A 57671-nucleotide genomic window follows, 5' to 3' on the forward strand; every position below is an offset into this window, starting at 1 on the left:
CATTAACGGGTTTTATCGGCAGTTCATGGATTAGTTCAGATCATGCATCAGCAGCGCCGAATATCGCATACAACAGACCGGTAACAGTCTCTTCGACAGAATCCTCCAGTTATCCGGGCTCTTATGCGGTGGATGCAAATGGCAATACGCGATGGTCTTCGTCTTACGCTGATCAGCAATGGATGATTGTTGATCTGGGTTCCAATCAGACCGTAGCAAGTGTTGCGGTAGCATGGGAAGCGGCTTATGCCTCACAATTTCAAATTCAGACTTCTACGAACAATTCAACTTGGACGACAGTCTACTCCAATTACAGCGGAACAGGCGGCAAGAATACGATTAACTTTATGGCTACAACCGCGAGATATGTGAAAATCTACTGTATTCAGCGAGCGACAGCATATGGCTTCTCGATCATCGAATTCGAAATCTATGGAAGCGCTTCAACAGATAAGGTTGGTGTGCTCGACTATTTGAAGAGCATTGACGGCAGCAAGACGGTCATAGGTATCCATAATCGTGAACCGAATTCGAACCCAGCTGTACAAACAAATCAGGCTAATAGTGTTGCTGGGCGTTATCCAGGACTTTGGAGCGGTGATTTTCTCTTCTCATCCAGTGATGTAAGTAATCGTTGGACTATGATTGAAGAAGCGAAAAATCAATTCAAAAACGGTGCGATCGTCCAGCTGATGATGCATGTCACCCCGCCAACACAATCCGATGCCGGTAGCTGGGATGGTGGTGTTGTCAGCGAGCTTTCCAATACGCAATGGACGGACTTAATTACGAATGGCGGCACGCTGAATAATGCATGGAAAGCGCGGCTGGATACGTACGCGACTTATCTGCAATACCTCGAGGATAACCAGGTAACGGTTCTGTTCCGTCCGTTCCACGAGATGAACCAGAGCCAGTTCTGGTGGGCAGGGCGTTCGGGATCAAATGGGACAGCTGCACTGTACCGCTTGACGCATGACTATCTTGTGAATACGAAAGGACTGACCAATTTAGTCTGGGTATGGGACATGCAGGATCTGGATCTGAGTTGGAGCGGGTATAACCCTGGAGCCGGTTATTGGGATATCTTTGCACTGGACGTTTATAACTCGGATGGCTTCACGACAACGAAGTACAATACGGCCTTAAGCGTTGCAGGTGGAAAGCCAATTGCGATTGGCGAGTGTGCAGTGCTTCCGACGACCAGCCAGCTTGCAGCTCAACCGAAATGGGTATTTGCAATGAGTTGGGCGGAGCTTACGTTCAGCAGCAATACGAATGCTCAGATTCAAGCGTTGTATGGAGCATCTAATGTGATTACGAGAGATGAATTACCTGCTCTGAAATAGTAGCTGTTCAACAAATTTCAACTTTATATTAGGTTTTTATTGTTTTTCCAGAGGGGGATTGGGCTTGAATACCCAGATCCCCTCATTGGGTGGTAACAGTTTTATGGCGGGAATAATGGGATTTCGACAAATTGGATTAGGTTTGTTGTTCGGGTTATAAAATTCGGGGGCAAAAGGATATGGATATCAGCCGATAATTTTTAATTTAAATTTAAATAAAATATTGACTAAAGTTTAATTAAAAGTATAATAAAAATTGAAATAAATTAAATCCTGGAAATGCTGAATTTATTTCGCGAGGGTCAAATGCAAGACAGCCGCTTCACTATTCAATTGAATTGTAAGCGTTAACAAATTGATGGATTTATTTATTATTTTATTAGGAGTGAATGATGTGAACGAACGTAAAAGCAAGTCGAAACGCAAATGGCCGCTTCTGCTCGTTACGGCGCTGTTAGCTGGTATGCTGGCTCCGGTTGCTGGTGGTCAGTCAGCGAAAGCTTCGAGCGATGAGGGCGAAGCATCCGTGTTTACGGATTTTATTACAGCCGATGGCGACAAGCTGATGGATGGAACGAAGGAGTTTCGTTTTGCCTCGCTGAACTATCCGGGAGGAATGAGTGATCCGGCCTTCTCTCAAGAGGATGCACTTCGTACGATTGCAGCAATTGGCGGCAATGTGACAAGGACCTATGTGCCGTCAGTTAAGCGATACGATAATTCAAATGCAGGCAGCGCGTTTGTACTTGGTCCGGATGAAGAAGGTGTCATGCAATTTAATGAAGCTGGATTCGTTAAGCTCGATAATCTGCTGGCGCTAGCCAATAAGTACGGTGTAAGGGTTGTGATTCCGTTTGTTGACCAATGGCAATGGGTAGGTGGAATTGAGAGTTACGTTAACTTCCGCTATCCGGGAACAATCAGCGGTGATGCTGCTAATGATCCGGATGCATGGAAATTTTATACCGATCCGCTTGTGATCTCTGATTTCAAGCAAGTGATTCATTACATGATGAACCGCGTGAACACGATTACAGGTGTGAAATACAAGGATGACAAGGCCATTCTGGCATGGGAGACGGGGAATGAGCTGGGCGGTTACAACCAGGATAAGTTCCCGCAAGCATGGACAACGGAAATTGCCGACTACGTAAGAAATACGGAGAACCCTAGCCAACTGCTGCTGGATGGCCGGTTCGCAGTGAATAACGATTCACTGGAAGATCCGAATGTCGACATCGTAGGGGATCACTTCTACACAGGTAACTTCATCGATCGTATTAATGCGGACAGCGCAGCTGCTGCCGGCAAGAAGCCTTATATTCTTGGTGAATTTGGACTTTATACGACTGGTGCTCCTGTCGAAGCGCTTTACAATGCTGCTTTGAAAAATGGCACAGACGGCATTATGATCTGGTCGCTTCGTCCTCATAAGGACAGCGGCGGCTTCTATTGGCATGATGAAGATCCGGGTAACTGGGCTTCCTATCACTGGCCGGGCTTCTCGTCCGGAGATTATTACGGGGAAACGGATATTATCCGTACGGTATACAAGTATGCGCACTATATGAATGAGAACGATGTGGCTATGACATCAGACGTTCCTGCCATTCCTGCGCCTGCTAATGCACCAATGCTGTTCCCGATTACTTCGGTAGCAGATATCAAATGGCAAGGCTCGGTAGGTGCTTCGGGTTATGAAGTACAGCGTACCGAGAACGGCGACGACTGGACAACGGTAACGACTGACTTCTCGGATGGCGGACGCGCCGGAACACCTGCGTTTCATGATGAACAAGCATTAAGCGGTGTGACTTACACCTATCGCGTACGTGGTGTAAATGAATCAGGTGTGTCCCCTTGGTCTAATGAAGTAAGTGCAACAGCAGAGCATGTCATTATTGATGAGATGAGTCTGCTGCAGAGGGATGCACAGAAACGCAAAACTTATGTGTATGATCAGTCTTCGAATGTACAGACCAGTTCTTCGGTTGGCAGTGAAGTAGGGATAGGGTTCAAAGCATATGTGTCGACTTCCAACCCAGGCTATCTGATCTACGCTTCTCCGGTTCCGATGAACAAAGCTTCGGTTACCTTTACGGGCACGGGAGCAATCCGCTGGTTTGCCTCTTCTTCGAATGGCAACTATACGGAAATTCAGCCTGTCGTGAATGGTTCGGTATCATCTGTCGATCAGCTTCCGGCTGATACACGCTTCATTAAGTTTGTTATTCCGGGGAGCAACTCGGTGCAGATTGATAACATTCAAATGGAGTATACGTACGATGGAACAGACTTCCAAAGTGTTTCGCCAATTCAGCGAAACGGATTTGTTATAGATCATACTTTTGCTGGGACGACCTTTAGTCAGACTTCCAATCTCGTGATGAAGGGCGAACAGCCTTACACGGATAACAACAAGACGCTTGGACGCACAGACGGAAGCACTGGTGAAGTCGTCTATCAGGTAGGCGGAGATATGACCTCATATCGGTTTACGACCTATGCCAATTCCAACAGTACGCTGTCTTTCCTTGCTTCCATTGACGGCGATAATTATGTACCGGTTCATCCGATTGTCAGCCAAACCGCAACTAGTGAAGGCTGGAATAAGGTGATCTATACCGACTTTGCTCTGCCGGCATCTACGCGATATTTGAAGGCTGTCTATCCGGCAACAGCAGATGGCGAATCACCAGCTATTAGCCAAGTGGAGATCGGGTATGGTTCGAACCTAATTCCGCTTACAGACAAAGCCCCTGCTAACGTGTTTGAAGATGGGGAATACGACTACGGGGTAGATGATAAAATCAAAGCGCGTTATACCACTAACGCGAACGGGGACAGCATCGGCATCGCCCTGGATACAACAAATAAGAACCATGGCAATTACGGGGTGAAAGTAGACTATGCCTTTGATTCCTCTTATTATGCGGGCTTGTCCCGTTCGCTTGGCGATGTAGATTTGTCTGGATTTGACTCGCTACATGCATGGGTGAAGCCGGACGGATCCTCGAATAAACTGTCGTTCCAGCTGACAATGACGGACAATCACGTATATGAAGCGCCTTTGACGCTCGCAGGTAATGCGGGGCGGACAGTTGAGATCAAATTATCCGAATTTGTTCAGCCTGAATGGAATGTGACGGCTTATGGCAGCAAAGCGATTGAGCTGTCGCATGTAAAGGAATTTGCGATCTATGTCAGCAGTGGAACAAATGCGGCAGCTAATTCAGGTGTCATTTATTTGGATGATATCCGCATGGCGAATGCTTCCAAGCTGGATAACTTCGAAGGTTATGGCGGCTATAATGCGCTTATTAACAAGGCTTTCTCGCGTAATGCGGGAGGCGGCGCATTTGATTTGTCTTTGAATACCTCACATAAATCAGAAGGCAATTATGGCCTGAGGATTGATTATAACTATGCAGGCCCAGGCTATGCCGGCGGCAGCTTTAATCCTGATTTCTTGAACCTTACTGGCTATGACGGCTTCACGTTCTGGTTCCAGCCGGATGGCTCAGGTAATGAGCTTGCCATTCAGTTCACGGACGCAAGCGGCAAGTTCTGGGAGACTAAAACGGTGTTCAAGGGCAGTGAGCCTCGTCTCATGTACGTGCCGTTTGATGATTTCCGTTTCCCATCCTGGTATAGCAGTGATACAACAGCTAGACCAGATGCAAGTGTGAACATTACGGCGGTATCTTTCTATATCGGAGGCGTGGATGATTCGATCTCGACATCAGGTACGATTTACATTGATGATATTAATGGTGCGAAGTTTATGGATGAGCTGCAAGCTTCCACCGTTATGATTAGCGCTGCCGAGTCCGAGATTACCTCGTTGCCTTACACAATCAGCGGTACAGCAACAAATGCCACGGATGTAACGATTCGTGCTGGCAAGCAAGTTTTCTATGCTCCTGTTGGGCCAAATGGTGAATGGTCATATACCACTTCCAAGCTGGCTAATGGGGCAGTAGAGATTAAGGCATCGGTTGAATTGTATAACGGTACAGTCATGAGTTCTGATACGTCTACAGTAAATGTGAATGTACCTAACAATCCTTACACAGAGGAAAATGGAAGCGGACCTGTTCTGACGAACTATGTGCTGAATGGCAGTTTTGACGAACCGGTAGATCCGGCTGCATGGCCAGTATTGCCGACTCACTGGGTGCATAAAGATGCTGAGGGCAATGATGTGACGAACGGAATTGTGAAGCTGGAAAGCGGCTCGCGTACCGGTGCTTACAAGCTTGTCCATTGGAACAATGCGTCTTATGAGGTGACATCGACTGAGCAAATAACGGATCTGGCGGATGGCATCTACGAAGCACGGGCTTGGACCAAATCCAAAGGCGGCCAGCAGGCAGCGGAAATGATCGTGAATGAGGGTCAGCCTTCAGAACAAAAAGTTAATATTCCAACTGGTGAGAGCTCGTGGACTTATTTGAAAATTTCGGGCATTGAAGTAAGAGACGGAAAGGTTTCGATTGGCTTCCATTCCAAGGATCTTGGTGATCACTGGATTGGGGTTGATGATGTTGAGCTTGTGAAAACAGGAGAACTGCCGAATGTTGCCGTTACTGGTGTCACGCTGAACAAAAATGAAATCAGCTTAAACGTTGGCGGAACGGAAACGCTGACTGTGACGGTAAGTCCAGCAAATGCAACGAATAAACAGGTGACTTGGACGTCCAATAACACAGCAGTTGCTACGGTGGACGCATCGGGCAAAGTGACGGCTATTGGCATTGGAACGGCAAATATTACTGCTGCAACTACAGATGGCAGTAAAGTGGCTTCTGCTGTTGTGACGGTAACGAAGACAACTACGACGAATCCGACACAGCCTACAACACCGGTTGATCCTGTTGATTCAGTGTCTGTTCAGAACGGACATTTGACGGTACAGCCTGCTAATAAAGACTCAGACAAAGTGTCGATTAAGATCAACGAGAAGGATATTCTAGAAGCGTTGAAGCAAAACAACGATAAAACAGTTGATATTGTCGTGAAGCCAGGTGCTAAAGCAGGTTCCGTTACCGTAGACGTTCCTGTTAAACCGCTTATTACAGCGGCACAAGGCATTCGAATGGATACCGGTCTCGTGACATTTACAGTAAGCAGTAGTCTGCTTAAGGAGAGAGGGCAAGCCGCTTCCACACTGCAGGTAAAAGCTTCGAAAGTCGATGACAGTACATTGTCAGTTGAAGCAAGAAAGCTGTTGGGCGGTCATGCTGTCTATGATATTGAAGTAAGTCTGGATGGCGTTAAACTGAAGGATATGGAGCTGGGCAGCATCCAGGTAGAGATGCCTTATGAGCTTGGAACAAATGAGGACCCAGATCAAGTGATTGTGTATTATTTGAATAACGATGGACAGCTCGAAGTAATCAAAAACGGGAAATACAATGCCGATACAGGCAAAGTGCAATTCTCGGCCACACATTTCAGTGCGTATAGTGCTGCTTATGCGAAGGTCTCCTTCGTTGATCTCGCGCATGCTGCTTGGGCAACGGACAGCATTCAGTTCCTTGCTGCCCGCGGCGTTATTCAAGGTGTAGGTGGAGGACATTTTGAGCCTAATAACAATGTAACTCGTGCGGCATTCCTGAAAATGCTGATGGAGGCATTAGAGCTTAATGATCCGGCTGCAACAGGAACGTTCTCTGATGTAGCACATGGTGCATGGTATGCAGAAGCGGTATTTAGCGCGCAAAAGCTGGGTATTGTGAATGGTAAATCAGACGGCAGCTTTGGCGTAAATGATCTGATCACCCGTGAGGAGATGGCGGTGATGATCTACCGTGCGGCTCAATTGGTGAGGTTGGATCTAGCAGGTAATCCTGAAGCGAAGCTGTTCCCGGATCAAAATAAAGTAAGCAGCTACGCATCTGAAGCCGTACAAGCGATTCATCAAGCAGGTCTCATTCAAGGAATGGGTAACGGCAGCTTTATGCCTCAAGGTCATGCAACAAGAGCGCAAGCTGCGCAGCTGATTTACAATCTATTCAACAAGCTGAATTCGTAAAAAGCAGAAAGAAGTACCGTTGTTGAACGGTTCGAAGCGGGGTATGACGGCGATGTCATACCCCGTTTTGTTTTATTTTCAGCAATAAGTTGAAATAAGTTGAAAAAAAATATATAGTAGGGATAAGAGATTGATTAAGGGAGTTGGAAACCATTAAAAAGGTTACTTTGCAGATCATTGCAGATCAATTGAAAGTCTCTAAAGCGTTGATTTCAAAAGCTTTATCGAATGATCCAGCTGTGAACGAGGAGACTCGGGCACTGATCTGGAAGACATCCGAAGAGCTTGGTTATAAAATAAAATCATCAAAGAAAAAAATGATATCTGCCGGCACGGGCAACCTCGCGGTATTAATGCCAAGAGCTTATCTCGATGATCCCGAATACTGGGGGAAAATCATTAAGGGTATTGACCGTGAGCTGGTTGAATACAACTACAGCATGCTGTTGTCCTCGATCGATGTGTCGCTGCGGGTGAATGACGGGATGCCAACGAGCATTACGGAAAACAAAGTGGACGGCGCAATCGTACTTGGACAATTGCCGAAGGAATATACAGATCAGCTTAAGAAACGGAAAATTCCGTTTGTCCTGGTTGACCCAAGCGAACAGGATCCTGAAGTGGATCTCGTGCTGGCGAATAACTATCAAGGTGCTTATCAGGCTGCGCAATTGCTGCTCCGGCTTGGTCACCGCAAGCTGGCATTCCTCGGCGACGTCGAGACGACTTGGAGCTTCTCTGAACGTTACAGAGGCTTTAAGGCAGCCATTCAAAGCTTTAATACAAATGGCAAAGAAGAGGCCAGCTTTGTAACCATCGAAGGGATGGGTGTAAGCGGTAACGGGATGTATACGAAGCCGGAGTACGTAGTTAAGCTGAAGCGCTCTCTGATGTCGGATAATCCGGTAACAGCGGTCTTTTGTGCAAATGATTTGATTGCAATCGATTCGATGGTCTTTTTCTCGGATTGGGAAGTGGAGTATCCACAACAGCTGTCTGTAGTGGGATTTGATGACCTGACACTCGCAGATATCAAGGGGCTTACGACCATTAGTGTACCTAAGGAAGAGATTGGGGTTAAAGCGACGCAGCTTATTCTGGAGCGGCTGAATACGCTGGATAAGCTTCCTGAGCTGGTTATGATCTCAACAACGCTTGTTCAGCGCGGTTCAACAGCGAATGTTCCAAGTGATCTGGAGATTTCGGGTAAAGTGGTAAATTAGTTTATTAAATATTTATTACACGGTCCTTCCTTGTGGAAGGGCTTTTTTTGTGGCCAAAAAGCTGATTGGTCTTGATATGGCGATAGAATGAGCAGTAGTCCGCTAAAGGGAATGTTTAATTCAATTTAAATTAAAAGTTTAAATATTTTTAAAAAATAGTTGAAATAAATTGATATTGGTGATATTCTCTAGTTGTAAACGGTAACAAAACATATAACTCAGGGGGTAAGAAAGTTGAAGAAAAGTTTGAGCTTGTTACTAACTGCTGCTGTGTCGATCACGATGTTGTCTGCTTGTGGAAATAATGATGACGCGAAAAATACGGCAAATAACGCAAAAACGGGCAACAATGGAACGACAACTGAGGCAGCTGATCCAGCTTCCGAAATCAGCGGAACAATTACATTCCTTACAAACCGCACGGACATGATTGACAAGGAGTACGTCGATTACGCGAAACGCTTCAAAGAAAAGTACCCGAATGCAGAAGTGAAATTTGAAGCGGTAAAAGATGTTGATAAGGATACGAAAATCCGTCTTTCGACCGGCGACTTCCCTGACGTGGTTTTGGTGCCAACGATCACGGCTTCTGATTTGCCGAAATATTTCGCCCCGCTTGATGATCTTGGTCTGAATGACAAAATTTACTTCAAAGATTATAAGAGCTTTGAAGGCAAGGTGTACGGAATCTCGGTAGGCGCTACAACAACAGGTATTGTATACAACAAGAAAGCCTTCGCTGACGCAGGTATTACAAGCGTTCCAAAGACGCTGGACGAATTCTATGCTGCAGCCGAGAAGCTGAAAGCAAAAGGTATCATTCCATTCGCATCCAACTTTAAAGATCAATGGCCTTTATACCCGTGGGGCTCTGAGCTTCCTTCCTCCCTTGCAGGTAACGCCAATTTGAACAATGAACGCGTCAATTCCGATGCACCTTATACGATGGATAATGCTTACGGACAAGCGTTGACAATCATTCGTACGATGAACGAGAAAGGCTACCTGGAGCCTGATATTAACTCAACAAACTGGGAGCAATCGAAGAAGGATGTAGCAAGCGGCAAATTTGCGATGTACTTCCTTGGTAACTGGGTCATTCCACAAGTCATCAGCAGCGGCACGACTTCGGAGAATGTTGGATTCTTCCCAATGCCTTATGACAACTCAGGTAAAGTGAATGTAGTTCTTGCACCAGACTGGGGTTATGGCGTTAACAAAAATAGTAAACATCTTGAAACGGCAAAAGCATTCGTGAAATGGATGCTGGAGGATTCCGGATTTGATAAGTTCGCAGGCTTTATTCCAGTGTTGAAGGATAGACAATCGGATATGCCGCAGCTGGCTGAATTCGAAAGCTTTAATCCTACTAAGATCGAAGCGGTAACGGATACCCCGGAATCGACGGAGATCGTAAACCAAGCACAGATTACAAAAGAAGCCTTTGTACAAGAATTTGTTCTGAGCAAGGATCCACAATCCATTCTTGATAAATACAATGACAAATGGGCAAAAGCGAAAAAGGCTGTAAGTAAATAAGATTCAAACAGCAAAGTGGATTATCCCGAGACTTTACGATAATCCACTTTGCTTATATAGAAGCAGAAGATAGAAAAGAGTGGTGAACAATGAACGGTATGTCGTATAAAACGCAAAGAAAGCTTGTTATTATCGGATTCTTGGCAGTCCCTGTTCTCTTATTGCTTACATTCACTTATTATCCGGCAGTTCGATTAATCTACTATAGCTTCACCGATTGGGATGGGCTCAACAATCATGTGAGCTGGCTCGGCATTGATAATTATCGTGAAATCTTCTCAAACCCTGATCTATTTGGAGTATTCGTCCATCAGATCCCTTACGTTGTTGTAGGTGTTGTGCAAAATATCGTCGCGCTGCTCTTTGCTGTTATCTTAAACTCGAAGCTGCGCGGGCGTAACGTATTTCGTGTTATTTTGTTCCTGCCATTTATCATGAATGCGGTAGCGGTTGCGTTCATGTTCCAATATGTTTTTGATACAACAACCGGCTCCTTGAATTCACTGCTTGGGCTGCTTGGACTGGATTCTTGGAAGCAAAGCTGGCTTGGCAACACAAGCATAGTTAACTATTCGCTTGCATCCATCGGCTTCTGGCGGTTTATGGGCTATAACATGGTTATTTACTTGGGAGCCTTGCAGTCGATTCCAGCTGATATGTATGAAGCGGCTAAGCTTGACGGGGCAGGGCGGATGCAAACCCTCTGGCATATGACTTTACCGAATATGACAAAGATCATTCAGCTCAATATGTTCCTTACCCTAAGCGGAGCTATAGCGGTATTCGATCTTCCATTTGTTCTGACGCATGGCGGGCCAGCCGGAGCGAGTGAAACCTTCGTTCTGAAGACGGTAGAGACAGCGTTCCAATTCAATAACTTTGGCTTGGCATCAGCGATGAGTGTCGTGCTTCTGGTCCTTACGATTCTTATACTTGGGCTGCAGAATCTTGTCATCAAGAGAAAGGAGGGATAAGCATGAAGAAATTCGATCCCATACAATCGATCAAATACGTGCTGCTGCTCTTGGGAACATTCGCCGTGTTTTTCCCTCCCTACGTTGTATTCATTAATGCCTTCAAGCAGGAGGATGAGGTCAGCGGCCCCTTTGCATTACCGCGCAGCTTCCTTAACTTTGAGAACTTTCGGGTAGCAATGGAAAGAGCACATATCTGGCAAGCGTTTGGCAACACATTTATCATCATTATCGTTTCGCTGCTAGGTAACATTGTGCTGGGGACGATGGTGGCTTATGCGGTAGGGCGCTTTGAATTTAGAGGGAGAAAAATACTGCTTGGCGCATTCCTCTTCGCTACATTGATCCCGGCCATTACGACGCAAGTTGTTGTCTTCTCCATCATCCATACTATGGGGCTCTACAACACCCTTTATGGTCCAATCCTGCTCTTCGTTGGAGCGGATGTTGTGCAGATTTACCTCTATCTGCAGTTCATTAAGAACATTCCTTATGAGCTGGATGAAAGCGCCATGATGGATGGTGCGAATTTATTCCGAATCTATCGGACGATTATTTTGCCGCTGCTCGGTCCAGCTACAGCTACGCTGGTCATTCTGAAGACGATTAACATCTACAACGAGCTGTATATACCTTTCCTCTATATGCCAAAGTCGGAGCTGGTCGTCGTAGCGACATCCATCCAGCGGTTTGCCGGCAATAACCAAGCGCAGTGGGGTTATATTTGTGCCATTATTCTTGTTATCATGATTCCAACTGTCGTCTTGTATTTGTTCTTGCAGCGATATATTTTCTCGAGCGTGACAAGTGGTGCAGTGAAAGGGTAAGGAACAGCTGAATGAATTAAACGAGAAGGCAGGAGTATCTAAATGACGATAAAGAAGCCATTTATTACGAGAGCGGGAAGCTCTCTCTATGAGGGTCGTCTACCATTTCGTTTCGCTGGGCCGAATATTTATTGGCTGGGCCTTGATGAGAATGTTGGCGGAGTAGATTGGCCTACACCATTTCGTGTCTGCAACGCACTAGATACAGCGGTTGAGATGGGGGCGAATGTCGTTCGTTCTCATACGCTTGGTGCTTCAGTAGGTGATCCCAAATCCTTGTCTCCAAGGCTTGGTGAGTATAATGAAGAAGCGTTTCGACGTGTTGATTATGCAATTAAAGAGGCGGAAGATCGTGGGCTGCGATTAATCATTCCTTTCGTCTGCAACTGGGCTTATTATCATGGCGGCAGAGAAACGTTTACCGGGTGGCGTGACTTAACGGTTCGAGATTTATTTTATACCAATCGTGATGTCATTGAAGATTTCAAGAGCTATATCACCGTTATTCTAAATCGTGTAAATACGTACAGCGGTATTGCGTATAAAGAGGACCCAACGATCATGGCGTGGGAATTGGGCAATGAACTTAATGCTGCGCCTGTTGAATGGGTGAAGGAGATTTGCGACTATATTAAATCTATCGATAACAACCACCTTGTTGCACATGGCAAGCAGTTTCAGCTCGATGCAGATAAATTAGCGGTTGATAGCCTGGATATTCTCGATGTTCATTATTATCCTGCCAATGCCGAAGCACTGGTGAGGGATGCTAAGCAAGTCGTTGAAGCGGGGAAAGTATATATTGCAGGCGAATTTGGTTGGCCGGATTGTGATCTGGAGCAATTCATTGCAGCTGCTGAAGAGAATGAAGCGGTATCCGGAACGTCGTTCTGGTCGTTGTTCCCACATGCGGATGAAGGTGGATACGTTCATCATTTTGATGGATTTTCCGTTCATTATCCAAGCAGTGGTACCAATCCGGATCTGGCAGCACGTATCCAGCAGCTGAGAAGCCATGGTTATAGGATGAGTGGAAGAGAGGTGCCGCAACCGATTCAGCCGGATGTTCCGATTATGAAGATAGAAAAAGGTATGGTATATTTCCAAGGCGTTGTTGGTGCAGCCTCCTATTCGCTGGAGAAATCGACGGCAAGTAGCGAAGGGCCGTGGGTGACGGTGTATGATAAACGTCCCGGTGATTACGGAGCGCCATGGATTGATCCAACAAGAGCTCATTCGGTTCGAACCTGGTATCGCTTGCAAGCTTTTGGTGTATCTATTCGGCCTAGCGGCTATTCTGAAGTTATCGTGTCAGAGCCATTTACTCCTTAATACACATTAGCGGTGCAGAGATCTGTACCGCTGTTTCTATTTTACCTGCAGCAGAATAAAAGTTGAAGAGAGTTTAAAAAACAATTATAATAAGTTCAAAAAAAGTGGTAAGGAGTATGGCCATTGCGAAAGGTAACCTTGCAGATGATTGCCGACCAGGTTGGCGTCTCGAAAGCTCTTGTGTCTAAAGCATTGTCCAATGATCCGGCTGTAAATAACGGAACGCGCGAGGAGATATGGAAAACAGCACATGAGATGGGCTATTCCTTTGACAAGCTGCGGAAATCATCCGTTTATGCGAAGACTGGCAATATCGCCGTTCTGATGCCGGAAGCTTATTTGAGTGATATCGAGTATTGGGGCAAAATTATTCGCGGCATCGATAGAGAGCTGCAGTCACATGATTTCAGTATGATTTTATCAGGTGTTGATATCTCAGTAGATCCTCAAGAAGGCCTTCCTTCAAGTATTAATGAGCAAAAGGTAGATGGAGCACTCTTGCTTGGGCATATGCCTGAGTCCTATGTGAAGGCGTTAGATGCAAAAGGAATGTCTTGTGTCTTAGTTGACTCTAATATTCAGAACGGCAAACATGACCATATATTAGCGAATAACTATCTGGGAGCGTGTGAAGCGACAAATCGGCTGCTGCAGGCTGGACACCGCAGTCTGGCATTTGTAGGGGATATGGAGACGGCCTGGAGCTTCAGGGAACGGGATCGGGGCTTTGAGGATACGGTAAGAGAGCATAATAAGGGATCGTTGGAGCAAGTCAGCGTAACATGGGTTCGAGGGTTAGGTGTAAGCGGGCGAGGTAATTATACGAATGCTGAATTTGTGGAGAAGCTGCGCCTTGCAATAACCGAAGAGAAAGTAACCGGCTTTTTCTGTGCGAACGATATGCTTGCGATTGAAGTGCTGCGTCAATTATCCAACTGGGGTTATCGTTGTCCAGAACAGGCTTCAGTTATTGGATTTGATGATCTGTCACTGGCCGAATTTATGATTCCGAAGCTGACCACAGTCAGGGTTCCTAAAGAGGATATCGGCTCAAGAGCGGTAAGGGCTGTTCTCGATCGGATAAAGCATCCGGATACGGTATCTGAACTTATCCAGCTGGAAACGGAATTGATCGAGCGGGATACTGTCATGAGTCCGCAATAGTAATGGTTAAGCACTTGTTCCTTTGGAACGAGTGCTTTTTTATTGTTGAATTAAACACTTAAATTTTGTTGAATTAAACGTTTCATTATGTTAAAATTTTCTCGTTATGATAGCTTACTATGAGAATAGCTAAAGGACGGGTATTTATGATGGAGATTAATCTAAACGATAAAGAGTGGGAGCTGAAAGGCTTTTGGCCATGGGTCCCCTGCAAAGGCACGAGTATGGAAATTGGCAATGAATTAATGGGGGTAACCGAATGGTTGCCGGCAACGGTACCCGGCGGTGTACATCAGGATCTTTATAAAGCAGGACTGATTAATAACCCCTATGTAGATTTGAACAGCCTGCATTGCGAGTGGGTGGAAAACCGTTGGTGGGTATATCGGACGCAGTTTCAGAAGCCAATTATTGAGCCGGGAGATAAGGTCGAGATTGTGTTCATGGGTCTTGATTATGAAGCGATAATCTCAATGAACGGCACGTTGCTTGGCGAGCATGCTGGGATGTATGAGCCTGCCGTATATGATATCACGGAGCTGCTGGGGGAACGTGACATGGTTGAACTTCAGATTGTGCTAAAGCAGGCGCCGGATGAGATGGGGCAGATCGGGAAGACGTCGGAAACGTTCACGCAGAAAAGCCGGTTTAACTACAAATGGGATTTTTCTACACGACTCGTTAACGTAGGGATTTGGGATGATGTGCTGTTACGTGTCTCCAAAGGATATTCGCTAGAGGAGATTGCTCTTCATTCGGATGTAACTACGGATGGCCATGGAGTCATTCGTGTTGCTGCAGGTGTTCGTAACCATCATGCTGGTGATTCCGCAGAAACGCTGGACTACGCAGATGTGCGGGCTGAGTTGGAAGTGACGGGACCAAATGGTGATTTCGTTAATTCTATTCAGGTAGTATTAGACAAGGACGGTTTTCAATTCGATATTCCTGTTCCGACCCCGCAGCTCTGGTATCCGAATGGATATGGCGAGCAGCCGCTCTACCAAGTGACAATTCGGTTGCTTCAGGATAATAAGCTTCTCGATCAGCGAGTACATCATACCGGCATTCGCAAATTGGAATATCGGCAGAACGAGGGAAGTCCGGTGGATGCGCTGCCGTATACGTTTGTTGTGAATGGTGTGCCGATCTATATACAAGGCGCCAATCTGACGCCTCTTGATCATCTCTATGGGAATGTGACGAGGGAGCGCTATGAATGGATGGTTCATCTTGCGAAGCAAGTGAATCTGAATATGCTTCGCATATGGGGCGGCGGTGTTATCGAGAAAACGTATCTATATGACCTGTGTGACCGCCATGGCATCATGATCTGGCAGGAGTTCATTCAATCAAGTTCTGGCATAGATAATAAGCCATCGCAGAAGCCGTCGTTCCTTGAACTGCTGCATAAGAATGCTGTTGCTGCATTAAAGACTCGTCGCAACCATGTGTCACTAACAGTATGGAGTGGCGGCAATGAGCTGATGAGTGAGCCGAATCGGCCTTCGACCTACGAAGATTCAAACTTGTCACATCTGAAGTCGCTTGTAGAGCAATATGATCCGCAGCGGCTGTTCCTGCCCACTTCTGCATCGGGGCCGGTTCAATATATTACGAGAGAAAAAGGCGTCAGCCATGATGTACACGGACATTGGAAGTATGAAGGAAATCCGAATCACTACAGCCTATACGGTGAAGCGGATCATCTGTTCCATAGTGAGTTTGGTGTCGATGGCGTAAGTGGCGTGAAGAGCCTTCGTAAATTTTTGTCCCTACAACATCTTACGCCAGTCTCCATGCGCGATAACCTCGTCTGGCGGCATCATGGTGAATGGTGGGATACCTACGATCGTGATGCGGAATTATTCGGACATTTCGAATCACTCTCGCAGTTCTCGGATGCAAGCCAATGGATGCAAGCGGAGGGGCTGCGGTTTATCCTTGAGGCGAACCGGCGACGTCAGTTCCAGAACAGCGGCAGTATCATTTGGCAGCTTAATGAGCCTTGGCCTAATGCGAGCTGTACGAATCTAGTTGATTATTATATGGAGCCAAAGATGGCTTATTATTGGACGCGTAACGCGTTTAGGCACTGCCACGCATCGCTTGATTACCGCAGTCTCAATGCAGCTGCTGGAGAGTGGATGGAAGCAGGAATCTACCTGCATCAAGCAAGCGAAAGCTGCGAAGTGGCCGTTGAAGTATGGGATACACGAGGCAGCCTCTTATTCTCGCAATTATTTGATACCGTTCTGCAGAACGCCTCTGTAACGAAGCTGGGTAATGTACGATTTGTTGTTCCTCATACGTATAATGGGTTATTTATTGTAAGGTTAGGCGTAACGCAAATGAATCAGGTGACAGAGTACAATGATTATTTCTTCTCTACTAATGATCAAGAGATTTATCGGTCTGCCTTACAGCTTGAAGGTGCTCAATTGAATGTGCAGGCTCAGGACGAATGGAGTTATGAATCGCTTCCTGGCGGTGAGATCGGAAGTGTCTTGGTGCGCAGTTATATGGTGACCAATGAAGGCCATGAAGCAGCTCTCCATGTCCGGCCGGAAGAACGGACGGATGTCTATTGGACTTCAGCGGATGATGCTTTCTTCACCCTACTTCCTGGTGAATCCAGACAGGTTAAGGTCACCTGCACCAAACGGAATGGGGAGTTATTTGTGGCTGAGAATAGCGCGTCCGCTGCTCATCAGTGGCCTGATATCGTATTCACATCCTTTGGTTCTATTCAAGCTTCCGATAAGCCCTAGGGGACAGACCAGAAAGCTCTTTGAACACTTTGCCGAAATGGGAAAAGTTCTCGAAGCCACACTGTTCAGATATTTCGGTAATACTCAAATCGGTTTCCCTCAGGAGATGTTCGGCCTCTTTGATCCGGGTGATATTGATATATTGACTGAAGCCAAAGCCAGTGACTTCTTTGAAGACACGGCTTAAGTGGCCTTTGCTTATATAAAATTGCTTGGCAAGGTCGTCCAGATGCAGCGGTTCCCGGAATTGCTGATTAATATGACGGATAATATCGGTTACTTTACGCTGGACCGGAGTAACTTCAACATTCGGAAGGGCTTTGCGCTTTTGCATGTGGCGAGCTGTGAGCAAAAGCAGTTCAGTAGCCATGTTCCGGATATGCAGCTGATAACCAGGCGGACGATCGTTTAGCTCTCGCAGCAGGGACTCGAATAGGGTTTCCAAGTGCAATCGTTCCTGGAGGTTCAGTCTAACGATCGGATAGCCATCCAAGAAGGGGGACTGAAGCAGCTCCGTCTCCTCACGCGATAATCCATCAAAAAAAGGCAGGTCAAAATGAAGCACAACTCGTTCATGATTTGGCTGGCTCAGCTCGGAGGTTCGATGAACGAAGTTGGAATTCACAAGAATCAGATCACCTGACTGAATGGGATAGACGGAGTCTCTTATGAAAAATTTTCTTTCCCCGCTATATAGATAAAAAAATTCAAAGGATCTGTGGTAGTGGGTCGTATCCATCGAATGATAGCCAATTCTTCGGTCGAACTCGATCCACAATGGTTCGCTTATCGAGCCATATCGAAGGATATCAGGCAGAGATTGAATGGTCATGGAGGGCTCCTTTCAGAGATGGACGGTATTACGAGTATATCAATAATTGCGGGGTTTATGGAGTATTTGTTTATAATTGCGGAGATTTAATCGCTATATTCATGTTACTCTTGCGGTATGAGAGCGATTTCAATCGGAGGAGTTAAACGATGAAAAAATTTGTTGTCAACGAAGAAGAAGTAAAAGATCTAATTGACCTCGTCGTCCGCAGAACGATGAATATGGATTTTACATGGAACTGGTCCTGCGGAGTTGCTTTTTATGGAATCAGCAAAGCCTGGGAAGTAACGAAGAATCAGGAGTATATTGATTTTTTGGTCAAATGGGTGGATGAATATTTGGAGCTTGGGCTGCCGGCAATGATGGTCAATTCTTGTGCGATGGGGCATACGATGCTGACCCTGCATGAAGCGACAGGTGATCAAAAGTATCTTGATCTAGCTCTAATGAAGGCGGAGTATTTGCGAAAAGATGCTATCCGGTTTGGAGAAGAAGTATTCCAGCATACGGTATCGTCCAAAAATGATTTTCCAGAGCAGGCTTGGGCGGATACGTTGTTTATGGCGGCGTATTTCTTGCTGCGCCTTGGCTTCAAGCTGGACAAGAAGGAATATATTGATGATGCCCTGAATCAGTTCTACTGGCATGAAGAATATTTGCAGGACAATAAGACAAATCTGTTCTATCACGCTTGGGATAATGTTAGAGGGGATCATCTCTCCGGTATTTATTGGGGCAGGGCAAATGCGTGGGCGGCTTATACGATGGCACAAGCTCATAAAATGCTGAATCCGTTTATGCCGATGTGGATGCAGCTTGGAGGGGCACTTGGCGATCAATTAAGTTCTCTCGTCAGACTACAATCACCAAAAGGCTTGTGGCGTACGGTGCTAAATGATGACACCTCCTATGAGGAAACGTCAGCTTCTTCAGGTATTGCTGCTGCCTTGACCATCTATGCACATCCTCTGCACCAGAACTACATGGCAAAAGCCTATGAAGGCATTCTGGCAAACATCGATGAAGACGGTTCGGTCCGCAATGTATCTGCGGGTACGGCAGTTATGTATTCGGTTGATGATTATAAGGTCATCTCCAAGAAGAGAGTGCAAGGATGGGGTCAAGGACTAACCCTGGCTTATCTTGTAGCTCTGATTCAGAATCAGGAAGTTGTCAGCAGTATTTAAAACAATAGGACTCTTGAATAAAAACGGCCGGGCCCAATAACATGGGACCGGCCGTTTCAGTTGCCAAACTTTATTCCTCATCTTCAGGGATAACGGTTACCGACGCACTTGCTGTACGGGTCGGTCCATTATCCGATAGTAGGGTAACAGGGCTTACAAGGACACTCTCTTCCTCAACTTCAGGGAGAACGAATGGTACCCGAAGCGTCTCTCTTGCTCCAACGTCGAATTCCGTCAGCCGCAGCTGTAGATTGAGAAGAGGAGCAGTCAATCGGACATTTAATAGCGGAACATTACCCGTATTACGGAATTGAATGGTGAAGATAACCGTTTCACCCGGCCGTCCAACGGGACGGTCAACCGTCTCGATGAGCGATGCATCCGGGAGGGACTGTATCTGTATTACAGCCTCCTCTTGCTGGAGCGGCGTCTCCTCGGAAATAATGGTTACCGTGTTCCGCAATACGGTTCCGCCTTGCGTCCCGGCAGATATCGGAAGCTGCAGCGTGAATACGCGGCTTTCTCCGGGTGCGAGTAATGGAATGGTCGTACGGAAGCCAAGAAGCGGATCAAATACTCGGACGTTGGTCAGCGGGTTAGCTGTGACGTTTGTGACGGTAATGATTTTAAGTACCGTTCCGCCAGGTACAGGATTCTCCGGCTGCACTTCGATGTTGATTTCCGGCAGCTCGGCTGGAACCGTAACGACTACTCTTGCTTCATCTTGTGCTGGAGGTGTAAGGGCAGGCTGTTCCAGCCACGTGACCGTAACCCGGTTTGCAATCAGGGTTCCTTGTGTTGAGCCTGCCGACACAAGGAAGGCGAAGCTGACCCTTTCCGTCTGTCCTGGTGCTATGACCGGAATGATAATCTGTTCACCGGTGAGCGAATCATGTACAACGACGTTGGATGCAGGATTAGTACCTGTGTTCGTTACTTCGACGGTATACTGGATCGTTTCACCCGGTTCTGCTGTGTTCCGGTCCGGCCTTTTCCGCACGCTTAGTGTTGTTTCTGCAATAGGTGCGGTTTGTACAAGGACTTCAGCAATTGTTTCGAGCAATGGTGTTTGATCCGATGCAACAGTAAATGTATTACGGATGAGGCTGCCAATCACGGTATCCGCCGGTACGGTGAACGTTACCGTCCTTGTAATCGTCTCATTTGCCAGCAGGACAGCTATTGTTTCGTTTAGTCCTAAGAGAACATCGCTAAGTACCACATTTGTCTGAACCACTGCAGTCAAGTTTGTTACGGTTAGTGTGTAGCTTATTGATTCTCCAGGCGCGGCTGTATTGCGGTCAGGCAGCTTATGAATGACAAGGGACGGGGCAGGAGGCGCTTGAACGGCAATCTCGGCTGCGGTCTCAAGCAGCGGTGTTTGTTCCGATACGGCTGTAAATGTATTACGAATGATACTGCCAATTACGGCATCAGCCGGAATCGTGAACGAAACCGTCCGTGTAACGGACCCATTGGCAGGCAGGATATCGATCGTCTCACTGAATCCCAGCAGCGTGTCGGTCAGAACGACATTCGTCTGAGGGACATCAAGCAGGTTCGTTATGGTCAACGTATAAATGACTGTCTCTCCGGGAGCAGTCGCATTGCGGTCTGGTATTTTCTGAATAACAAGAGATGGGCCTGGAGTCTCCAGCACGACAACTTCTGCAATTGTCTCGAGAAGCGGCGTTTGATCCGAAGAAGTTGTGAACGTGTTTCGGATAATGCTGCCAGCTGCCGCATCTACCGGGATTGTGAAGGACAAGGTCCGGGTTACAGAGCCGTTTGCAGGGAGGACGTCGATTGTCTCGCTGAGTCCAAGCAGCACATCATTCAGTACGACGTTGGTCTGAGGAACATCAAGCAGATTCGTGACGGTCATCGTGTATACGACTGTTTCCCCAGGTATAGCTGTCGCACGGTCAGACTCTTTTAACAGCGACAGACCAGCCCCCGTCACCGTTACAACCGATTCCACTTCTTGAGGTCCGGTTTCGTTCGATACCACGCTTAGAATGTTGACGATATCCGAACCGATCGGAGTTTGCCGCGGGAAGGTGAATGTGAACACAAATTCGAGCTCTTCACCTACCGCCAGATCGGGAACAGGCTGGTCAATCCCGAGCAGCTCATCAATGATACGAATACCAGTCAACGGTACATTGCCGAAATTCACCAGTGTGACCGTATATTCAATCGTCTGTCCAATCACCACGGTAAGCGCCGCAGGAGTCTTCTTAATCCCAAGAAGCGGATCAGCAAGTACCGTAACTTCCTCATTGGCGAGTACGGGATCTGTCTGATTACTTACAGCAGCAGCCGTATTTGTATAGGTTTGAGGCGGAGTCTCCAGGGGAACAAACAAGGTTACAATGAAGGTCTCGCTTTGCCCAATAAAGAGAACGGGAATAACCGTTTCAAATCCGGTAAGATCATCCGTCACCAATACATTAAAAAGCTCTGTGTTACCGGTATTGCTGACCGTAATGGTGAAATTCACCGTTTCTCCCTGATGAACGACGTTTCGATCAGCAGATTTATTGATCTCAAGCCGCGGTACTGGCAGAACCTCCACTACGGTTCCGACTTCCTCCGGCTGAGGCAAATTACCGGCAGTAATCGTTGCGATATTGGCAATCGTAAATCCTGCCTGCGCATCTGGAGGGATAACGAAAGGCCACTGAATCTCGAGGGACATTCCAACATGGATGTCTCCGATAAATTCATCAAGTCCGATAAACGGGTCGGAAATGTGAACATTGATCAGGTCGGCACTTCCTATATTCTCCAGTACGATGATAAAGATGACCGTATCTCCGGGAGCTGCTGCAGGCGGTTCAACGGTTTTTCTGGCTATCAGTATAGGAGTTCCTGTCACAAGAATTTCTGTCTCTGCCTCGATCGGCTTGCTGGTTTGATCAGTAATAACCCTTACCGTATTTCTGAATATTCCTAATGGGAAGTCCAAAGGAATATCGAAGGCGAATTCGAAGATTTGAAATGAAAAGGGAGGAATATCAGGAATGAAATGAAAAATACCAATCAATGGATCTTCAATAGTTACATTTGTCAGGATGACTCCGCTAGGGTTATGAATTTCAATAAAGTAGGTCACTTGCTCGCCGGGCTGCAATTCAAACCGATCGGTAAACTTTTTGACCAGTATCTCAAACCCTAAACTGAACTTCATGACAAAAGCATCGCTGCCTCCCCTCAAAAACGGCTGAATCACACCAGGCGTGACCGGGAAATTAGGGGAGAAGGTTTGGCCGGTCAAGTAAACGTTGCTTTCTTGATCGACCGCGATAGCATTATCCGTATCACTCGAGCTGCCTCCAATAAAGGTAGAAAAGACAAGCGAAGCGCCGTCAATGTTCAATTGGGTAAGGAAACCATCCCCGCCCTCCGGGAATGGATGAATCGCGTCAGGCGTGATGGGGAAATTAAATGATCCAGTATTCCCTGTCACATAAGCGAAGCCTGAGCGAACAGCTATACCATTGCCTGAATCGGACCCTTCCCCGCCTAAAAAGGTGGAATAGACCTGATAATTGCCATCCGAACTAAGTTTCGTTACAAAGGCTTCGGAAGCTCCCCCATGAAAAAAAGGCTGGAAGGATCCCGGCGTAACCGGAAAATCGAACGACGTAGTTGTTCCTGTCACGTAAGCCTGACCAAACTCATCTACAGCTATGCCTCGGCCTTCATCATCGCCGCTGCCGCTAAGAAAGGTGGAATAAAGGAGTGCAGATCCATTCTCATTCAATTTCGAGACGAAAGCGGATATGACACCGTTAAATGAGATTTGAAAAGCTCCGGGAGTTGTTGGGAAGTCGACGGAGGTAGTCATTCCGGTTACATAGGCGTGGCCAAAATTGTCTATCGCAATGCCGAATGCTTCATCGTTGCCGAAGCCGCCAAGAAAAGTGGAGTATTCAAGCACTGTACCGTCAACATTGATTTTCGCAACAAAAGCATCCTCCAGATTGCCTGCAAGTCCTGACTGCAGTGCACCAGGCGTGATTGGGAAATCGAAGGAATTTGTTGTACCTGTTACATAGGCATTTCCCATACCATCAACAGCGATGTCAAAACCGATATCCTCTCCCTGTCCGCCAAGAAAGGTAGAATAGACAAGCGAGCTGCCGTCAGGACTTAATTTGGTTACAAATACGTCTTGATTGCCGCCATTAAACGGTTGAATAGCTCCCGGTGTCGTTGGAAAATTGGGGGAAAGGGTCTGCCCGGTCACATAGGCGTGGCCAAAATCATCCACCGCGATGCCGTTTCCTTGATCAGCGCTGCTGCCGCCAAGAAAGGTGGAGTATTCTAGGACATTTCCAAATGCATTTAATTTTGAGACGAATACGGTTGACGATCCGTCGATAAAAGGCTCAAAGGCCCCGGGGGTTATCGGGAAATCAAAGGATACGGTTTGCCCTGTCACATAGGCATTGCCAAATTGGTCTGTCGCGATGCTGAAGCCGGCATCGGTATCACTTCCTCCAAGAAAGGTGGAGTAAGTAAGCACTGGGTCTATAACTAATTCATAATTCGGGTCATAACTGTCAACCTCGAAGCCATAAACGCATGCTTCCTGTCCTTCAGGCAGAATGAATCTGCTTTCTACCGGAACCGTGAGGCCGTCAATGACCTGATAGCTAACTGGTTTCTTTTCTGACAATATGCCGTGCGGGGTACAGATGTGAAGATCTCCTTCATTGCTTAAGGTGAGCTTATCTGCTCCTCTGTAGACAAACCGGATATCGCCAAGTCTCGCACCTGGTTGTACCCTGACATCGTATTTGAAATCACCATCAACCTCATAGAAGATCAGGTCAACACCCGGCCATGGCTTACGATAGACAATCTCCCGATATGTCAGAAGGTTGGTATGCCAATCCTTCGGATTGTTGCCCATCATATAATGGACTTTCTCCGGTTGCTGGCAACGTCCTTCTATTGCTACTGTATTCGCACCTTGAAATTGCAGGAATAGAGCCATACCATCCTCTCGATCAGGCTTTCCGGTAAAAGCAAAAAGAACTTCTTCGGACGAAAAACCGATTTTAAATCCTGGCTGATTCGTAATAAAATGAATATTTGTACGAGCCTGCCCGGCATTTTCAATGAAGGTCATCGGGAACTGCCAATCTTCCCTAAGTGGTACCTGACGTTTTGTTTCATTTGGTATCAAGTTTTCTCCTCCTTTAAAGATCAACCGAACAACCAGATTCGAGCAGTTACTTTCCTTTTAAACCACAATGCGCATAAAAATGTGAATACTATTCTTACATAGATTTATGAGTTGGGATTATTCATATTGCTTATCCTGTAAAAATTTGTTTTAAAGTAAAGAAAAAAGTCCCGATGATTACAAGAATCATCGGGACTACCAACGTTATATGACCTTCACGGATTCTCCTGTCGCTATCGCTTCGTCTATAGCCATAGCTAGCTTGACGTCGATTAAGGCCTCGGACAAGGAATAGAAGCTTACTCCTTCTCTGACATAAGTCGTCATACGGGACAAGGCTTCCGCAATCGCAATCTCCTCGTCGGAGAGCGATGCAGGGTAATACGGGTTGCGGAACAAACATTCCGAGCCTGCACGCAGCTCGCGCAGCGATAACGGAGCGAGGCTTCCTTCCAATCCATCCTGCTGCCTGCTAATAGTAATGGTCTCATAATCCACAGCACCAAGACTTCTGGTAACCTCGTTATCTCTAATTTCCCCATGGGAGCCGCGGATCAAGACGCGGTTATGCCGAAGTGGGGAGAAATATTGGGATCCAGCAAAGTCGAGTACCGCACTCTTACCATCTTGGAAGGTAAGGATGGCAATATCCTGCTGATCGGTCTCCAGGTTGCCTTGTACAGCCCGTCCACGATGCGGCACTTCTTGAATAGGAAACTTGAAGCGCCGGGCAACGATTTCACAGCTCGACGAATGCGGCAGGGACAGCCAATGGCGGATTAGGCTGACTCCATGATAACCGTGACCTGCAGATACCTGTACGTGACTTACTTCACCAATAGCTCCTGAGGAGATAAGGGCGGTACGAGCTGCGTGGTACGGCTGCAGCGGATATTGCTCAGCAATCTGAATAGGTGCGCCTTCCGAGATGAGAGCAGATATGATCTTTATTCCTTCTTCATCGGCTGCAGGCGGAGTTTCGGCCATGATTGGCTTTCCTATTGAAGCGAGTTGCTTCAATAAAGATGGCGTGGATGTCTTGGAGACGGCAGTGAGGAGAAAATCACAATGCTCAGCTAGTTCTTCTGGTGACTGATATAGCTTTAAACCCCATTCTGCCGCGGCTTCCTCATATTTGGCTTGGTCACGGACTACGACGCCAACCGCCTTGAACAAGTGAGGCAGCTGGCTGGCGATCCGCAAGTAAGCCTCCGTTCTCCATCCAAATCCGATAATTCCAAAACGTATAGCGTTCATATTTAATCCTCCTATGGTGTTGTAAAAGTAATTGCTAGTTTAGCGATGACTACGTTTATAATCTGACGGAGTCATTCCAGTGACCAGCTTGAATTTCTTATAAAAATAGGACTCGCTTTCAAATCCGCATTGGACACAAATTGTGCTGATCGTATCCTCAGTATCCATAAGCAGCTCCTTCGCAAGCATGATCTTCTTCACGAGAATATATTCTGTTACGTTCATACCTGTCCATTGTTTAAACACTCTGGAGAAGTGGGAAGAGGTGACTGCTGCCTTAGAAGACAACGCGGCAAGATTCAATTCATCAGACCCTATATTTGCTTCGATATAGCCTAATATGGATCTGACCCAGGCAGGCTCCGAGCTTGAGTCACGACGACGGTGGCCTTCAGGTTCTGGATCGGATAAAACCATACGGTTTAATCTTAATAGAAAATCATGAAGCCGTATTAAGATCGCTACCCGGTAATTCGGAAGCTGCTGATTCTGTTCTTCTTTCATCGCCTCAATGAGCTGGATAAGCACAGCTTGTTGATCAGACGAAGGTTCCATCTTATAGCTTTTTGTCTTTCTAACTTGTTCGAAGCAGCGCAGCAGCGAATAAGATTCACCCAGCTCCATAGGCTGAATTAATTGCGGAGCAAAAAAGATTGCGCTAGATGTTACTGGGCATTGCTCATCAGGAAATGCTCGATGGACGGTATTACCTGGAATGAGGAACATGGCTCCGGGGTTCATTTCATAGAAAGTATGGTTGATGAAAAAGGTTCCTGTACCCGCATAGACATAGACGATCTCATACCAGTCATGCAAATGATCCGGAAGCTCCGTCTGCGGTGACTTGGTGTCTTGATACACAAGGCTGAACGGGAATTTGGCCGGGTCCTCGAATCGTTTCTGTACAGCTTTCACAGCTGTAATCACCATCCTTGTTATAACCTCTCTTTAGATGATAGCAAATAAGAGCATAAAATAACAGAATTAGAGCGTTATCATGTGTGATTATGCTAGTGTAAAATGGAATTAATTCATCTTGGAGGTACAAATATGCAATATAGAAAACTAGGTAAGACAGATCTCGACGTATCGGTACTCAGCTTTGGCGCCTCGTCTCTTGGCTCCGTATTCCGTGAAACAGATGAAAGCGAGAGTATTCGTACCGTTCATGCAGCGCTGGATTCAGGTATTAATTTCATTGACGTGTCCCCTTATTATGGGCTTACGAAAGCAGAGGCTGTGCTGGGAAAAGCGATTAAGACGGTTCCGCGTGACCGGTTCTATTTATCAAGCAAGGCGGGCAGATATGGAGCTGAAAGCTTCGATTTCTCCAGCGGCAAAATAACGGCGAGTGTAGATGAAAGCTTGCGCCGATTGAATACGGATTATTTGGATATTCTCTTCCTGCATGATATTGAGTTCGTGGAGCCCCAGGTCATCTATGAGGAAGCGATTCCGGCACTTCAGAGGCTGAAGGCTGAAGGGAAAATCCGCCATACAGGCATTTGCGGCTTGCCGCTGAACTTGTTCGAAGAGTTCCTGCCCAAGGTGGAGATCGATGCCATTATCTCGTATTGTCATTATTCCTTGAATGATACAACACTGGAGAGGCTGCTGCCTCTCTTGGAAAAGCATCGGATTGGACTTGTGAACGCCTCTCCTTTATCGATGGGGCTGCTTAGTACACGCGGCACTCCGGAGTGGCATCCGGCAAGTTCGGAGGTGAAGGCGGTATGCAAGCGAGCGGCCGACTATTGTGCAGAGCAGGGCGGGGATATCGCAAAGTTAGCCGTTCAGTTCTCAACGATGAACAGTCGGATTCCAACAACCTTGGTAAGTACAGCTAATCCTTCGAACATTGAGAACAATGCCCGTTGGGTTGATGAATCTATTAATTTGGAGCTGCTCACAGAAGTTAGAGGAATCTTGGAGCCAGTATTTGATCGGACATGGGAAAGCGGCATTGCTAGATATAATACCAATCTGAAGTTGTAACAAGGAGATGCAGGCTGTGAAAGGGATCATATGCGAAGATATTGAAAGATTTACATTCACTGAGCTCGAAGAGCCGACGTTTGTTCAAGGCGAGGCAATCGTTCGGATTAAACGGATTGGCATTTGCGGGACAGATCTGCATGCCTTTAAAGGGAACCAGCCTTTTTTTACATACCCGCGTATTCTTGGTCATGAGCTTTCTGGGGTTATTGAACAGATTGGAGCGAATGAAGTGGGGTTACAAGCCGGAGATCAGGTAAGTATTATTCCTTATTTGCATTGCGGCTCCTGTGTCGCTTGCCGAAGCGGGAAGACAAACTGCTGTACCTCTATTCGGGTGCTTGGCGTACATACCGATGGTGGGATGAGGGAGAAAATCTCCGTTCCAATCTCCCATCTGCTCCTGACAAACGAGTTAACACTGGAGCAAGCTGCAGTCATCGAGCCATTAAGTATTGGAGCACATGCCATCCGACGCTCAGGACTTTCTGCAGGAGAGACGGCGCTAGTCATTGGAGCGGGTCCTATTGGATTAGGTGTTATGGCGCTAGCGAAGCATCTTGGTGCAAAGGTCATCGCTATGGATATTAATGATGAGAGATTAAGCTTCTGTAAGCAGTGGGCGCAGGTGGATCATACGGTTAATGCGCTGCAAAATCCGGCTGCTGAGCTGGAAGCATTAACAAACGGAGAGTATCCAACAGTTGTATTTGATGCCACAGGTAATGCTCAGTCGATGTCTGGTGCCGTTCAATATGCTGCCCATGGTGGGACACTTGTCTATGTTGGGCTGGTAAAAGGTGATCTTTCGTTTAATGATGCAGAGTTTCATAAGCGTGAGTTAACGATCATGGGGAGCCGTAATGCAACAAGAGAGGACTTTAAGCACGTGCTTGGTGTGATTAGGGAAGGCGGTATCGACTTAGATCGTTATGTCACTCATCGTGTGCCGTTTGAGCAGATGATTGATCAATTCGAGAGCTGGCTGGATCCAGCCTCCAAAGTGATAAAAGCGATGGTTGAACTAGACTGAAGCCTTCGGGTATAAGGAGGACAACGGGATGAGAATCGACGCCCATCAGCATTTTTGGATTTATAATGAGCAGGATTATAGCTGGATGTCTGAGGAACATAAGCCGATTCAACAGGACTTTCTTCCGCAGCATTTAAAGCCATTATTGCAGAAAAGCGTTTTCGACGGTTCTATCGCGGTTCAAGCCAGGCAGTCACTGCAAGAAACCGAATGGCTCCTCTCACTGGCCGGCGAGCATCCCGAAGTGAAAGGGGTAGTCGGCTGGGTGGACTTATGCTCCACACAAGTGGAACAGCAGCTGGAGCGATATGCCCGTAATCCGCTGCTGAGAGGAGTGCGTCATGTTGTACATGACGAGCCAGAAGATGCTTTTTTGCTAAGGGATGATTTCCGCAGAGGTATTGCAGCACTTGAAAGGTTTGGCTTAACTTATGATCTGTTGATCTTCCCGAAGCATCTCCCCTATGCCGTAGATCTTGTGAAAACATTTCCTAATCAGCGATTTGTATTGGATCATATCGCGAAGCCGGATATCGCTCACCGAATTGTATCGCCGTGGAGGGAAGAGCTGGCTCAACTGGCTGCCTATCAGAATGTCTATTGCAAGCTTTCTGGCATGGTGACAGAGGCCGCTTGGGGATATTGGAAGGAAGAAGATTTCAAGCCTTACCTGGATCTTGTATTCGAATGCTTCGGAACGGACAGGTTGATGATTGGCTCCGATTGGCCGGTCTGTACACTTAGCGGAACTTATGAAGGAACGATAAACATCGTCAAGCAATATATCAATCGGTTCACAGCCGAAGCTCAAGCTCAAATACTAGGCGGCAATTGCGCCGAATTTTATGGAATCAGTCAGGGGGAGAAATAAAGATGGGGAATCGATTATGGTACGACAAGCCGGCGAAAGAGTGGAATGAGGCGCTTCCGGTCGGGAACGGTTATATCGGCGGAATGATTTTTGGAGATCCATTAACGGAACGGATCGCTTTGAACGAGGATAGTGTCTGGTACGGCGGACCTCGTGACCGGAATAATCCGGATGCGTTGCAGAATCTTGATCGTATACGGGAAGCACTTAAGGCAGGACGTTTAAAAGAAGCGCAAGACCTGGCGGTAATGGCATTAACTGCAACTCCTGATACCCAACGTCACTATTTGCCCCTTGGTGATCTCCGGTTAAAATTTGATCATAGCGGTCCAATCTCGGACTACCGTAGAGAGTTAGATGTGGATCAAGGGATTGCTTCGGTATTCTACCGTGCTGGAGAACATACCTTCAAACGGGAAATCTTCTGCAGCTACCCTGATCGGATCATGGCTATCCGCTGCGAGGCGGAAACGCCGGGAAGCTTGAATCTGACTGTTCGGTTAACCCGTGGGCATAACCGGTACATGGATGAGATTGGACGGGCGAATGCGAATACCCTAGTTATGCGTGGTGAAAGCGGCGGGGCAGGCAGCCTTTCATTCCGGGCTGCTGTACAGGCGGATGCGAATGGTGGAGAGGTTCGTATTATCGGGGAATATATGGTGATCAGCGGAGCAGACGCTGTTACTTTATTATTCTCGGCTGCTACCACCTTCCGCGAAGAGGATCCAGAGAAATGGTCCATTGCTAGGCTGCAGGATGCTGCGGAGCTCGGCTATTCACAGCTGCGTGAACGCCATATCCAAGATTTTATTTCCTTTATGAATCGGTTCTCCATTCGTCTGGGAGATGCCGTGCAAGCGGAAGAACTGGACAATCAGCCTACTGATGTGAGACTGGAGCGGATGAAGCAGGGCTTGGACGATAACAGCCTGTTAGCGCTATATGTGCAGTATGGACGTTACCTTTTGCTCTCAAGCAGTCGTCAAGGATCGCTTCCTGCCAATCTGCAGGGCATATGGAATGATCAGATGCTGCCGCCTTGGGACAGCAAATTTACGATTAATATTAATACTCAGATGAACTATTGGCCGGCTGAACCACTCGCGTTATCGGAATGTCATCAACCCTTGTTTGAGCTGATTGACCGCATGCGTGAGCCCGGAAGGCATACGGCGCAGGTGATGTATGGCAGCAGAGGCTTCACGGCCCACCATAATACAGATATTTGGGCGGACACGGCTCCTCAGGATATATGGCTGCCGGCAACGTACTGGCCGATGGGGGCTGCATGGTTATCTCTTCATTTGTGGGAGCATTATGAATTTGGCCGCAATAAAGACTTTTTACAGTTTGCGTTCCCGATCTTGCAGGAGGCCGCTTTGTTCTTCGAAGATTTCCTTACCGAAACGCAGGATGGGAAGCTAGTTACCTCACCTTCCCTCTCTCCTGAGAATACGTATATTCTCCCGAATGGAGAATCCGGAGTATTATGTATCGGCCCATCAATGGACAGCCAAATTTTATACGAGTTATTCTCCGCATGTATAGAAGCAGGGCGCCTAACCGGACATGAAGAAGAAGTCAGCAAATGGTCACAGCTGCGGGACAAGCTTCCGAAGCCAGCTATTGGCAAGTATGGTCAACTTCAAGAGTGGCTTGCTGATTACGAGGAGGAGGAGCCGGGTCATCGCCACATCTCTCACCTATTCGCTCTTCATCCGGGCAGCCAGATTACAACTAGAAGAACACCGGAATGGAGTGCTGCCGCAAGGGTAACCTTGGAACGGCGTCTCGCGAACGGAGGCGGACATACCGGTTGGAGCCGAGCTTGGATTATTAATTTCTGGGCAAGACTCGAAGATGGAGAGAAGGCATTCGAGAATTTGCAGGCGCTGCTTACGCATTCTACACTGCCTAATCTGTTTGATAACCATCCGCCATTCCAGATCGATGGCAACTTTGGTGGAGCAGCTGGCGTATCCGAGATGCTGGTTCACAGCCATGCCGGCGAGCTGCATTTATTGCCCGCTCTACCATCTGCATGGAAAGAAGGAGAGGTCAGTGGTCTTCGTGCCCGCGGCGGCTATACGGTTCGTCTGCAATGGGCAGACTCTTTGCTGGCTGAAGCGGAAATTCATGCTGCACATTCTGGTGTATGTACGCTTCGAACGAAAGCTCCTATTCAGGTGTTACTTAATGGACAGGTCATCTTAGCAGAGGAAGGTCCAGAAGGAATAACGAAATGGGAAGCGGAGAAGGGCTGTACGTACCGAATCGTTCCGGTGTAGGTGACGGTCGTAACATAAAAATGGGCTATCTTTACGTCATTTGCATGACGTATAAGATAGCCTTTTCTATTAGTTCTTTAACTGTAGATTACGGTCAATAAGTGCTATTCTCTGCTCGACACAAGCATACGAGCGAAGCGGGTCTTCTGGTGTATTCATAGCATAATCCAGCAACTGATCAACTGTTGTTGTTGCCACATGGCAGCGAGTATCCGAGGAAGCGTAATAGATAAACACATCACCGTTATCCTGCGCAATGACACCGTTGCAGAATACAACGTTCGAAACGTCGCCTACACGCTCAATGCCTTCAGGTGCGATGAAATGGCCGCCTGGACGATGACTGACAATGTTAGGACGATCCAGCTCAGACAGGAATACATACAAGACATAACGTAAGCCAGCAGCGGTGTTGCGGACACCGTGGGCAATATGCAGCCAGCCTTTGTCAGTCTTAATTGGTGCAGGTCCTTGTCCATTCTTGACTTCCTTAATAGTGTGGTAATGACGCTGATCAACAATCATCTCATTCTCGATAACAGCGTTCTCGATCGAATGGGACAGCCCCCAGCCAATCCCGCCTCCTGAACCGGCATCAATAAATCCGTCCTGCGGTCTTGTATAGAAGGCATATTGACCATCAATAAATTCGGGATGGAGAACAACATTACGCTGCTGATTGGAGCTGGTTTTTAAGTCTGCAAGACGCTCCCATGATTTTAAATCTTTGGTACGGACAATGCCGCATTGGGCTATTGCACTTGAGAGATCGCCGGGAGGAGCTTGCGGATCCTTACGCTCCGTACAGAACAGGCCATAAATCCAGCCGTCCTCATGCTTGACCAGACGCATATCGTATACGTTCGTATCAGGAACTTCCGTTTCCGGCAGCACAACAGGATGGTCCCAGAAGCGGAAGCCGTCTACGCCAGTAGAGCTTTCGGCAACGGCAAAGAACGATTTTCGATCATTGCCTTCCACACGGGCTACCAAATAAAATTTACCGTTTAACGCGATAGCACCAGGGTTGAATACACAGTTAACGCCAATGCGCTCCATGAAATAAGGATTGGTCTCCGGATTAAAATCATATGTCCAGATGAGAGGAGCATGTTCCGCTGTTAGTACGGGATTCTCGTAACGGTCGAAGATACCGTTGCCAAGAGCAGCTTTCTTATTCGGAAGGGAGATTAGTGCTTCATACTGGGAAGTAAGGTTTTCTTTGCGAATCGTAAACAGGTTGTTCATGATAGGATTCCTCCAGATTATATAATAGTTGGATTAATGGGCAAGGCGTTCAATCATCTCAAAGCAAGCTCTTCCGTTGTGATAAGGACATTTCCAAGCGCCAACCTTCTGGTGACCATCGGTTGGAGTACCGTCCTTTGTGACGCTCCAGTACCATTCGCCATTCACTCGGTCGATCAGGAAGTTCTGGATGAATGTCCAAGAAGCTTTCGCTGCCTCGGCATATCGTTCATCTCCTGTTAATTGGTAGGCATTGTAGAAACCAACAACGGCTTCTGCCTGCGGCCACCAATCTCTATTCGAATCGATTAACCCAGAGCTGTCAGCTTCATTAGGGACACCGCCGTCTTCATCGATTCCTTCACGAAGTGTTGCTTCGGCCATCTGTACGGCAACCGCTTTAACCTTCTCAAGTAAAGCTTCATCACCAAGTACTTCTGCCGCTTCGTGCAGCAGCCAGCTGCCTTCAATATCGTGGCCATAGGATATATGCCCGGATTTGCTATCCCATTTTTCGTTGAAAAAGAGCTTGAAATGGCCTGTGCTTTGATCTACGATGTGGTCCATTGTGACCACAATAAGCTCGCTGAGCGAATGACGAAGCGCTTCGTCCGGCCATACTCGGTATAAATTCGTATACCCTTCGAGCACGTGGAGATGAGTATTCATCGATTTCTTCTCATTTAAGTCTTTGTTGCTGAGGCTGAGCTCGCTGGTCTCGCTCCAATCCTCGGCAAGTGCTTCAATATAGCCAAGATGTACGGAATCCCGTCCATACTTTTCGATAAGTTGATACAAGCTAACTGCTTCTTCCAGCGCTTCTGTGTTCCCAGTTGCCCGGTTATACTCAGACCAGGCGTAGATCGCGAAGGCTTGACCATAGATCTGCTTCTTGGAAGATACCGGATTGCCTTCTCTATCCAGCATCCAATAAAGCCCGCCATGAGACCTATCGATAAAATGTTCTTTAATATACTGATAAGCCCGATTAGCAGCAGCTAAATATTCTTTTTTTCCGAACAGTCGATAAGCCGAAGAGAAGGTCCACAGGATTCTTGTATTTAAGACAAGGCTCTTATCAGCCTCAGCTGTAAAGGTCATATCTTGCATGATTTCTCCAACAAATCCTCCGAATTGCTCATCACGCGTATGCTTCAGCCAGAAAGAGAGGATATTCTCGTCGAGTTCCTTCTGAATCTCGGCCGCCCATTGCTGTTTCTTCTGTGTTGATAAGGTCATGCTTTTGATTCCCCCTAAATTTGTTAGCATAACAAAAATATATTTGTTATTATGATTAAACCGTATTAAATAAGGTTTGGCAATAGGTTTTTAGAAAATTTAACGAGTGGATCGATAGACTGAGGTCGATTCGTTATTATTTGTTGTTATAATCGTGCTAACGAACTAACTTTGCTAACAGTAATAACAAAGTCCTTTGAATACTAACAACTTATCGTATAATGGAAAGAACGGATCAAGCGACGGGGGAAAGTGAAAGTGACGAAAAAAGTTACGATGCAGCAAATAGCGGATCATATAGGGGTATCTAAATATGTGGTTTCCAAGGCGCTCTCTGGTAAAGGAGGCGTCAGCGAAGCGACGAAGGAGCGGGTTATTGAGGTTGCTTCCCAGCTTGGCTATTTTGCTCAGAACAGTGGGTATGTAAAGCCTGGCAAGCCCGGGCAAGAGGATAACAAGTTTCCAGAAGCAGCGATAAAGCAGTCCGTACTTGTGCTTATGCCGAATATCCGGTTCCAGACAAGAGAGTCGGTATATTGGGGCCGTATTCTGGACGGGATAGCAAGCCGGCTGGAGGAAAAGGGCATCGGTGTCGTGATCGTCATGGAGCAGAAAGTCGAAGGTTTTATGCAACTGCTGAAGCCGGAAGGTATTCTGGGCATGATTGGGGTTGGCGAGATTGCTTCATCCATGTTGTTAGAAGTTCATCGCCTTGGCGTACCGATGGTGCTGGTTGATCATGAGGATGCACTAATCCCGACCGATACGGTATATGTGAACAATTATGATTGTATGTACCGGATGACAAAGCATCTCATTGGACTTGGTCATCGAAGGATCAGTTTTATCGGCAATGAAAGATACTCCCGCAGCTTCTTCGACCGCTGGAACGGGTTCCGCCAAGCGATGGAGGAATTTAATCTTTGGGACAAGCAGGATCATCTGACCGAGCTTGAGATCATGGAGCATTATGACGAGCCTATCCAAGCATGGCTGCATCGCCGCAAGAAACAGCAGCAACTGCCAACTGCCTTGGTCTGTGCTAATGACTCCATTGCAATTGACTCATATAGAGCGATGCGTGAGCTGGGAATTGAGACGAATAGTCATATCTCTGTGACTGGCTTTGATAATATTGATGATTCTGCGAGGCATTCCCCTACCATAACAACCGTAAATGTACCAAAGGAATGGCTTGGGTCACGTGCTGTCGATAAGCTGCTTGAACGAATAGAACGGCCGAAAGATCCGCTTGAGAAGCTTATGATCCTAGGCGAGCTGGTCTATCGGCAGTCAATAAGTGCGGTGAAACAATAGTTAAGATTGATGGGGGTTGTCCCAATAGCCATTTATGGCATCGGGACAGCCCCTTGTGCGTGTAGAGAAACTTTTTCTTTGCATCGAAGCAGCTAACGAATCTACATCACGTTATTTGCTCGAAATGGATGGTTTTGAATTTCTAACGAATCCTCATAATGCTATTCTCTGCATTAGCTCATCTTTTTACCACTAACTAGCCAAATATACCGTTACCAGGATTCGTTAGATCTGTGAAGCCGCTGTTTTTCGCCAAATAAGCATCTGACGATTCGTTAGTGTGGGGTGGCCACGACACTAGGATGGATAGTCCCTGAGTCGCTATTTTTACTAATCGGCTTGACTTGGAGTTCACTCCAGCATATATACTTCATCTGTAACACTTTTCGATGCAGTTATTCTTAAAAATAGAGGAGTAGTGAAACCATGTGTCAATCTCATGTTTTAAGTGTCTCACATGCAAAAGCACCATTTGAAAAAACAACCATCGAGCGCAGAGCCTTGCGTCCGGATGATATTCTTATCGATATCAAGTTCAGCGGTATTTGCCACTCTGACATTCATACCGCTTTTGGTGAATGGGGCGAGTCGATTTTCCCGCTGGTACCTGGTCATGAAATTGCTGGTATTGTAGAAGCCGTTGGTTCTGCAGTTAAAAACTTTGCTGTTGGCGATCGTGTTGGTGTAGGCTGCTTTGTGGATTCCTGTGGGGAATGTGAATACTGTCTCCAAGGCGAAGAGCAATTTTGCACAAAAGGTGTGGTGAGTACCTATAATTCACTAGACTATGATGGCCAGCCAACTCATGGCGGCTACAGCCAAAAGATCGTTGTGACGGAGCGATTTGTTGTCCGTATCCCAGATGCTCTGGAGCTTGATGTGGCAAGCCCACTGTTATGCGCAGGCATTACAACATACTCACCTCTTAAGCATTGGAATGCTGGTCCAGGCAAAAAAGTAGCTATCGTAGGCATGGGTGGACTAGGTCATCTGGCTGTTCAATACGCACATGCTTTGGGCGCAGAAGTAACTGTACTCAGTCAGTCGATGAGCAAGAAAGAAGAAGCACTGGTCTTTGGTGCAGATCATTACTATGCAACAAGTGACCCTACTACTTTTAAAGAGCTGGCGAACAGCTTTGATCTCATTCTGAATACCGTATCCGCTAATTTGAACGTGGATGCTTATCTCTCGTTGCTTCGCGTGGATGGCACGCTTGTTAATGTAGGCGCACCTAGCGAAGCAGATACCTATCATGCATTCTCCTTGATTATGCAGCGCCGCAATCTTGCGGGTTCGCTTGTTGGCGGGATCCGTCAGACGCAGGAGATGCTCGACTTCTCTGCTGAGCATGGCATCAAGCCGCAAATTGAGCGGATTAGCGCGGATCAAGTAGATGAAGCGTATCAGCGTGTGCTGAAGAGCGATGTCCGCTATCGGTTTGTTATTGATATTTCTACGCTATAAGCTGGGAAACAGAGGGGATTGACGGTCAAGTCTTGACTTGGAGTCCACTCCAGGCGGTAAACTATAAGAAATAGATTATTTCTTGGGGGGACAATCCGTATGAGAATGGCCGAGGTAAGTGCTAAGTATGAGCTGTCACAAGATACGCTCCGTTATTATGAGCGGATCGGACTCATTCCTCCTGTTAACCGCAATAACAATGGCATTAGAGAATATAACGAAGATAATTTAAGATGGGTTGAATTCATTAAATGTATGCGGAGTGCAGGTCTTCCCATCGAGGCATTAATTGAATATGTAAACATGTTTCAACAAGGGGATAGCACCTTAAGTGCAAGAAAAGAGCTGCTGATCGAGCAGCGGGAGCAGCTTCGTCTCCGGATAGAAGAGATGGTCCAAACGATGGGGCGGCTTGACTCCAAGATCCAGAATTATGATCAATCGTTACATGAAACAGAGAAAACATTATCCAGACCTTAACGAAAGAGGTCGGTTGAAAGCAGCCATTGGCTGCTTTTTCTTTTTGTTCTTTCTTTATTTTTTCTGCACAAAAGCCCAAAAATAGACAAAAATAGCGACTTCATACTGGTATTTTTGGGAGTTAAGTAGGATGTGAAGGAGAAGTGCAGGAAGTAAAATCGAGAGCGTGGAGCCCTTATCAGATGAAGTGCTCCACCTTTTTGAAGGATTAAGAAACCGGTTTCATGAAACCGTTTTCTTAAACGTACGAATTCATCCATTTAAGGGGGAAGACGATTGAAACCGTTCAAGCTTAAGAAACGCACCGCTGCTGCGCTGCTCGGTACTGTAATCAGTGTTACCTCATTCGGAAGTCCAATTTATGCTGTAGAGGCAGCGAAACCGTCAGTCACGTATGATGCTGTGGTTAATGTGGACGCCTCAAAAACGTTCCAAACGATTGATAACTTCGGAGCATCTGACGCATGGTCGATGGAACAGCTCGGGAAGAATTGGACAGAAGCAAATAAATCACGTGTGGCGGATCTGCTTTTCTCAAGAGATAAGGGGATTGGCTTAACTGCTTGGCGTTTCAATATTGGCGCAGGCTCTACGGAGACGGACAAAACCATTATCACAGATCCATGGCGTCGTGTGGAAACCTTCAAATCTGCGGAGAACGCAGCTTATGATTGGAGCAAGCAGGCCGGACAGCAATGGTTCCTGAAGGCAGCCAAAGATAGAGGTGTTGATACTCTTATTGGCTTCGTTAACAGCCCGCCGGTATGGATGACGAAGAATGGCCATGCCCAGCCAGATTCAACAGTTGGTTCAACGAACTTGAAGGAAGGCTATGAAGATGAGTTTGCTACCTTCCTGACAGATGTTATTGAACATTTCAAGAAGCAAGGCATTAATCTTAACTACATCAGTCCGATCAATGAACCAACCTGGGATTGGAATAAAGCCGGCCAGGAAGGCAACCGTTATAACAATGACGATATAAAGCGAGTAATTCTTGAACTTTACAGCCAACTGAAGGCTAAAGGGATAAATACACAGATCAGTGCACCGGATGGTGTCGAAATTACGGCTCTGCTAGATGATGAAGTCTTCAAATCGTTCTCAGGGCAAGAGAAATATACAGGTGGTTCGAATAGCCTTGGCGTTGGCAAATACCGTGAATACATTAAAGATCTGCTTGGTGATCCAGAGCTGCAGGAAGCGGTTGGCCATCATATTGCTGCTCATTCCTACTGGGGTGATTACAGCAAACCGGGTGATGACCGATATGGGACATTAAGAGATCTGCTGTTCTCCAATTTGAACAAATATGATCAACAAGCGGTCTATTGGATGAGCGAATATTGTATTCTTGGGGATTACGGTCCTGGACGGGACCTCGGCATTGATCCTGCTCTCTATATTGCCAAGACCATTCATTTTGATTTGTCCAAAGCGAATGCCTCCGCATGGCAGTGGTGGACGGCTGTATCTGCAGGGGATTACAAGGACGGTCTGATCTATACTGACTACCACAACCCAGGCGATGAACAAAATATTCTTACTTCCAAAATGTTCTGGACGCTTGGCAACTACAGTAAATTTATCCGTCCAGGTGCTGAGCGTATCGCTTTGACTGGACTCGATGAAGATGCTCGTAACGGAGCATTATTGGGTTCGGCATACAAACATGACAAAGAAAATACAGTCACGACGGTATTCGTCAACGATAGTGCAAAAGAGCAGCATATTAAAGTGGAATTAAGCGGCATCGATAAACATGAAGAGGTTAATGTGCTGAAGCCGTACGTGACTTCGGCTGACAAAGATTTAACAAGAGGTGCAGATATCCCTGCTTCGGCAGACGGTTCATTTGATGCTGTCATTCCTGCTCGTTCAATCGTAACGTTGAATGGCGATGTTGTGAAAGAGAACAAGAAACCGGATGCTCCGCAGATTGTGAATGTTCAGACACTGAACAAAGGACTGAAGGTAGATTTTAAAGCTCCAAAAGGTGCTTATAAATACGAAGTGGAATATGGCATCAAGAATGATAAAAAGGTACTGAAATTAGCGAACATGACGACGGATTCGTTTGTTCTGCAAGGTCTGAAGAATGATGAACAGTATGATGTGACAGTCCGTGCGGGCAATGACGACGGATTTGGCCCTCCATCCAAACGTGTATATGGAACGCCTAAGCTGCTTGCTCCTACAGGTGTAGAAGCTGCGGGGAACGATGGTGGTTTTACCGTTACGTACGATACACAAATCGGTGTACCATCTTACCGTGTTCGTTATGGCACCAAGCAAGGGAATTATGACAAGCAATATGTGACGCAAGAAATCAATGGAAAAATTCAAATTAACGGACTTACAAACGGATCCATTTATTACGGCGTAGTGGAAGCGGTAGACGGCAAGAACACAAGTAAACCAACATCCGAGTTTAAAGTAAAACCGGATATTGCAGCGCCAGGTAAGCTTGTCGTTATACCAGGCAATGGGGAGGCTCTTCTTACCTTTGGTTCCGTCGATGGAGCGACTGGTTACACGGTACAAACTTCGCTGAACAATAATGTCCAGCAGATTAGCAGGAATAAGATGGTACTGACCGGGCTAACAAACGGTAAAGCTGCAACCATTCGTGTATCGACAATTGGCAAAGGCGGTAAAGGTACTGGCTATGCCGAAACGTCGGTGACACCAGCTAATAGTGAAATCCGCATCAAGGATGATTTTACAAGTGGTAATCTCACTGGCTACAAGCAGGATGTAAGCAAGTGGGTTATGGAAGATGGTTTGCTGAAGCATGTTTCCGGCGGTAATAACCGTGGTGAGATAGGCGTTAACAATCTGACGGTGATTGACGGGACAATTACAGCAGTTGCGAAGCATGCTTTAGGTGAAGCGGATTGGGGCGTTACTTTCCGCGGCGGCAGCTACTCGAAAGGCTACATGTTTGGTTACGAGAACGGCATTCTGGTCCTTCGCCGGGATGGCCAGAACCTAGCCGATGCTGTTCCTTTCTCAGCAAAATTAGGTGAGTATTATAAAATGGATGTCCGGTTGGATGGTCAGCATATTCAGGCTTATCTCGACGGGAAATTGATCTTTGATGTAAAAGATTCGGTGTACACGAGTGGACGTGTTGGTCTTCATAGCTGGGCCGATGCACAATTCGCTTATCTGCAAGCAGCAAGAGAACCACAAAACCTGACTTCAAGCCCGGAAATTTACCAGATCAAAGAGGGCTCTGAGCAAGTTGTCTTGCACTTTAGAGAGGTCGACGGAGCAGACTCCTATGTGATTAGATATGCTCCAGTTTCTGGAGGAGCCTCCACAGAAGTTGCAGCTACTCCGGGGTCTTCTATTGTAACGGATCTCCAAAACGATACGGCTTATTCGTTTAAAGTCGTTGCGATTCGGGGCGCGGTAGCGTCGGAGTCAGCAGCAATGGATGCAACACCTAATCAGAATAATAATGTCGTATACTACGCCGATGCTGGTGACGGAACACCAAGTCAGATTGAGGACGGCGAAGTGCTTGGCATTCTTCAATCGCAAGAAGAACAGGAATACAGCGTTGATCCAATCACGGGTATGAAGTGGGGTTACGAGGCGGATAACGGACAGACATGGGCTCAGACTTCTCCTGTAGATGCTTATGAGACGATCCGTCAATATGACGGCAATGAGAATGGCAAAGGGATCGCTTACCGCTTCCAACTGCCTAACGGAACGTACAAGGTGACAGTTGGCTTCTATGATCCGTGGAAGTCCAGCGACCGGAATATGAACCTTACGATTAATGGAGAAACGGTATTGACCAATTATGTCATTGGCTCGAATCGTGAATCGAAAGAATACGATAATATTACCGTGACTGGCGGCGAGATTATTGTAAAAGCGGTTAAAGCAGGCAACTCCAAGCCGATGATCGCCTGGGTTAAGATCGAGAAGTAAGATGGAATCACCAAGGAAGAGGCATGTGCAACCCGCACATGCCTCTTTAATTATTTGGAGTGAATTTTTTCAACCAGCTCCTAATGCGTCCACTTATGTGCCGGATATTGATAAGATCGCGATTGCCGCTCCTACGAATTAATAGTAGATAGGTGATAATAAAAGGAGTTGGTGGGAAGCCTACAGAATTCTATTCTCATAATTATTATGAAGGGGAGGGGATGTGATGTTCGAGGAGTTAAATATGGTGGATCTGATTAACGAATCACGAGATCCGATAGTTGTATTAATGTGCGGTATAGCTGGTTCGGGAAAAACAACCTTTTCACAATATTTAGAAAAGAATGGATATGTACGTCTATCTATTGATGAGGAAGTGTGGTCTGTAAATGGCCGATATGGAATTGATTATGACACTGGAAAATATAGAGAGCACTTGGATGAAGCGCATGAACGATTACGTAATAAGCTGGTACAGTTAATGAAAGATAAAAAGCAGATTGTGATTGATTCTAGCTTTTGGAACCGATCCAATAGGGATGAATACAAACGTCTCATAGAAAGTCATGAAGGAAAATGGAAGCTTATTTACCTAAAAGTACATCCTGACGAATTACGAAAACGTCTTAAGATACGAAGCCAGCGTTTTGATGCAAATGCAGCCTTCCCTATAACCGAAGAGATATTAACCTCTTATATTCATGGGTTTGAGGAACCAAGAGATGAGGGTGAAATGGTTATAGAATTGTAGTTTACGACAAACAAAAGCTTGTTGAGTTCTCCTCAACAAGCTTTTGTTTGTCTGCCTAGCTTATAATTCCACAGTCTGATTGAGCTCCGTACCTTCTGTATTTTTCCCCATCAGTTTATTGAACAAGAACTTCACCATCTTGAACTTATTGCCGGAATCCCAATACTCGGCTGTCTCGGCATTGACCTTGATCAGAACGAGGTTCGGATCATCATAGGTGGTTTCCAGTAGTTCTTCGTAAGCCTTATTCCAAAACTCTTTTACCTTCTCGGCGCTTTCCACGAGTTCGGCTTCACCTCGGATAGATACGAAGGATTTGTCTGCATAAGCTACGTTAACTTGCTTGTTCCGGAACAGCTCATGGAATTTCCCAGTGTCTTTCTTCGTAAGAAACCACAGAGTGCCGTCAAACTCGACATCCTGCGTTTTCATCGGGCGCGAGACGAGGCCCTCTTCCGATACCGTTGTGAGCATTGCGATTTCTATGTCTTTAATTAACTCACGGACCTTCTCAACCGCTTCTTGGTGGTTTGTGTTTGTATTCATTCTCATCACCTCGTCTGAAATTTATGTATCGATATAGTATTACACAAGCTGAGCTGGTCCAAACCACATGTGAAGACAATGGGTAAGCAGTAGATTACAGCGGATAGCACAATAGGTTAGTTTTTAGACGATATAGATTATTGTTGTTGAGTAAATGGATGTTTATAATCTGGGTGAATATCTGAAGATCGTCCTACGGACATCGAGAGGAGTACACGAATGCTTATGGAAGCCTATTTATTCGTGCATTTTAAGGAAAAGACAACCCCTGACGGCGAGCAGGTATACTTTGCACTTAGTACGGACGGATTTAACTGGGAACAGATAAACGGCGGACAACCTGTTCTTTGGAGTGAACAAGGAGATAAAGGTGTTCGGGATCATACCATCGTGCGAACCAAATCCGGTAAATTTTTTATCCTTGCGACCGACCTCAGCCTAGCGAATCATTTTAATGGCAAGTACAAAGGGAGCTGGGAGAACATCGTTAGAGAGGGAAGTAAATGCCTTTCTTTGTGGGAATCGGATGATCTCGTGAACTGGTCAGAGCAGCGAATGATTCATTTAGGCGATGACAATTTTGGCTGTCTGTGGGCACCGGATGTGTTGTACGATCAGCGTGAGGAAGATTATGTCCTTCATTGGTCCTCGTCTCATGCCTCCAATGACTACGGGCATAAATCGATTTATTACTCCCGGACAAAGGATTTTGAGAGCTTTACGAAACCACAGCTGCTGTACCAAAAGGAAGACAGCGGAGTTATAGATTCTGCTGTTTACGAAGATAACGGCAAGTTCTATCGGTTCGTGAAAAGTGAAGCAAATCCTCATGGCGTTATTTTGCAAAAGGGAGATTCACTGACTGGTGAGTACATAACCGTTGATGCTTTTAATGCGGAAATGAGAAAGCTCGGCAGCAGTGCTTATGAAGCTCCTACTGCCTATAAGCTCAAGAATGGCAAATGGTGCCTGATGCTCGACTTCTTTGGTGTCCAAGGTGAAGGGCAGGGCTATGTCCCTTTTGTAGCAGATGAGATGGACAGCGGGGTATTTATCCGATCCGATGAAAGCTTCAGTTTCCCATACCGATTCAAGCACGGCACCGTGCTTTCTATTACGATGGAAGAGTACAACCGAATGAAAGAAGGGCTTTCTCCCAGAGCATGATAGGTAAGGTTTTATTGAATTCAAGTGAATTTATCTATTGGGTTGGTAAATGGAAAGTTTAAAAGCTGATAGGAGAAGAGGAATAAATAAAATGAAAGCACCTTTATTTCGGGATCCGATATTTGACGGCGCGGCTGATCCAGTCGTTGTATGGAACAGGGAAGCGCAGGAATGGTGGATGATCTATACCAACCGCAGAGCGACAGCAGAAGGAGAAACATTCGCCTGGGTGCATGGCACGGACCTTGGTGTTGCTTCTTCTCGGGACGGCGGCAGCAGCTGGCTGTACCGTGGAACACTGCAGGGGCTGGATATTGAATGGGGCAGCAATACATTCTGGGCGCCGGAGATTTATTGGCATGACGGCTTGTACCATATGTACGTCAGCTATATACAGGGAGTACCAACTACATGGTCAGGCCATAAGCGCGATATGATGCATTATACGAGCCCGAATCTGCTGAATTGGACGTTCTGCTCCAAGCTTGAACTGAGCTCGGATCGGGTGATCGATGCCTGCATTCATGAGCTGACTGGCGGCGGCTTTCGTATGTGGTACAAGGATGAGGCGAACCAATCGCATACCTATGCGGCAGACAGTAAAGACCTGTACCATTGGAAGGTTGTTGGACCGGTCATTACAGAGCGTGGCCACGAAGGGCCAAATGTGTTTTGGTTCAAAGGCTTCTACTGGATGATCGTGGACGAGTGGAGAGGGCAAGGCGTATTCCGATCTGACAATCTAGATACGTGGGAACGGAATGGGCTTATTCTTGATCAGCCTGGTACACGCGAGGATGATGGAACAATCGGCCTACATGCAGATGTTGTTGTGCAAGGAGCGCAAGCCTTCATTTTCTACTTCACACATCCCGGAAGAAAAGAAGAGCTGAAGCAGGAAGGAATGGAAGGCAGGTACGAAAGCCGCCGCTCCTCCATCCAGGCTGCCCGGCTTGACGTTGTAGACGGTGTTCTTGTATGTAACCGCGATGAATCGTTCGAGATCGAGCTTCTGCCGGTGGGTTAAGGGCAATGAGCGGAACAGCATTTACAAAAAAGGGAATTATTCGTATTATAATAAGCAACTATTCAAATGCAATGACGAGAAGAGTAAGGGAATAGCGTACTCATACAGAGAGCTCCGGCAGCTGAGAAGGAGCAGAGAACCGTTCCCCGAACCAAGTCTCTGAGCAGCATGCTGGATCCGTAACTGGTGATAGCATGACGGGAGCTCCCGTTACAGTGCTAGAGTATAAGCATTGCAAGCAATGCCGTACTTGAAGAGTTTAATATGGCAACATATTAATAAACTGGGGTGGCACCGCGAAACTTCGTCCCCAAGACATAACTGTCTTGGAGGTGAAGTTTTTTTTGTTTTCTTTCTGAGTCTCAGTTGTTTCTATTCCAAAAGGAGGAATATGCAATGGATAACGAACATTTAGCGGATCACCACATGTTTAGACTTATCAATGAGGAGCTGGAGCAAAAGCCTTTCAGCAGGGAAATGTGTACACGGTTCCCACCTGAGCCTAATGGCTATCTTCATATAGGGAGCGCGTATGCGATCCATATGAATTATAAGATAGCTGAACACTATAACGGAGCTTTTCATTTACGATTTGATGATACCAATCCACTTAAAGAAGATATTGAGTTTGTGAACGCGATTATTGAGGACATCAAATGGCTTGGATACGATCCGAAAAATCACATTTACTATGGATCGGATTATGCAGACGTGATCTGCAAGGCAGCCATTTCGTTAATCGAGCAAGGTAAAGCTTATGTTTGTGATCTATCCCCAGACCAATTATCAGAGTATCGCGGAACATTAACGGAGCCGGGGCGGAACAGTCCTTATCGGGATCGTTCGGTAGAGGAAAATCTGGAGCTGTTTGAGCGTATGAAAAATGGAGCTTTTCCTGCTGGATCCAAGGTTTTACGCGCAAAAATAAATATGGCCTCGCCGAATATGAATCTGCGAGATCCGGTTTTATATCGGATTATTTACGCCGAGCATTACAGAACCAAGCATGATTGGTGCATATATCCGATGTACGATTTTGCCCATCCGATACAAGATGCGATTGAAGGAATCACCTATTCTTTATGTTCGATTGAATTTAAAGATCACCGGCCCTTGTACGAATGGGTTCTGAATGAATTGGAGATTGCAGAGCCTCCGCGGCAAAGAGAGTTTGGTCGTCTAAGCTTAACAGGCGTTGTTACGAGTAAACGTTTTTTGAGGCAGCTGGTGGAAGGTTGCTACGTGGAAGGCTGGGATGACCCTAGACTTCCAACCATTCGAGGTTTAAGGCGAAGAGGTTACACCTCAGAAAGCATACGTACCTTTATTGAAGAAATCGGGAGTATCCGAACGCAAAGTACCGTAGACATTTCGCTGCTGGACCATTTTACCAGGCAGGATCTGAAAGGAAAATCGGTCAGCATCATGGCTGTTATGCAGCCTTTAAAGGTTGTCATTACGAACTACCCGGAAGAGGAAGTAGAGTTGTTATCGATTGAAAACAACAGCGAGAATGAGGCACTGGGAAAGAGAGAGGTTCCTTTCTCAAGAACGATTTATATCGAACGGGACGATTTTATGGAGGAGCCAGTCAAGGGGTTTCACCGGCTTAGTCCAAATGGTGAGGTAAGGCTTAAAGGAGCTTATTTTATCAGATGCGAAGAAGTAATGAAAGATCCCGATACAGGTGAGATTATTGAGCTGCGTTGTACCTACGATCCAGCTACAAAGAGTGGATCAGGATTCACTGGGCGTAAAGTGAAGGGGACGATTCATTGGATCTCGGCCAACCATTGTGTAAAGGCGGATGTTAATCTGTATGAGAAACTGCTTCTAGATGAAGACCTCCCAAAAGACAGCGAAGATTGGACAACAAAGCTGAATCCTGAATCATTGGTACGAAAAAAGGATGTTCTTATGGAAGCATGGGTTAAACATGCCGGTCCCGAGGAAAAATTTCAGTTCTTACGTCATGGATATTTTTGCGTCGATAGGAAGGAAGGGGATAGTGATCGAATAGTGTTTAATCGGATCGTATCCTTGAAGGATTCTTGGAATAAACCTAAAACTTGATAAACAATATCTATAGTTGAGATAAAAACATTAAAGCATTGTTTATCAACCAAACATGATATCATACCACTATCTGGAAAAGGTGGTGTGTGTTATGGATCTCCATGGACTTTCCGATCGATTTAAACTTTTTGCAGAAAGAGAATGCAAGGATTTAAGTCGTTTATATGAACACTTGGCACGACATATTGCTAATGAACCCTGGCTTCTAGAGCTTGCCGCTCATTCGAAGTCAGGGCAACCCATACCTAATCTCTTGTTTGGGGCTGTTCATTATTTGCTGTTGAAGGGGACGGAACATGAACTTGCTCAGTATTATGCAAGCCTTGTAAAAGAACCGAAGGAATCTTCCGGTGCCTTTAAGTGGTTTAGACTATTTTGCAAACAGTATGAGAATGAGATTATTCCTATCCTGGAAACCAAGCTGGTACAGACTAATGAAGTACGACGCTGCGCTTATTTGTATCCTAGTTTTTGCTATATTCATAGGCTCACAAGAAAGCCGTTATCGCTTATAGAAATTGGTACTAGTGCAGGGTTACAGCTGCTCTGGGATAAATACAGCTACTCCTATCACTCATCACCAGTGTATGGTAATGAGCATACCTCTCTGAACATCACATCAGAAATTAAAGGCAACAAACAGCCTTTTCTATTCAAAAAAAGTCCTCCTGTAGCCTCCAGAATCGGGATCGATCTCCATGTAAATAACCTAAATCACGCAGAAGATTATCTTTGGCTAAAAGCATTAATTTGGCCGGAGCATAAAGAAAGAATTGCTTATTTTCAAGCAGCAGCTGAATGTTTAACGAGTTACCAAGTTGAATTAGTAGAGGGAAATGGGGTTGAGCTTCTTCCACACATGATCTCGAAAATATCTGATGACTCCACCATTTGTATTTTTCATACACATGTTGCTAATCAAATTCCACTAGAAGAGAAGATTAGGCTATGTGAGTATATTGAGGCGCTTGGTAAACAAAGAGATGTGTTTCACCTTTATAACAATATGTGGGATACGGACCTTCATCTCGATTATTATTTTAATGGTACAGAACATAAGATCACACTTGCTGAAACAGAGGGTCACGGCCGATGGTTTAAGTGGAAAATAATATAGAAAGGTGAGATCAAAATGTTGTCTGTCAATGAGAAGCTGGAACAATATATTAGCAGCTACATGGAATTGTGGGATGTCTTTGGTGTTGTTCAGGTAATTAAAAGAGGTGAAGTACTGTTTGAACAATCGTATGGCTATGCAAATTTGGAGTGGGGGATTACAAATGACATCCATACCTGCTTCGCTCTTGCTTCCATATCCAAACAGTTTACGGCCTTTGCCACTATGATTCTATACGATAAGGGATTAATTGATCTAGATAGATCTGCGCAATTGTACCTTCCTGCAGAGTTGCAGATCGATGAATCAATTACCGTACATCATTTATTGTCGCATACTTCCGGATTGTATAACTTTTATAATTTTGAAAATGATTTCTTCGCCGCATACAACAAGTTGGAATACTCGCGACATGATTATTATGAGCAATATATCAGTAAACAGCCTGTAAAATCAGCAGGCACGGCATTTGATTACAACAACTCCAACTATAATCTGCTTGCATGGATCATTGAACACGTATCCGGAGAAAAGTTTGATGATTTTATTCACAATCATATCTTTGCTCCCTTGGAAATGAGGAACAGCGTTGTTGATGATAGCAGCAAACTAATTAAGAACAGGGCAAGTAATTATACGAAAGACTTTAGTTTCACTGTTAAAATTCCCTATCATAACGAAAAGTTCAGCATTGGTGCAGGCGCTATCGTATCTAACTGCGAAGATTTATTGAAATGGTACAACTGTCTGCGGGATCGTAAGCTTTTATCGTCGAATACGTATACGAGGTTCTTCCAGGAGAATAGCAGCCATTACTGCTATGGCTTGGAGCATCACCACATTTATGGTACGGACAGGTATTCCCATGGGGGAGATCATCTCGGAGTAGCCACCTACATGCAGCATTATTACGATGAAGATATTTGCATCATCATTCTTTCTAATAATGAGGAGAGCAATCAATATAGGCTCGGTAACGCGATTTCAGATATTTTACATCAGGTTGAGGTAGAGGCTCCTGCTAAACATAAAGAGATTCCAATCAGCGAAAATATGCTTAAACCATATTGCGGAACCTACTTGAAGGATAAGATCCAGATTGAACTTATTAATCAGAAGCTATATTTCACTAGATTTGCTGGAAACCATCATATCGAGATTTACCCCGTAGGCGAAGGATTATTTGCCCGCAGATATTCGGATCAGATCCATCCGTATAGAATTGCTAAGAATGATGAAGGGAAAATGACGTTTTTTGGATATAGGAAGGAATCGGTAACAGAGTCATAAGGGAGGTTTGAAGCCTGAAGACTTTATATGGAGTATATTCATTTTTTAATGGGAATCCAATATCAAAATATAAATTCAAACATGATGCTAGTCATTATCTAGAAATGACATACATCGATAAAACATATAAAATTGAAGAAGTTTATTTTAGTTTTAGGCTCTGTTTTCGTTTATTGTTGATTTTTGATTAAAAAGAAAACCACCCACTGAAAGGCGGTTAATTTAACTATTGTTTACCGAGGGAGCTTGTTATAATTGCCTGTGAAGGGCAATGACTGGAGCATCATGCTACGGAACTACAATGACCTGAGACAATTTTCCATTTCCCGATACGACACTGCCAAACACGAGTGTAATAGAACTCGCCTTCAAATGGAGTTCCGAATATACCAGTTAAAGTCACTCGTGTAACGGTTACGGCTAACATATCAAAGAGTCTAATTCTTTGGTCCAAAATATCAATTTCAGTAATTTTCAAGTTTCCTGAACGGTGGGCTTTAAGATCCATTTCTTTTGATAAAATTTCTCCGAAATGATTAACGAAGATAAGGTCGTCAGCGATCAGTTCATCTAACACTTCTACATTGCTGGATAGCATTGCTGACCGAAGACGTTCTTCACAAGCAATGATTATGGTTTCATCCACAAAAAAACCTCCCATTCGTTTAGAAAGAAAAAGATGTTTGGCGAAGACTGGTGTTTGTCTCATTTACAGTAAAGAGACAAGAGGCGACCAGCATATTTTTCTTATTCGACGTTGTATTCTCGTATTCCTTGCTGTCTAAGTAACTGAACCAGCTTCATCCAGTTTCGATGTCCGAATACGTCCACGTCCAAGAACACCTGAGAAAGTCATCTTTTGACGATCACGAGCAACCAAAACACATACTTGATCGTTGCTAATGCCACGATATTTAGCTTTGCCACCATGCTTACGAGACTTGCGATCAGAGATATTCTTTTTGCCCTTTTCAGAGAACAAGAAATACGTCTCATCCATTTCGACGAATCGAACCCAAAGATGAGGTCTTCTGGTAAGTTGAAGTGGGGTATTCGTGAGATCGTTGAAGGTTAGACGGCAGGATTTACAGCGGTAACGTTGACGTTTGACCTCTCCAGTACGAGTTTTAATAACGTACTTTCCAAATCGCACAACAAAGTGGCTGTCACAATGCGGACAAACTTTATGCTTTTGTTCCTGGATTTCATAAATAGCCCGATTTGGAACTTTATTCGGTACATATTAACGATGACGGGATCATGACGGATAGTTATAAGCCCTGAGGTAGACGAACGAAGCATCGTTACATAACTAACGAAAGAGTAGGTTGTAATTAAAGGAAGTAGATGCCACGGCAGCTGCTTCCTTTTTTATTGCGCTTTGCAAGCAGGGTTCTAAAAAAGTTAGAACTGTTTGGCAGATCAGCGTGCTGATAACTTAGAAGTAAGGAAACAATAGAGGGGGATTCCTATGATGCAAAGATCGACGGCGGCTGCAGCTTATGCGACCTCAAAAATAGCGGCTGCAGGACTAGTTTTTCTTGGATTTCTCGTTATAGTCGGCGGTTTTGATGCTTATCAGATGTCTCAGCTAACTCACGAATTACCAGTGTGGCAATATATATATGGTTATGCCATCTTGTTTTCTGTGTTGGTGGACATAGCGCTATACAATTGTAAACCAGCCCCGTATAAAAAGATAATCATGGTGCTGCTTTATATACTCGGAGGGTATGTTCCTTTTTTGTTCTGGTTTCCAAATCAGTGGATGTTGAGTCTAATCGCTGGGCTGTGTGGAGTGACTTGTTCGCTTGCGTTTCTTGTTGCGACTTACTTATTTCGCAGATGGCGGCTCTACAAAGCAGTTGCAGCTATATTGCTTCTAGTCGTTGCGGTCTATGTATCTGTGACTGATTCCACGGAAGTTAAGCTGTGGTCAGAGACGAGAACTATAGATGGTTATCATGCGGAATTCGCTTTTTTTAATGGGCAAAAAAAGATTCCAATTACCCTCGAAAAGGGGCAAACATTGTCCTATCATATAAATTGGAAGGTCACGAATGGAGGCGGCTATGGCACTTACTTAGATGCAAAGGGAGGCAATTACACTAGCAATACCACTGATAGTGGAGATTGGATCACCTATCAAGTAGAGATGCCATCAACAGTGAGCATCGTCGTTAGCGGTGATCAGGCGCAAGGCGAACTCACGATAAAATGGAAAATAACCAACTAATAATTGGTATAGTATGCAAAATATGCGCAACCTCCGTAGTGGATTTAGCGTTAAATGAATACAAGGGGGGAATTATGACACGAATTTTACTAGGAGGAGACCATCCATGCTTGATATTAATAGAATTAAAGAGCTAATTCCTCATAGATATCCCTTTTTATTGGTTGATCAAATTTTGGAACTTGTTGAAGGGCAGAGGGCAGTTGGAATTAAGAATGTAACCTACAATGAACCCTGTATCCTTGGTCATTTTCCGGACTATCCTGTTATGCCTGGCGTCTTAATTGTAGAAGCACTAGCACAGGTAGGTGGTATCGTGATGTCAAATAGTGAGAGTAGTATCGTTAAGATAGGTTTATTGACGGGTATAGATAATTGCCGCTTCAAAAAACAAGTGAAACCGGGAGATCAACTCCATCTTGTATTTGAAGTGACTCGAGTAAAGGGACAAATCGTTAAAGGAAAGGGCATCGCCACGGTAAGCAATGAATTAGTTTGTGAAGCTGAAATTATGTTTGCATTCAGTTCAATCTTGTAATTAAGGAGTTTAAACTTTTGAGGAAAATAATTGGTACGTCTTGCCTTCTACTGTTCATGCTTCTTGGATTAGCAGCGTGTGGTAATAATAGTGAGCCGACGATGATTACTTCTGATGAAGTGATCCAAGATGTTGAAGGGTCTGCTCATAATATATATTTAGGTATCGCAAAGGGGAACGATGAGAAATTTCTATTGTCTACGTTGATTATCGATGATAGTGAAGTGACGATGACGAAGCGGAAAGAAAAGTTAGAAGTGAAGATAACTGCTTTTATAGGGGATAGCAAGTGGAGATCTGAGGCTGAACAGACCATTATTGCTCATTACGGATTGGATAAATCTAGACAGTGGGTGTATGAGGGAATAAGTGTAAAAGATCCCGTCATCCCAGTCGAATTACGTTCCGCAATAGCTGAATAGAAAACGCAGACAATAATTGATATGGGGGCTCAATGATGGGAAAGGCTGATTGGATTTATAATGAATTAGTAAATGATATTCTTGAACATGGGTACTGGGACCAAGATTTGGATGTTAGAACAACATGGGCAGATGGTTCCCCAGCCTATACAAAAAGTCTAATTTCTAAGCAGTTAATATTTGATAACTCAGAAGTGCCAATTCTTACAACAAAAAGAGTGCCATGGAAATCGGCCATTCATGAATTGTTATGGTTTTATGTAAAGAGAACAAGTGATTGTACCTATTTGGATGATAACAACGTGAAGATATGGAAAGAGTGGACGAATACGAATAATCATATTGGGAAGGCCTATGGCTATCAGTTAGGAAAACCCATTATGATAAACGGAAAAATCACAAATCAAGTTCATAATCTAATTGATCAACTCATTAATAATCCTGCATCAAGAAGACATGTCATTTCACTTTGGAACATCGATGACCTGGATCAAATGGAGTTATATCCGTGTGTTTGGAATAACCAATGGCTTATTAAACAAGGGGCACTTCATTTAGTGGTTAATGCTAGATCAAATGATATCGGATTAGGTAATCCATTCAATGTCTTCCAATATTACGTTTTACAACGAATGATAGCTCAAGTAACGGGATACAACCTAGGATCTCTTACGTTCAATATTAATGATGCACATATTTATGAAAGACACGTAGATCCTTTAAAGGAACAGGTCGGTCGTCATCCCTATCCAGCCCCTGAACTTTGGATCAATCCTGAAATAAAAAGGTTCGATGATTTTACAATAAATGATTTCATTTTAAAAGATTACGAATACCATCCAAAAATTCAGATGGAAATTGCGATCTAACTTTTTAGACTGCTGAAATCATAGAGATACATAAAAGGAGCAGATTGCCACAGCAGACTGCTCCTTTCTCATATGGATTATCTTATTTGGTTTCCAGGAATTCGAGCACAGCGCCTAGAAATTCGGCTTGGTACTCCACATTAGAGAGATGAACGGAAGGAAGTATAACGAGCTTTGCATTGGGTACTGTCTCGGCAAGTAATTCGCTGTGGCTTGGAAGTGTTACGGTGTCATACTGGCCGGCAATGACAAGTGTGGGGTTGTTAATCAGTGCGGCTGTCCGGCGCATATCCATGTCGCGGATCGCAGCCCAGCTGCCTGCAATTCCCTGTGGGCGAGTAGCGAGTACCGTTTCTCGGAATGATGCGACGAGCGCATTATCTGACACGAGCATATGCGAAGGGAACCAATTGTTCATGAACATATCGGCGAACTCAGGTAGTTTCCCCGGTTGAAGTACAGAGGTGATTAAACTCTCCCATTGATCAGCCGGCCCAAGGTAAGAGGAAGTATTGCTTAAGATTAGCCGGTCAATCCGCTCTGGAGCGTAGATACCAAGCCATTGTCCGATAACACCACCAAGCGACAGACCAAGAAAGTGCATACGATCAATTTGAAGGGCATCAAGTAATTCGATTACATCCCGCCCTAGTCTGTCGAAAGAATATGGACCGTCAGGTGTATCCGAGTCGCCGTGCCCCCGATAATCATAGCGAAGGACTCGGAAGTGCAAAGATAATTCTGCTAGCTGGCCATCCCACATGCTCATCGAAGTGGCAATGGAGTTCCCAAGCATCAGTACTGGTTTACCTGCTGAGCCATCGATTCGATACGCAATCCGAACACCATCACCAGTCTTGAAAAAGTTTACCCCCGCCGTTGTTCTGCTTTCGTCATTTATTATGTTTTTCATCGTCCTCAATCCCCTTCATTGGTTATTAGTGACATTTTATTGGAACCGACTTACAATTTGAATGGGAATATGAAGGCGTTTGGTGCTTGAAAACTTAATTCTATCGTTGATGTCCGACCTAAACTTATAAAATTGAGGTGCTCTGAATATGGATCACATTGATTACAAAATATTATCAATCCTTCACGATAACGCCAGGATTACGATTTCCGAGATGAGCAGAATGATCGCAATGTCACAGCCTGCTGTAACGGAACGACTTCGGAAGCTGGAGGAGCAGGGGGTTATAACAGGCTATCGAGCGGAGATTTCCCCTTCTAAGCTAGGCAAATATACGACCGCCTTTGTTCTTTTCAAATCAAATAACTGCAAAGAGTTTGAAGTCTTCGTCGAAGCTTCCCCAGAGATCGTCGATTTCTACAGAACGAGTGGGGAATATAATTACCTATTAAAGGTTATTACCGAAACAAGTGAAACCTTAGAGGCTTTTCTAGAAACTTGTAATACATTTGGATTTTCATTAACTAACGTTGTTCTCTCCACACGATTCGAGCATAAAAGCCTTGTCACAAGCCAGGATTGACTTATCTAAATGGATTTGGGGGGATAAATAATTGAGTGACAGACAGTATAATCTGAATTTTGAAAAACTGTGTACGACATTACAACTAGGTGAATTGGTTGGTACACCTGAGGTGCTGACTGGCGGACTTTTACATCGAATGTATACTGTTGAAACTACTGAGGGGAAATATGCCATTAAAGCATTAAATCCTCAAGTTATGATCAGACCTAAGGCGATGCAAAACATAAGTAATTCCGAAAGAATTGCTAATGTGGCTGCCAATCATGTTCCTGCACTTCCAGCAAAGCAATTTAACGGAACCTCAGTACAGCAGATCGATAATCAATGTTATCTCGTATTCGATTGGGTTGATGGCAGAAGTTTGAAAGCAAATGAAATGAATAGGGTCCACTGTGAGAAAATAGGTGCTATTCTAGCAGACATTCATAGGACGGATTTTACAGAGCTCGGTCTCAGCAAAGAGGAGTCAGGTGTTGCTCAATTAATAAATTGGACTTATTACTTTGAACAGGGCCAAATAAATCATGCAGTATGGGCTCCTTTATTTTGCGAAACGCTAGAACGGCTTTACGACTGGAATGCAAAAGCTAATGATGCAGTAAAACAACTAGAATCCAATACGGTGATTAGCCATCTAGATTTGGATGCTAAGAATGTGATGTGGAACGCAGACAATCCCATCCTTATTGATTGGGAAGCATCAGGGCATATCCATCCAATGCAAAGCTTGACTGAAACCGCAGTTTACTGGTCAGAGGATGATACAGGAACGCTGGATAAAGAGAGATTCATGGCTTTTGTCAGAGGGTATAAAAAGAGATACGGAGCCATTCAAGCAATTTGGAATCAGGTATTAAAGACCGGCTTCGCAGGAATGTTAGGCTGGCTGGAATATAATTTAAAGCGGTCATTATGGCTGGAATGCACAGACGAGCAAGAACAGCAGATGGGAACGGATCAGGTTACAGCAACCATAAATGCTTTAGCACGTTATGCAGATCGGATTTCTGAAATTGAACAGTGGCTCGTTGACGAGAGTAAATGAGAGAATTTTTAGGAGTATATGAGTTCCAACATATGGTAGAGTTAGGGGGTGCTAGATTGTAAATTATGGAAATGAAATGATTTAGGAGGCGGAAAGGATGAAAATAACGATCAAACGAAACACAGCAGTACTTTTATCATTCCTATTATTACTACTATCCATGCAATTAGGAGAGAAGAAGGCATTTGCTGATTCTCCTATAACATCGACTCCCTTTTATCAAGCTTATCTCGATATTGATATTGTAGCCGCAGCGCACAGTTCAGGTTACAGCAAAGAGATTGCTGAGTTTTTAGCAGCTGAGAAAAATCCTCTTGATCAAAAGGCCGCAGTGATGAATGCGATCTATTCTAGCTACAGTCAATGGGATGACCGCGATATTATGAATCAATATGCAAAAGAAATTTATGGAAAGGAAGCAAACTCACTTAATTTTAATCTGCTTCGTGGAGATGAAATATTTGTCCTTGGGTATCTGAAGGTGCTCGATCATTACATGAACCCGGATACGAATTGGATTGGACAAGCCAGTGAAGCTTTGCCGAACAGCATGACTATAGCTCTGGTTAACTCTCTTGCAAGATCGCAAGGGTCGTCTGAAGCTATGGCGCTTAGTTATTGTTATATGGAGAAGGTACTTGCCGATAAAAGCCTGGTCCAAGATATTCGGCAAGAGGCCATTGATATTATTACAGATTATATCGATCTCTATAAAAAGGATGCAGGATGTCGCGACGAAGTAACAGAACTAATGAATAACTCGATCGGACTGATTATAAATAAACCACACGTATTAGTCTTTGGTCAGCAGCAAACGGTTGACTCATCAAATGCTAAAGTCGCACCTTATGTCAAAAACGGCACGACATATGTTCCGTTGGTCTTTATCTCCCATGCTTTAGGGGCTACCGTTAATTATGACAAGAAGCAGGGGGAAATTACGATTGAACATGCATATTTGGAAAGTATGCCGACTCATAATCTAGTATTTAAACTAAAAGATTCGGTAAACAAGTTTGAGATTCGCAATGACCGCGCATTTGTTCCGCTTCGTACAATTGCCGAAGCATTACATTTGCAGGTTTACTATAGCAAAGGATTAATCATCCTTTCAAAAGGGATTGTCCTTCACCCTCAGCTTGCCCATGATCAACAGTTAGCTAATGAAATCAGAGCCCAAATCGAACACCCTCAATATTGATCAAATTATTGCTGGGGAAATATTAATAGTAATTAAATTTTCGAAACCACCATTCCAATGGTGGTTTTTTTATTTTGCCCGCCCCCCTCTTAGCAGAGGGAGAAAGTGGGCAGACGGAGCAAGTGAATGTTCTGTAGACTCGCTTTTGCCGACCGGATTGTACCCGCTCAGCGGGCTAACCAATTCAAAACAATCCGGCGGCAATGGCGATCGAAAGAACATTGACTTGCGCAGTACTAACAATTCCCCATTGAACCAGATTGGGGCAGTATGATGGCTTCCTCTGTTATGAGCGTGCTGCCAGTT

41 protein-coding genes, 1 pseudogene and 1 other annotated feature (1 of these 43 cut by a window edge) are annotated in these 57671 nt (G+C 45.4%); of the genes and pseudogenes, 32 read left to right on the forward strand and 10 right to left on the reverse strand.

Translation table 11 applies throughout. From position 1 onward, the window contains the following. The 9 genes from FHS17_RS06520 to FHS17_RS06560 form a co-directional block, all read left to right on the forward strand. Window positions 1-1349 carry the 3' portion of a glycosyl hydrolase gene (locus FHS17_RS06520; RefSeq protein WP_208420251.1) on the forward strand. Its footprint begins 43 nt before the window's first position, so 1349 of the gene's 1392 nt are visible here — the last part of the coding sequence; the start codon falls outside the window, past its left edge; it ends in the stop codon at window positions 1347-1349. Window positions 1350-1743: 394 nt separating this feature from the next. Next, on the forward strand, window positions 1744-7386 hold the full coding sequence (locus FHS17_RS31025) for an S-layer homology domain-containing protein (RefSeq protein ID WP_167276928.1): 5643 nt from the start codon (window positions 1744-1746) through the stop codon (window positions 7384-7386). A gap of 143 nt (window positions 7387-7529) precedes the next feature. Then, entirely contained in the window at window positions 7530-8609 is a 1080-nt protein-coding gene (locus FHS17_RS06530; RefSeq protein WP_208420252.1) for a LacI family DNA-binding transcriptional regulator, read from the forward strand. 234 nt (window positions 8610-8843) lie between these two features. Then, complete coding sequence (locus tag FHS17_RS06535) at window positions 8844-10148, forward strand: ABC transporter substrate-binding protein (protein WP_243865226.1); 1305 nt, start codon at window positions 8844-8846, stop codon at window positions 10146-10148. An 89-nt stretch (window positions 10149-10237) separates the two neighbouring features. Continuing rightward, on the forward strand, window positions 10238-11122 hold the full coding sequence (locus tag FHS17_RS06540; RefSeq protein WP_167276933.1) for a carbohydrate ABC transporter permease: 885 nt from the start codon (window positions 10238-10240) through the stop codon (window positions 11120-11122). A gap of 2 nt (window positions 11123-11124) precedes the next feature. After that, complete coding sequence (locus FHS17_RS06545) at window positions 11125-11949, forward strand: carbohydrate ABC transporter permease (RefSeq protein ID WP_167276936.1); 825 nt, start codon at window positions 11125-11127, stop codon at window positions 11947-11949. Window positions 11950-11991: 42 nt separating this feature from the next. Then, a complete protein-coding gene (locus FHS17_RS06550; RefSeq protein WP_167276940.1) occupies window positions 11992-13281 on the forward strand; it encodes a glycoside hydrolase 5 family protein in 1290 nt (429 codons plus the stop codon). A gap of 123 nt (window positions 13282-13404) precedes the next feature. Continuing rightward, window positions 13405-14445, forward strand: coding sequence for a LacI family DNA-binding transcriptional regulator (locus tag FHS17_RS06555; RefSeq protein WP_167276944.1), 1041 nt, complete (start codon window positions 13405-13407; stop codon window positions 14443-14445). A gap of 146 nt (window positions 14446-14591) precedes the next feature. Then, window positions 14592-17216, forward strand: a complete 2625-nt coding sequence (locus FHS17_RS06560; protein WP_167276949.1) for a glycoside hydrolase family 2 protein — start codon at window positions 14592-14594, stop codon at window positions 17214-17216. Here FHS17_RS06560 and FHS17_RS06565 read toward each other — a convergent pair. Next, window positions 17191-18048 (reverse strand): helix-turn-helix transcriptional regulator, encoded by an 858-nt coding sequence (locus FHS17_RS06565; RefSeq protein ID WP_167276952.1) that lies wholly within the window; start codon window positions 18046-18048, stop codon window positions 17191-17193. The genes FHS17_RS06560 and FHS17_RS06565 overlap by 26 nt on opposite strands. Window positions 18049-18197: 149 nt before the next feature. Here FHS17_RS06565 and FHS17_RS06570 point away from each other — a divergent pair, with 149 nt between their 5' ends. Further along, window positions 18198-19235, forward strand: a complete 1038-nt coding sequence (locus tag FHS17_RS06570; protein ID WP_167276957.1) for a glycoside hydrolase family 88/105 protein — start codon at window positions 18198-18200, stop codon at window positions 19233-19235. A 70-nt stretch (window positions 19236-19305) separates the two neighbouring features. Here FHS17_RS06570 and FHS17_RS06575 read toward each other — a convergent pair whose 3' ends face one another. From FHS17_RS06575 to FHS17_RS06585, 3 genes are all read right to left on the reverse strand, one after another. Continuing rightward, window positions 19306-24435 carry a DUF7948 domain-containing protein gene (locus FHS17_RS06575; RefSeq protein ID WP_167276961.1) on the reverse strand — a complete coding sequence of 1710 codons (5130 nt, stop codon included), beginning with the start codon at window positions 24433-24435 and terminating at the stop codon, window positions 19306-19308. A 204-nt stretch (window positions 24436-24639) separates the two neighbouring features. Further along, the gene (locus FHS17_RS06580) at window positions 24640-25692 is read right to left on the reverse strand and encodes a Gfo/Idh/MocA family protein (RefSeq protein WP_167276966.1); all 1053 of its coding nucleotides are present in this window, start codon (window positions 25690-25692) and stop codon (window positions 24640-24642) included. Window positions 25693-25731: 39 nt separating this feature from the next. Beyond that, complete coding sequence (locus FHS17_RS06585; RefSeq protein WP_167276970.1) at window positions 25732-26622, reverse strand: AraC family transcriptional regulator; 891 nt, start codon at window positions 26620-26622, stop codon at window positions 25732-25734. Between the two features lie 120 nt (window positions 26623-26742). Between FHS17_RS06585 and FHS17_RS06590 the strand changes: the two genes are divergently transcribed. The 4 genes from FHS17_RS06590 to FHS17_RS06605 are packed head-to-tail and all read left to right on the forward strand — an operon-like array spanning window position 26743 to window position 31882. After that, a complete protein-coding gene (locus FHS17_RS06590; RefSeq protein ID WP_167276975.1) occupies window positions 26743-27687 on the forward strand; it encodes an aldo/keto reductase in 945 nt (314 codons plus the stop codon). A gap of 16 nt (window positions 27688-27703) precedes the next feature. After that, window positions 27704-28720, forward strand: a complete 1017-nt coding sequence (locus tag FHS17_RS06595; protein WP_167276978.1) for a zinc-binding dehydrogenase — start codon at window positions 27704-27706, stop codon at window positions 28718-28720. 28 nt (window positions 28721-28748) lie between these two features. Beyond that, window positions 28749-29591 carry an amidohydrolase family protein gene (locus FHS17_RS06600; protein ID WP_167276982.1) on the forward strand — a complete coding sequence of 281 codons (843 nt, stop codon included), beginning with the start codon at window positions 28749-28751 and terminating at the stop codon, window positions 29589-29591. A gap of 2 nt (window positions 29592-29593) precedes the next feature. Beyond that, window positions 29594-31882 carry a glycoside hydrolase family 95 protein gene (locus FHS17_RS06605; protein WP_167276986.1) on the forward strand — a complete coding sequence of 763 codons (2289 nt, stop codon included), beginning with the start codon at window positions 29594-29596 and terminating at the stop codon, window positions 31880-31882. A gap of 69 nt (window positions 31883-31951) precedes the next feature. On the opposite strand, the gene FHS17_RS06610 is transcribed toward FHS17_RS06605, so the two are convergent. Both FHS17_RS06610 and FHS17_RS06615 read right to left on the reverse strand, forming a co-directional pair. Further along, entirely contained in the window at window positions 31952-33130 is a 1179-nt protein-coding gene (locus tag FHS17_RS06610; RefSeq protein ID WP_167276991.1) for a glycoside hydrolase family 130 protein, read from the reverse strand. 33 nt (window positions 33131-33163) lie between these two features. Then, complete coding sequence (locus tag FHS17_RS06615) at window positions 33164-34369, reverse strand: AGE family epimerase/isomerase (protein WP_167276994.1); 1206 nt, start codon at window positions 34367-34369, stop codon at window positions 33164-33166. Window positions 34370-34627: 258 nt separating this feature from the next. On the opposite strand from FHS17_RS06615, the gene FHS17_RS06620 reads away from it, so the two are divergent. The 5 genes from FHS17_RS06620 (at window position 34628) to FHS17_RS06640 (ending at window position 42332) form a co-directional block, all read left to right on the forward strand. After that, window positions 34628-35686: a substrate-binding domain-containing protein gene (locus FHS17_RS06620; RefSeq protein WP_167276999.1), complete on the forward strand. Its 1059-nt coding sequence runs from the start codon at window positions 34628-34630 to the stop codon at window positions 35684-35686. Between the two features lie 426 nt (window positions 35687-36112). Then, on the forward strand, window positions 36113-37153 hold the full coding sequence (locus tag FHS17_RS06625; protein WP_167277002.1) for an NAD(P)-dependent alcohol dehydrogenase: 1041 nt from the start codon (window positions 36113-36115) through the stop codon (window positions 37151-37153). A 99-nt stretch (window positions 37154-37252) separates the two neighbouring features. Continuing rightward, on the forward strand, window positions 37253-37633 hold the full coding sequence (locus FHS17_RS06630) for a MerR family transcriptional regulator (RefSeq protein ID WP_167277006.1): 381 nt from the start codon (window positions 37253-37255) through the stop codon (window positions 37631-37633). A 276-nt stretch (window positions 37634-37909) separates the two neighbouring features. Continuing rightward, entirely contained in the window at window positions 37910-41581 is a 3672-nt protein-coding gene (locus FHS17_RS06635) for a glycoside hydrolase (RefSeq protein WP_167277010.1), read from the forward strand. A 226-nt stretch (window positions 41582-41807) separates the two neighbouring features. Then, window positions 41808-42332: a P-loop nucleotide/nucleoside kinase family protein gene (locus FHS17_RS06640; RefSeq protein WP_167277014.1), complete on the forward strand. Its 525-nt coding sequence runs from the start codon at window positions 41808-41810 to the stop codon at window positions 42330-42332. Window positions 42333-42392: 60 nt separating this feature from the next. Here the strand turns inward: FHS17_RS06640 and FHS17_RS06645 are convergent, their stop codons facing one another. Then, window positions 42393-42878, reverse strand: a complete 486-nt coding sequence (locus tag FHS17_RS06645) for a pyridoxamine 5'-phosphate oxidase family protein (RefSeq protein WP_415639857.1) — start codon at window positions 42876-42878, stop codon at window positions 42393-42395. A 219-nt stretch (window positions 42879-43097) separates the two neighbouring features. On the opposite strand from FHS17_RS06645, the gene FHS17_RS06650 reads away from it, so the two are divergent. The 6 genes from FHS17_RS06650 to FHS17_RS31290 all read left to right on the forward strand — a co-directional run bounded on the left by FHS17_RS06650 (window position 43098) and on the right by FHS17_RS31290 (window position 49746). Continuing rightward, window positions 43098-44045: a glycoside hydrolase family 43 protein gene (locus tag FHS17_RS06650; protein WP_243865227.1), complete on the forward strand. Its 948-nt coding sequence runs from the start codon at window positions 43098-43100 to the stop codon at window positions 44043-44045. Between the two features lie 91 nt (window positions 44046-44136). Then, window positions 44137-45072 (forward strand): glycoside hydrolase family protein, encoded by a 936-nt coding sequence (locus FHS17_RS06655; RefSeq protein ID WP_167277022.1) that lies wholly within the window; start codon window positions 44137-44139, stop codon window positions 45070-45072. A gap of 62 nt (window positions 45073-45134) precedes the next feature. Next, window positions 45135-45387 (forward strand) — a binding site (T-box leader). Window positions 45388-45468: 81 nt separating this feature from the next. Further along, a complete protein-coding gene (locus FHS17_RS06660; RefSeq protein ID WP_167277025.1) occupies window positions 45469-47145 on the forward strand; it encodes a glutamine--tRNA ligase/YqeY domain fusion protein in 1677 nt (558 codons plus the stop codon). A 94-nt stretch (window positions 47146-47239) separates the two neighbouring features. Continuing rightward, entirely contained in the window at window positions 47240-48265 is a 1026-nt protein-coding gene (locus FHS17_RS06665; protein WP_167277028.1) for a DUF2332 domain-containing protein, read from the forward strand. Between the two features lie 15 nt (window positions 48266-48280). Further along, window positions 48281-49555 carry a serine hydrolase domain-containing protein gene (locus FHS17_RS06670; RefSeq protein WP_167277032.1) on the forward strand — a complete coding sequence of 425 codons (1275 nt, stop codon included), beginning with the start codon at window positions 48281-48283 and terminating at the stop codon, window positions 49553-49555. A 14-nt stretch (window positions 49556-49569) separates the two neighbouring features. Further along, entirely contained in the window at window positions 49570-49746 is a 177-nt protein-coding gene (locus FHS17_RS31290) for a YfjL-like protein (RefSeq protein WP_462931737.1), read from the forward strand. A gap of 92 nt (window positions 49747-49838) precedes the next feature. Here the strand turns inward: FHS17_RS31290 and FHS17_RS06675 are convergent, their stop codons facing one another. Both FHS17_RS06675 and FHS17_RS06680 read right to left on the reverse strand, forming a co-directional pair. After that, the gene (locus tag FHS17_RS06675; RefSeq protein ID WP_167277035.1) at window positions 49839-50201 is read right to left on the reverse strand and encodes a DUF4440 domain-containing protein; all 363 of its coding nucleotides are present in this window, start codon (window positions 50199-50201) and stop codon (window positions 49839-49841) included. A 150-nt stretch (window positions 50202-50351) separates the two neighbouring features. Then, window positions 50352-50762 (reverse strand): annotated as a pseudogene (locus FHS17_RS06680) (transposase); the annotation flags it as partial. A gap of 264 nt (window positions 50763-51026) precedes the next feature. Here FHS17_RS06680 and FHS17_RS06685 point away from each other — a divergent pair. From FHS17_RS06685 to thyA, 4 genes are all read left to right on the forward strand, one after another. Continuing rightward, complete coding sequence (locus tag FHS17_RS06685) at window positions 51027-51791, forward strand: hypothetical protein (protein ID WP_167277038.1); 765 nt, start codon at window positions 51027-51029, stop codon at window positions 51789-51791. 106 nt (window positions 51792-51897) lie between these two features. Beyond that, window positions 51898-52329 carry a 3-hydroxyacyl-ACP dehydratase FabZ gene (fabZ, locus tag FHS17_RS06690; RefSeq protein WP_167277041.1) on the forward strand — a complete coding sequence of 144 codons (432 nt, stop codon included), beginning with the start codon at window positions 51898-51900 and terminating at the stop codon, window positions 52327-52329. A gap of 17 nt (window positions 52330-52346) precedes the next feature. Beyond that, the gene (locus FHS17_RS06695; RefSeq protein ID WP_167277044.1) at window positions 52347-52751 is read left to right on the forward strand and encodes a hypothetical protein; all 405 of its coding nucleotides are present in this window, start codon (window positions 52347-52349) and stop codon (window positions 52749-52751) included. A gap of 35 nt (window positions 52752-52786) precedes the next feature. Then, window positions 52787-53620, forward strand: a complete 834-nt coding sequence (gene thyA, locus FHS17_RS06700) for a thymidylate synthase (protein ID WP_167278172.1) — start codon at window positions 52787-52789, stop codon at window positions 53618-53620. Window positions 53621-53702: 82 nt separating this feature from the next. On the opposite strand, the gene FHS17_RS06705 is transcribed toward thyA, so the two are convergent. Beyond that, complete coding sequence (locus FHS17_RS06705) at window positions 53703-54533, reverse strand: alpha/beta fold hydrolase (protein WP_167277047.1); 831 nt, start codon at window positions 54531-54533, stop codon at window positions 53703-53705. Between the two features lie 148 nt (window positions 54534-54681). Between FHS17_RS06705 and FHS17_RS06710 the strand changes: the two genes are divergently transcribed. The 3 genes from FHS17_RS06710 to FHS17_RS06720 all read left to right on the forward strand — a co-directional run bounded on the left by FHS17_RS06710 (window position 54682) and on the right by FHS17_RS06720 (window position 57365). Beyond that, window positions 54682-55116 carry an Lrp/AsnC family transcriptional regulator gene (locus FHS17_RS06710; RefSeq protein WP_167277050.1) on the forward strand — a complete coding sequence of 145 codons (435 nt, stop codon included), beginning with the start codon at window positions 54682-54684 and terminating at the stop codon, window positions 55114-55116. A 31-nt stretch (window positions 55117-55147) separates the two neighbouring features. Beyond that, window positions 55148-56164: a phosphotransferase family protein gene (locus FHS17_RS06715; RefSeq protein WP_167277054.1), complete on the forward strand. Its 1017-nt coding sequence runs from the start codon at window positions 55148-55150 to the stop codon at window positions 56162-56164. Between the two features lie 97 nt (window positions 56165-56261). Continuing rightward, complete coding sequence (locus FHS17_RS06720) at window positions 56262-57365, forward strand: copper amine oxidase N-terminal domain-containing protein (protein WP_167277057.1); 1104 nt, start codon at window positions 56262-56264, stop codon at window positions 57363-57365. Window positions 57366-57671 lie beyond the last annotated feature (306 nt).

This window comes from Paenibacillus lupini (assembly GCF_011761355.1).
GTDB lineage: Bacteria > Bacillota > Bacilli > Paenibacillales > Paenibacillaceae > Pristimantibacillus > Pristimantibacillus lupini.

Coding starts and splice junctions, on each gene's coding strand:
- FHS17_RS06570 (WP_167276957.1), top strand. CDS start 18,198: ATGAAAAAATTTGTTGTCAACGAAGAAGAAGTAAAAGATCTAATTGAC.
- FHS17_RS06720 (WP_167277057.1), top strand. CDS start 56,262: ATGAAAATAACGATCAAACGAAACACAGCAGTACTTTTATCATTCCTA.
- FHS17_RS06670 (WP_167277032.1), top strand. CDS start 48,281: ATGTTGTCTGTCAATGAGAAGCTGGAACAATATATTAGCAGCTACATG.
- FHS17_RS06655 (WP_167277022.1), top strand. CDS start 44,137: ATGAAAGCACCTTTATTTCGGGATCCGATATTTGACGGCGCGGCTGAT.
- FHS17_RS06665 (WP_167277028.1), top strand. CDS start 47,240: ATGGATCTCCATGGACTTTCCGATCGATTTAAACTTTTTGCAGAAAGA.
- thyA (WP_167278172.1), top strand. CDS start 52,787: ATGGGAAAGGCTGATTGGATTTATAATGAATTAGTAAATGATATTCTT.
- FHS17_RS06560 (WP_167276949.1), top strand. CDS start 14,592: ATGATGGAGATTAATCTAAACGATAAAGAGTGGGAGCTGAAAGGCTTT.
- FHS17_RS06585 (WP_167276970.1), bottom strand. CDS start 26,622: ATGGTGATTACAGCTGTGAAAGCTGTACAGAAACGATTCGAGGACCCG.
- FHS17_RS06685 (WP_167277038.1), top strand. CDS start 51,027: ATGATGCAAAGATCGACGGCGGCTGCAGCTTATGCGACCTCAAAAATA.
- FHS17_RS06590 (WP_167276975.1), top strand. CDS start 26,743: ATGCAATATAGAAAACTAGGTAAGACAGATCTCGACGTATCGGTACTC.
- FHS17_RS06615 (WP_167276994.1), bottom strand. CDS start 34,369: ATGACCTTATCAACACAGAAGAAACAGCAATGGGCGGCCGAGATTCAG.
- FHS17_RS06630 (WP_167277006.1), top strand. CDS start 37,253: ATGAGAATGGCCGAGGTAAGTGCTAAGTATGAGCTGTCACAAGATACG.
- FHS17_RS06540 (WP_167276933.1), top strand. CDS start 10,238: ATGAACGGTATGTCGTATAAAACGCAAAGAAAGCTTGTTATTATCGGA.
- FHS17_RS06580 (WP_167276966.1), bottom strand. CDS start 25,692: ATGAACGCTATACGTTTTGGAATTATCGGATTTGGATGGAGAACGGAG.
- FHS17_RS06625 (WP_167277002.1), top strand. CDS start 36,113: ATGTGTCAATCTCATGTTTTAAGTGTCTCACATGCAAAAGCACCATTT.
- FHS17_RS06550 (WP_167276940.1), top strand. CDS start 11,992: ATGACGATAAAGAAGCCATTTATTACGAGAGCGGGAAGCTCTCTCTAT.
- FHS17_RS06645 (WP_415639857.1), bottom strand. CDS start 42,878: ATGAATACAAACACAAACCACCAAGAAGCGGTTGAGAAGGTCCGTGAG.
- FHS17_RS06705 (WP_167277047.1), bottom strand. CDS start 54,533: ATGAAAAACATAATAAATGACGAAAGCAGAACAACGGCGGGGGTAAAC.
- FHS17_RS06640 (WP_167277014.1), top strand. CDS start 41,808: ATGTTCGAGGAGTTAAATATGGTGGATCTGATTAACGAATCACGAGAT.
- FHS17_RS06600 (WP_167276982.1), top strand. CDS start 28,749: ATGAGAATCGACGCCCATCAGCATTTTTGGATTTATAATGAGCAGGAT.
- fabZ (WP_167277041.1), top strand. CDS start 51,898: ATGCTTGATATTAATAGAATTAAAGAGCTAATTCCTCATAGATATCCC.
- FHS17_RS06650 (WP_243865227.1), top strand. CDS start 43,098: ATGCTTATGGAAGCCTATTTATTCGTGCATTTTAAGGAAAAGACAACC.
- FHS17_RS06710 (WP_167277050.1), top strand. CDS start 54,682: ATGGATCACATTGATTACAAAATATTATCAATCCTTCACGATAACGCC.
- FHS17_RS06545 (WP_167276936.1), top strand. CDS start 11,125: ATGAAGAAATTCGATCCCATACAATCGATCAAATACGTGCTGCTGCTC.
- FHS17_RS06660 (WP_167277025.1), top strand. CDS start 45,469: ATGGATAACGAACATTTAGCGGATCACCACATGTTTAGACTTATCAAT.
- FHS17_RS06610 (WP_167276991.1), bottom strand. CDS start 33,130: ATGAACAACCTGTTTACGATTCGCAAAGAAAACCTTACTTCCCAGTAT.
- FHS17_RS06605 (WP_167276986.1), top strand. CDS start 29,594: ATGGGGAATCGATTATGGTACGACAAGCCGGCGAAAGAGTGGAATGAG.
- FHS17_RS06565 (WP_167276952.1), bottom strand. CDS start 18,048: ATGACCATTCAATCTCTGCCTGATATCCTTCGATATGGCTCGATAAGC.